57 protein-coding genes and 1 other annotated feature are annotated in these 52699 nt (G+C 38.7%); of the genes, 39 read left to right on the top strand and 18 right to left on the bottom strand.

Annotation, left to right across the window (positions count from 1 at the left end; translation table 11 throughout):
- Window positions 1-105: 105 nt before the first annotated feature.
- Both I2E21_RS10245 and I2E21_RS10240 read right to left on the bottom strand, forming a co-directional pair.
- The gene (locus I2E21_RS10245; RefSeq protein WP_022234984.1) at window positions 106-621 is read right to left on the bottom strand and encodes a nucleoside recognition domain-containing protein; all 516 of its coding nucleotides are present in this window, start codon (window positions 619-621) and stop codon (window positions 106-108) included.
- Window positions 622-625: 4 nt separating this feature from the next.
- Window positions 626-1207, bottom strand: coding sequence for a nucleoside recognition domain-containing protein (locus tag I2E21_RS10240; RefSeq protein ID WP_195411255.1), 582 nt, complete (start codon window positions 1205-1207; stop codon window positions 626-628).
- A gap of 225 nt (window positions 1208-1432) precedes the next feature.
- Here I2E21_RS10240 and I2E21_RS10235 point away from each other — a divergent pair, with 225 nt between their 5' ends.
- A complete protein-coding gene (locus I2E21_RS10235) occupies window positions 1433-1669 on the top strand; it encodes an AbrB/MazE/SpoVT family DNA-binding domain-containing protein (RefSeq protein WP_022234982.1) in 237 nt (78 codons plus the stop codon).
- Between the two features lie 652 nt (window positions 1670-2321).
- On the opposite strand, the gene I2E21_RS10230 is transcribed toward I2E21_RS10235, so the two are convergent.
- The 9 genes from I2E21_RS10230 to aroE all read right to left on the bottom strand — a co-directional run bounded on the left by I2E21_RS10230 (window position 2322) and on the right by aroE (window position 10804).
- Window positions 2322-2678: a hypothetical protein gene (locus tag I2E21_RS10230; protein ID WP_195411254.1), complete on the bottom strand. Its 357-nt coding sequence runs from the start codon at window positions 2676-2678 to the stop codon at window positions 2322-2324.
- Window positions 2679-2897: 219 nt separating this feature from the next.
- Complete coding sequence (locus I2E21_RS10225) at window positions 2898-4037, bottom strand: chorismate mutase (RefSeq protein WP_195411253.1); 1140 nt, start codon at window positions 4035-4037, stop codon at window positions 2898-2900.
- 14 nt (window positions 4038-4051) lie between these two features.
- The gene (gene aroC / locus I2E21_RS10220; protein WP_195411252.1) at window positions 4052-5122 is read right to left on the bottom strand and encodes a chorismate synthase; all 1071 of its coding nucleotides are present in this window, start codon (window positions 5120-5122) and stop codon (window positions 4052-4054) included.
- Window positions 5103-6374: a 3-phosphoshikimate 1-carboxyvinyltransferase gene (gene aroA / locus I2E21_RS10215; protein ID WP_195411251.1), complete on the bottom strand. Its 1272-nt coding sequence runs from the start codon at window positions 6372-6374 to the stop codon at window positions 5103-5105. The genes aroC and aroA overlap by 20 nt, the downstream gene beginning before the upstream one ends.
- Window positions 6375-6387: 13 nt before the next feature.
- Window positions 6388-7437: a 3-dehydroquinate synthase gene (gene aroB / locus I2E21_RS10210; RefSeq protein ID WP_195411250.1), complete on the bottom strand. Its 1050-nt coding sequence runs from the start codon at window positions 7435-7437 to the stop codon at window positions 6388-6390.
- 14 nt (window positions 7438-7451) lie between these two features.
- A complete protein-coding gene (locus I2E21_RS10205) occupies window positions 7452-8282 on the bottom strand; it encodes a prephenate dehydrogenase (RefSeq protein WP_195411249.1) in 831 nt (276 codons plus the stop codon).
- Window positions 8283-8317: 35 nt separating this feature from the next.
- Complete coding sequence (aroF, locus tag I2E21_RS10200) at window positions 8318-9340, bottom strand: 3-deoxy-7-phosphoheptulonate synthase (RefSeq protein ID WP_022234405.1); 1023 nt, start codon at window positions 9338-9340, stop codon at window positions 8318-8320.
- Window positions 9341-9430: 90 nt separating this feature from the next.
- A complete protein-coding gene (locus I2E21_RS10195) occupies window positions 9431-9943 on the bottom strand; it encodes a shikimate kinase (RefSeq protein WP_022234404.1) in 513 nt (170 codons plus the stop codon).
- Window positions 9944-9961: 18 nt separating this feature from the next.
- Window positions 9962-10804, bottom strand: coding sequence for a shikimate dehydrogenase (gene aroE / locus I2E21_RS10190; protein WP_186935718.1), 843 nt, complete (start codon window positions 10802-10804; stop codon window positions 9962-9964).
- Window positions 10805-11006: 202 nt separating this feature from the next.
- Here aroE and acpP point away from each other — a divergent pair, with 202 nt between their 5' ends.
- The 5 genes from acpP (at window position 11007) to I2E21_RS10165 (ending at window position 14887) form a co-directional block, all read left to right on the top strand.
- Window positions 11007-11234: an acyl carrier protein gene (gene acpP, locus I2E21_RS10185; protein WP_022234402.1), complete on the top strand. Its 228-nt coding sequence runs from the start codon at window positions 11007-11009 to the stop codon at window positions 11232-11234.
- Between the two features lie 147 nt (window positions 11235-11381).
- Entirely contained in the window at window positions 11382-12821 is a 1440-nt protein-coding gene (gene proS / locus I2E21_RS10180; RefSeq protein WP_195411248.1) for a proline--tRNA ligase, read from the top strand.
- 40 nt (window positions 12822-12861) lie between these two features.
- The gene (gene metA / locus I2E21_RS10175; RefSeq protein WP_186935720.1) at window positions 12862-13794 is read left to right on the top strand and encodes a homoserine O-succinyltransferase; all 933 of its coding nucleotides are present in this window, start codon (window positions 12862-12864) and stop codon (window positions 13792-13794) included.
- 144 nt (window positions 13795-13938) lie between these two features.
- Complete coding sequence (locus I2E21_RS10170; RefSeq protein ID WP_195411247.1) at window positions 13939-14205, top strand: autorepressor SdpR family transcription factor; 267 nt, start codon at window positions 13939-13941, stop codon at window positions 14203-14205.
- 1 nt (window position 14206) lies between these two features.
- Window positions 14207-14887 (top strand): SdpI family protein, encoded by a 681-nt coding sequence (locus I2E21_RS10165; RefSeq protein WP_195411246.1) that lies wholly within the window; start codon window positions 14207-14209, stop codon window positions 14885-14887.
- Between the two features lie 73 nt (window positions 14888-14960).
- Here I2E21_RS10165 and I2E21_RS10160 read toward each other — a convergent pair whose 3' ends face one another.
- From I2E21_RS10160 to I2E21_RS10145, 4 genes are all read right to left on the bottom strand, one after another.
- Window positions 14961-15644, bottom strand: coding sequence for a sigma-70 family RNA polymerase sigma factor (locus tag I2E21_RS10160; protein WP_195411245.1), 684 nt, complete (start codon window positions 15642-15644; stop codon window positions 14961-14963).
- A gap of 5 nt (window positions 15645-15649) precedes the next feature.
- Window positions 15650-16102 carry an anti-sigma F factor gene (gene spoIIAB / locus I2E21_RS10155; RefSeq protein WP_195411244.1) on the bottom strand — a complete coding sequence of 151 codons (453 nt, stop codon included), beginning with the start codon at window positions 16100-16102 and terminating at the stop codon, window positions 15650-15652.
- Window positions 16099-16401 carry an anti-sigma factor antagonist gene (locus I2E21_RS10150; RefSeq protein WP_022234395.1) on the bottom strand — a complete coding sequence of 101 codons (303 nt, stop codon included), beginning with the start codon at window positions 16399-16401 and terminating at the stop codon, window positions 16099-16101. Before I2E21_RS10150 ends, spoIIAB begins: the two co-directional genes overlap by 4 nt.
- A 125-nt stretch (window positions 16402-16526) precedes the next feature.
- A complete protein-coding gene (locus tag I2E21_RS10145; protein ID WP_195411243.1) occupies window positions 16527-17240 on the bottom strand; it encodes an HAD family hydrolase in 714 nt (237 codons plus the stop codon).
- Between the two features lie 108 nt (window positions 17241-17348).
- On the opposite strand from I2E21_RS10145, the gene I2E21_RS10140 reads away from it, so the two are divergent.
- The 4 genes from I2E21_RS10140 to I2E21_RS10125 all read left to right on the top strand — a co-directional run bounded on the left by I2E21_RS10140 (window position 17349) and on the right by I2E21_RS10125 (window position 20324).
- Window positions 17349-18296: a D-2-hydroxyacid dehydrogenase gene (locus I2E21_RS10140; RefSeq protein ID WP_195411242.1), complete on the top strand. Its 948-nt coding sequence runs from the start codon at window positions 17349-17351 to the stop codon at window positions 18294-18296.
- A gap of 7 nt (window positions 18297-18303) precedes the next feature.
- Window positions 18304-18912, top strand: coding sequence for an HD domain-containing protein (locus tag I2E21_RS10135; RefSeq protein WP_195411241.1), 609 nt, complete (start codon window positions 18304-18306; stop codon window positions 18910-18912).
- Between the two features lie 91 nt (window positions 18913-19003).
- Window positions 19004-19717, top strand: a complete 714-nt coding sequence (locus I2E21_RS10130) for a YoaK family protein (RefSeq protein WP_186935727.1) — start codon at window positions 19004-19006, stop codon at window positions 19715-19717.
- Window positions 19718-19988: 271 nt separating this feature from the next.
- Window positions 19989-20324 carry a helix-turn-helix transcriptional regulator gene (locus I2E21_RS10125; protein ID WP_195411240.1) on the top strand — a complete coding sequence of 112 codons (336 nt, stop codon included), beginning with the start codon at window positions 19989-19991 and terminating at the stop codon, window positions 20322-20324.
- 38 nt (window positions 20325-20362) lie between these two features.
- On the opposite strand, the gene mgtE is transcribed toward I2E21_RS10125, so the two are convergent.
- Complete coding sequence (gene mgtE, locus I2E21_RS10120) at window positions 20363-21730, bottom strand: magnesium transporter (protein WP_186935956.1); 1368 nt, start codon at window positions 21728-21730, stop codon at window positions 20363-20365.
- A 381-nt stretch (window positions 21731-22111) separates the two neighbouring features.
- Between mgtE and I2E21_RS10115 the strand changes: the two genes are divergently transcribed.
- Both I2E21_RS10115 and I2E21_RS10110 read left to right on the top strand, forming a co-directional pair.
- Window positions 22112-23566, top strand: coding sequence for a zinc ribbon domain-containing protein (locus I2E21_RS10115; protein ID WP_195411239.1), 1455 nt, complete (start codon window positions 22112-22114; stop codon window positions 23564-23566).
- Window positions 23567-23706: 140 nt separating this feature from the next.
- Complete coding sequence (locus tag I2E21_RS10110; protein ID WP_195411238.1) at window positions 23707-24294, top strand: hypothetical protein; 588 nt, start codon at window positions 23707-23709, stop codon at window positions 24292-24294.
- Here I2E21_RS10110 and I2E21_RS10105 read toward each other — a convergent pair.
- Both I2E21_RS10105 and ychF read right to left on the bottom strand, forming a co-directional pair.
- Window positions 24291-25340 carry an FkbM family methyltransferase gene (locus I2E21_RS10105; RefSeq protein WP_195411237.1) on the bottom strand — a complete coding sequence of 350 codons (1050 nt, stop codon included), beginning with the start codon at window positions 25338-25340 and terminating at the stop codon, window positions 24291-24293. The genes I2E21_RS10110 and I2E21_RS10105 overlap by 4 nt on opposite strands.
- 66 nt (window positions 25341-25406) lie before the next feature.
- Complete coding sequence (gene ychF, locus I2E21_RS10100; RefSeq protein ID WP_022234385.1) at window positions 25407-26501, bottom strand: redox-regulated ATPase YchF; 1095 nt, start codon at window positions 26499-26501, stop codon at window positions 25407-25409.
- A gap of 115 nt (window positions 26502-26616) precedes the next feature.
- Between ychF and I2E21_RS10095 the strand changes: the two genes are divergently transcribed.
- The 27 genes from I2E21_RS10095 to I2E21_RS09965 all read left to right on the top strand — a co-directional run bounded on the left by I2E21_RS10095 (window position 26617) and on the right by I2E21_RS09965 (window position 52524).
- On the top strand, window positions 26617-27003 hold the full coding sequence (locus I2E21_RS10095) for a thioesterase superfamily (protein ID WP_022234384.1): 387 nt from the start codon (window positions 26617-26619) through the stop codon (window positions 27001-27003).
- Window positions 26996-27652: an HAD hydrolase-like protein gene (locus I2E21_RS10090; protein WP_207735337.1), complete on the top strand. Its 657-nt coding sequence runs from the start codon at window positions 26996-26998 to the stop codon at window positions 27650-27652. Before I2E21_RS10095 ends, I2E21_RS10090 begins: the two co-directional genes overlap by 8 nt.
- 54 nt (window positions 27653-27706) lie before the next feature.
- Complete coding sequence (locus I2E21_RS10085; protein WP_186935733.1) at window positions 27707-28153, top strand: DUF4830 domain-containing protein; 447 nt, start codon at window positions 27707-27709, stop codon at window positions 28151-28153.
- A 17-nt stretch (window positions 28154-28170) separates the two neighbouring features.
- Window positions 28171-28896 carry a pseudouridine synthase gene (locus I2E21_RS10080; protein ID WP_195411235.1) on the top strand — a complete coding sequence of 242 codons (726 nt, stop codon included), beginning with the start codon at window positions 28171-28173 and terminating at the stop codon, window positions 28894-28896.
- Window positions 28897-29082: 186 nt separating this feature from the next.
- The gene (ugpC, locus tag I2E21_RS10075) at window positions 29083-30201 is read left to right on the top strand and encodes a sn-glycerol-3-phosphate ABC transporter ATP-binding protein UgpC (RefSeq protein WP_022234380.1); all 1119 of its coding nucleotides are present in this window, start codon (window positions 29083-29085) and stop codon (window positions 30199-30201) included.
- A 906-nt stretch (window positions 30202-31107) separates the two neighbouring features.
- The gene (locus tag I2E21_RS10070; protein WP_022234379.1) at window positions 31108-32193 is read left to right on the top strand and encodes a helix-turn-helix domain-containing protein; all 1086 of its coding nucleotides are present in this window, start codon (window positions 31108-31110) and stop codon (window positions 32191-32193) included.
- Between the two features lie 156 nt (window positions 32194-32349).
- Window positions 32350-33132 carry a cell division ATP-binding protein FtsE gene (gene ftsE / locus I2E21_RS10065; RefSeq protein ID WP_022234378.1) on the top strand — a complete coding sequence of 261 codons (783 nt, stop codon included), beginning with the start codon at window positions 32350-32352 and terminating at the stop codon, window positions 33130-33132.
- A gap of 17 nt (window positions 33133-33149) precedes the next feature.
- A complete protein-coding gene (ftsX, locus tag I2E21_RS10060; protein WP_022234377.1) occupies window positions 33150-34049 on the top strand; it encodes a permease-like cell division protein FtsX in 900 nt (299 codons plus the stop codon).
- A gap of 19 nt (window positions 34050-34068) precedes the next feature.
- Window positions 34069-35397 (top strand): M23 family metallopeptidase, encoded by a 1329-nt coding sequence (locus I2E21_RS10055; protein WP_195411234.1) that lies wholly within the window; start codon window positions 34069-34071, stop codon window positions 35395-35397.
- 62 nt (window positions 35398-35459) lie between these two features.
- Window positions 35460-36299, top strand: a complete 840-nt coding sequence (locus I2E21_RS10050) for a hypothetical protein (protein WP_195411233.1) — start codon at window positions 35460-35462, stop codon at window positions 36297-36299.
- Between the two features lie 146 nt (window positions 36300-36445).
- The gene (greA, locus tag I2E21_RS10045) at window positions 36446-36928 is read left to right on the top strand and encodes a transcription elongation factor GreA (protein WP_186935739.1); all 483 of its coding nucleotides are present in this window, start codon (window positions 36446-36448) and stop codon (window positions 36926-36928) included.
- A 25-nt stretch (window positions 36929-36953) separates the two neighbouring features.
- Entirely contained in the window at window positions 36954-38882 is a 1929-nt protein-coding gene (lysS, locus tag I2E21_RS10040; protein ID WP_195411232.1) for a lysine--tRNA ligase, read from the top strand.
- A 112-nt stretch (window positions 38883-38994) separates the two neighbouring features.
- On the top strand, window positions 38995-39531 hold the full coding sequence (locus I2E21_RS10035; RefSeq protein WP_195411231.1) for a hypothetical protein: 537 nt from the start codon (window positions 38995-38997) through the stop codon (window positions 39529-39531).
- A 181-nt stretch (window positions 39532-39712) separates the two neighbouring features.
- The gene (locus I2E21_RS10030) at window positions 39713-40048 is read left to right on the top strand and encodes a DUF3784 domain-containing protein (protein WP_195411230.1); all 336 of its coding nucleotides are present in this window, start codon (window positions 39713-39715) and stop codon (window positions 40046-40048) included.
- Window positions 40049-40219: 171 nt separating this feature from the next.
- Window positions 40220-40408, top strand: coding sequence for a hypothetical protein (locus I2E21_RS10025; RefSeq protein WP_195411229.1), 189 nt, complete (start codon window positions 40220-40222; stop codon window positions 40406-40408).
- Window positions 40409-40604: 196 nt separating this feature from the next.
- The gene (locus I2E21_RS10020) at window positions 40605-40790 is read left to right on the top strand and encodes a DUF6440 family protein (protein WP_195411228.1); all 186 of its coding nucleotides are present in this window, start codon (window positions 40605-40607) and stop codon (window positions 40788-40790) included.
- A 50-nt stretch (window positions 40791-40840) separates the two neighbouring features.
- On the top strand, window positions 40841-41464 hold the full coding sequence (locus I2E21_RS10015) for a DUF3267 domain-containing protein (RefSeq protein ID WP_022233853.1): 624 nt from the start codon (window positions 40841-40843) through the stop codon (window positions 41462-41464).
- A gap of 118 nt (window positions 41465-41582) precedes the next feature.
- Entirely contained in the window at window positions 41583-42059 is a 477-nt protein-coding gene (locus tag I2E21_RS10010; protein ID WP_015512791.1) for an MGMT family protein, read from the top strand.
- 275 nt (window positions 42060-42334) lie between these two features.
- Window positions 42335-42637 carry a GNAT family N-acetyltransferase gene (locus tag I2E21_RS10005; protein WP_022233854.1) on the top strand — a complete coding sequence of 101 codons (303 nt, stop codon included), beginning with the start codon at window positions 42335-42337 and terminating at the stop codon, window positions 42635-42637.
- A gap of 47 nt (window positions 42638-42684) precedes the next feature.
- Window positions 42685-43194, top strand: coding sequence for a hypothetical protein (locus I2E21_RS10000; protein WP_195411227.1), 510 nt, complete (start codon window positions 42685-42687; stop codon window positions 43192-43194).
- Between the two features lie 154 nt (window positions 43195-43348).
- On the top strand, window positions 43349-44257 hold the full coding sequence (locus I2E21_RS09995) for an AAA family ATPase (RefSeq protein WP_195411226.1): 909 nt from the start codon (window positions 43349-43351) through the stop codon (window positions 44255-44257).
- A gap of 127 nt (window positions 44258-44384) precedes the next feature.
- Window positions 44385-45284, top strand: a complete 900-nt coding sequence (locus I2E21_RS09990) for an alpha/beta hydrolase (RefSeq protein WP_195411225.1) — start codon at window positions 44385-44387, stop codon at window positions 45282-45284.
- A gap of 52 nt (window positions 45285-45336) precedes the next feature.
- Window positions 45337-45594 (top strand) — a binding site (T-box leader).
- A 63-nt stretch (window positions 45595-45657) separates the two neighbouring features.
- Window positions 45658-46218, top strand: a complete 561-nt coding sequence (locus I2E21_RS09985; RefSeq protein ID WP_195411224.1) for a GNAT family protein — start codon at window positions 45658-45660, stop codon at window positions 46216-46218.
- Between the two features lie 81 nt (window positions 46219-46299).
- Window positions 46300-46764, top strand: a complete 465-nt coding sequence (locus I2E21_RS09980) for a GNAT family N-acetyltransferase (RefSeq protein WP_022233859.1) — start codon at window positions 46300-46302, stop codon at window positions 46762-46764.
- A gap of 444 nt (window positions 46765-47208) precedes the next feature.
- Window positions 47209-48867, top strand: coding sequence for a dihydroxy-acid dehydratase (ilvD, locus tag I2E21_RS09975; protein ID WP_186935798.1), 1659 nt, complete (start codon window positions 47209-47211; stop codon window positions 48865-48867).
- A 246-nt stretch (window positions 48868-49113) separates the two neighbouring features.
- Window positions 49114-51186, top strand: coding sequence for an elongation factor G (locus tag I2E21_RS09970; RefSeq protein ID WP_186935799.1), 2073 nt, complete (start codon window positions 49114-49116; stop codon window positions 51184-51186).
- Between the two features lie 144 nt (window positions 51187-51330).
- The gene (locus I2E21_RS09965) at window positions 51331-52524 is read left to right on the top strand and encodes a cation diffusion facilitator family transporter (RefSeq protein WP_195411223.1); all 1194 of its coding nucleotides are present in this window, start codon (window positions 51331-51333) and stop codon (window positions 52522-52524) included.
- The last annotated feature ends 175 nt before the right edge of the window (window positions 52525-52699 follow it).

Genomic DNA, 52699 nt, shown 5'->3' with positions numbered 1-52699 from the left:
GCCTTAGTTGCATAACAAAAGCGTAGCAGCTAAAAGCCACTACGCTTTCAAATCTAACTTTTGGGGGTCACCACATTTACATAGGGGCTGTTTTTTACAGCTCCTTTAGCTTTGCCCGAAAATTAGTCTTACGGTCAGCACGCTCATCACTGCGGCGGTGAAATCGGCAAGCAAAGCGGCAACAAGGGTATGGCGGATTTTTTTTACCTTAATACTGCCAAAATACATTGCCACAGCGTAAAATGTGGTTTCGGATGATCCTGCAAGTACAGAAGCTACCCTGCCTGCAAAACTGTCAGGGCCGCAATCTTCATACAAAGCGGTCAACAAAGCTGTTGAACCACTGCCCGATACAGGTCTTAAGAGAACCATTGGTACAATTTCTTTTGGAAAGCCTAAAAAATCTGCGGCAGGGGAGATAAAGTTACATATAACATCAATTGCTCCGCTCGAACGCAGTAAATCTACCGCAAACACCAATCCGATTATGGTAGGTGCAATTGTGTACAGAACTTTTACGCCCTCTCGCACTCCTTTAATAAACAAATCGAAAACAGGCACTCGTTTTATCAGCCCGTACAATACCACAACGGTCGCAAATAGAGGCATTATAATAGCCATAATTTCACCTCGCTTTTTTCAGATTTAGTGTACAGGCAACTGTAAGGGCCACAGTGAGAGCGGTTGCCGAGCTTATCCAAATGGCTGTTATAACCTCAAACGGAGCATTACTTCCGTAGCTTTGTCGAAGTGTGGCAAGGGTAGTAGGCAAAAGCTGCAGAGAGGCGGTATTGAGCACAACAAAAATGACCATTTCATTGCTTGCCGTATCGGAGCAGTTGTTTAGTCTGTTAAGTTCTCCCATAGCTTTAAGACCAAACGGAGTGGCGGCATTGCCAAGTCCTAACAGGTTTGCGCTTATGTTCATAGTAATGCTTTTAAAAGCCTCGCTGTTTTTATCAAGCTTTGGAAAAAGCGGTCGCAAAAGAGGCGCAAAAATTTTTGAAATAAGTGCGGTAAAGCCGCTTTCTTCTGCTATTTTCATTATTCCTGACCATAGGCATAGGATGCCTGCCATTGTCAAGAGAAGTTCTATTGATGACGAGCCGCTTTCTATAAGGGCTGTAGACAGTGATTCGGTATTACCGAGTAAAATTGCCGACAACACACTGACAATTATCAGACCTGCCCACACATAACCAAGCATTTATTTCACCTAACTTCAAAAATCTAAATATAATATCATAAATAAAGCAAATATGACAAAAATCGTTACAAAATTGTATTTACAATTCTTATTTGGTAATTATTGACATATTAACCGTAAAATGGTATAATGATACAGCGATGAAAATTGTCAACCTATAACTTCGGTTAAGGTTTACAATTAAAAAATATGAACAGAAAACTGTTCAGATAAGGAGATGATATAATGATATTTACCAATTTCAGAGAAATTGACGGAGCTGGCAGAATTGTAATTTCAAAGGATATTCGCAATCATCTTAATATCAAAGCGGGCGATATGCTGCATATCGAGGCTGACAATGATTGCATTACAATAAAAAAAGCAGAAGAAAAATGCATTTTCTGCAATTCGTCCGAAAATCTGAAATGTCTTAAGGGCAAATTTATATGCTCAAATTGTATCAATGCACTTAATAATTAATTATTATTAAAAAAGGGTAGGGCACACCGACGGTTAATTTAAACTGTCGGTGTGATTTTTGTTCTTATAAAATATATATGCAATTATTTGATTTTATGAGTGTGTGTTAAATATTATTGCAATTATAGATTTAATTTTTGGGATAATCTTGATAAATTATGGTTTAGCGGAACAAATCAGAAAAGCAATTATAAAAGTTTGGTCGACCTTTTCAAAGGTCGTGGGTGTGGGCAAAGCCCACAAATACTTTCCGTTATGCAATCTAACGATAGCCAAACAGCTCGCTGTTGGGCGGCATGAACACAACGGCGAAAGCCCTTAAATGCGATAGCAACAAAAAAGACATTCGATATATAATGAAAAGTTAATGATTTCTTTTCTAAAAGGCTGTCGCCTGTTTTAACAAACTTAGTTTTAGCACGCAAACAGCGTGGCTGTTTGCGCCTGATAAATTGTTCTATCGGAAGATTTTATGGGCGCTGCCCAAACCCGCAATTTTTGAAAAAATTGAGTAAACTTTTTTGTTTTTTGGAGGATAATTTAGCGTTAGCTAAATTTCAATGCCCGACCGACACTCCGCTAAAACATAATTTATTGAAAATTTTGACAAAAAAAGTGCCCTGCATATGGCAAGGCACTTAAGTTTTAACAATTATTCTTCTGTATTTTCGCACTGTACCGGCTTTTCGGTTGATTCGGCAGTTTTTTCTGTAACAGTTTCTTCTGTCTTTTCTTCTGCTTTCTCTTCAACCTTTTCCTCTGCGACAGGTGCGGATTCTTTGGGTTCTTCAGCTTTTGGTTCTTCTGCGGTTTCGGGAGCTTTTGTTTCTTCGGCTTCATTTGCAAGTTCCGCAATATCGTCGCCGTCAAGGCACAGGTCAAGCTCTTCAAGGAGCATTGCGTTTTGTTTTTTCTTGTGCTGTTTTATAGCAAACACGGTAGCTGATACTGCTACAAGTGCGCCAAGTGCACCGGCTGCGGCGCAAATTAATTTTTTATTATCATCCATATTAAACACCTCATCAATTATGTTTTTATTTTTGTTCAATAATTATTCAAAATAAAAATGCTTATTAAAATGAATTATCACTTTAATAAGCATATTATATCATAAATTTTATGCAATGCAATACTTAATTTGCAAAATTTGTCAATAAATTTTGAGCGTTTTGCACATAATCAAAACGTTCTGTCGATTAATATACAAAAACTAAAAATATATTTATAATCATTTTGAATATTCGCAATAGTTTCCCAAAAAGCTGAATTCAGGCATTTCCGCACTTAACTGTGCTATAAGGTCTGTAACCTCTTTACTGCTTACATTGCCTGAAAAATCAAGGTAAAACAGGTATTCAAACCCCTCGTCACTGCTTGGGCGTGGGCGAGATTCAATTTTCGTAAGGTTAAGACCGAGAGAATTAAATCTGCAAAGTAAGCCGTAAAGCGAGCCCGTAACATGAGGAAGTGAGAAACAAAGGCTGATTTTGTTTGAATCGGGTGTGATGAACAGCTTTTTGGAAATAACAATAAATCTTGTTGTGTTTTTATCGTTATCCTGCAAATGATTGTCAAGCACTTTTAAACCGTATTCCTCTGCCGCCTTGTATGAGCAGATAGCCGCAACATTAAGGCGCTTTTCCTTTGCCACATCACGAGCGGCAATTGCTGTATTTGAACATGGTGTAGAGTCAAAATTATTTTTTGCAATGTAGTCTGCACACTGTGAAAGTGACTGCGGATGCGACCATACCTTTTCAATATCCGAAAACTCTGCCTGTTTTAAACCTCCAAGACAGTAATCAATAGGCAAATCAAGTGCGCCGACAATGTAAAAACGGTGCTTAAGTATTAGGTCATATACGGCAGAAACCGAGCCTGCGTTTGAGTTTTCAACAGGAAGTACGCCGAATGTAATTTCTCCTTTATCAACTGCGTCAAAAACATCACCGAAAGACTTATAGCAATGTGCCTCCGCATCGGGGAACAGTCGTATTGTTGCCTCGTGACCGTTAGCTCCTTTAATGCCCTGATAACCGACTTTAACATTGGTTTTCGGTATCTCGGTTTCAACATTGCTGATAACCTCTTTTATATCTGCACCACTGCCGACAATATTATGTTGTAAAGCTCTTGAAAGCTCCATAATATTTGAGTAAAGCAGTCTTGCGTATGAACCGTACTCGCCGCCACGCTCTTCGATAGCGTCAAGAATTTCGTTTTCTCTTGCCTGATTCAGAACAGGAATATTGTTGGCTTTTTTGTAATTACCTACCTCTTTGGCACAATCCATTCTCTTTTTGAAAAGTTCAATAATCTGTTCATCTATACTGTCAATTTCAGTTCTGATTTCTGAAAGATTTCTCATTTTATTCATCCTTATTATAAAAGATTTAATATAGCAACGGCTGTGACAGCCTCAATAACAGGCACGGCTCTCGGTACAATACACGGGTCGTGTCTGCCGTTTATAACAAGTTTTGCATTTTCTTTTTTCTGCAAATCAACTGTGTCCTGTTCTTTAGAAATAGACGGAGTAGGCTTTACTCCTGCTCTGAATATAACAGGCATACCGTTTGTGATACCGCCGAGAATACCGCCGCAGTTGTTGGTTTTTGTTACAACTTTGCCGTCTTTGTATTCAAAAGGATCATTGGACTGTGAGCCACGCATTTTAGAGAGTTCAAAGCCTTTGCCGAATTCAATGCCCTTTATTGCAGGCACACCGAAAACAGCTTTTGCGATTACACCCTCAACACCCTCAAACATAGGCTCGCCTATGCCTGCCTCAATTCCGCTTACGGCACATTCGATTGTACCGCCGATACTGTCCTGAGCAAGTCTTGCCGATTCAACTTCTGCACGCATTTTTTCTTCGACCGAATCGTCAATAAGTGCAAAAGAGCTGTTGTTTAATTTATTTATAAGTTTGTCGTCAATAGAAACAGGGTTAAAAGATTTGTCGTTTACATTGCCGATGCTTGCAATATGAGCGGCAATTTTAATACCTTTTTCTTCAAGAATCTGACGGCAGATTGCACCCGCAAAAACTATAGGAGCGGTAAGTCTGCCCGAAAAATGACCGCCGCCGCGAATATCGTTGCTTGCGTTATATTTAACATAAGCCGTGTAGTCGCTGTGACCCGGACGAGGACAATTGAGAAGATTGCCGTAGTCGCCGCTTTTTGTGTTTGTATTTTCAATTACCGCACATAACGGTGCGCCTGTAAGAGTATCTCCAAGCATACCGGAAAGTACCTTTGGCAGGTCGCTTTCTTTGCGTGGGGTTGCGGTTTTGTCTTTGCCGGGAGCTCGTCTTGACATCTGAACAAGCACTTTGTCCATATCAATTTTTACGCCGGCAGGAAGTCCATCGATTACAACTCCTATACCGTTGCCGTGGCTCTCGCCAAAGACAGAAATTTTTATTTTTTCACCGTAGGTCGAGGACATTTGCCTTTCCTCCTATGCTGTTGTAGTCTATATAAAAATCGGGGTAGCTTTTGTTAATGCTCATTGCAAAAGTGGCGGTTATATCTTCATCACTTCTTGCAGCGCAAACAGCGGCAGACATAACGATTCTGTGATCGTTGTAGCCGTTTACATTTCCTCCTTTAAGAGAAGAAACCCCTGTGATTTCAAGTCCGTCCGAAAGTTCCTTTACTTTGCCGCCGAGATTATTCAGCAATTCGGCGGTGGCTTTCAGTCGGTCACATTCTTTTATTCTTAATCTTTCGGCATTGATAATCTTTGTCGTGCCCTCTGCAAATGCCGCACATACCGAAAGTACGGGAACAAGGTCGGGAATTTGAGATGCGTCAATGGTGATTGCCTTTAATTCCCCTTTTTCAACAGTTACTTCGTTGTCAAGCTGAGTAACTTTAGCGCCGAATCGGGCAAGAATTTCAGCGCATTTCTTGTCGCCCTGCGTGGAATCCTTTGCAACTCCCTTTACGGTTACTTTACCGCTGACAGCGCCGAGTACCATAAAGAAAGCCGCCTGTGACCAGTCACCGTCTGTTGTATAGTCGCAAGTCTTATATGATTGACCGCCTTTAATATGCCAGCCTTTTTCTGTGGCTTGAATATTCACACCAAATTGTTTCATTGTGCGGATAGTCATTGCAATGTAGCCAACGCTTTCAAGCGGGGAAGTGAGTACAATTTCGCTGTCACCCTCAAGAATCGGCAGAGCAAGCAAAAGTCCTGTGATGAACTGTGAGCTTACATTGCCGGGAATTTCAAAAATTCCGCTTTTTAGCTGACCTTTGATTTCAAGGGGAAGTCCTCCCTCTGTTTTGCAGACGGTACCCGCCTTTGGCAAAGCCTCTGTAAATATTCCGATAGGGCGCTGTGGAAGTTTGCCTTTGCCCACAAATGTTGCGTTAATATTGCCGACAGCGGCAATCGGAATAAAAAATCTTAATGTACTGCCGCTTTCTCCGCAATCAAGCAAAGCGGTTTTGTTTTTATACATATTTGTGCCGTCGACTGTGAGAACATTGTTTTCAAGTACAGCGTCAGCGCCAAGTGCTTTAATACAGCCGATTGTTGCCTTAATATCGTTTGAAAGGGCAACGGGAGAAATTCTGCTTACTCCGTTTGCCATGGCTGCGCAGATTATGGCTCTGTGAACATCACTCTTTGACGGCGGTACATTTACAGTTCCGTTTGGAACAAACGGGCTGAATTTTACATCAGACATATGTATCCTCCAATCAGGTTGTGATAAAGTCGCAGAGATTGGCAAGTTCAACTTTCTTTGTAAAGCTGTCGCCTATTTTTGTTAAAAGTACAAGGTCAATTGAGTTGCCTGCTGTTTTTTTATCGCCTTTTGCAGCCTGTGCCATCTGCTCAAAGGTAGATTTATCTGTAGTCGGCAGACCGTATTTTTTGCAAAGCGCACAAATTTTGTCGGCTGTGCCTTTTTCGGTAATTCCGTGTTTTTCACCTGCTTTTGTAATAAGCACCATACCGATTGCGACAGCCATTCCGTGGCTTATGCCTTTAAAGTTATAGATTTTTTCAATAGCGTGTCCGAGAGTGTGACCGAAGTTTAAGAGCTTTCTTTCGCCTGCCTCTTTTTCGTCACGATTTACTACATCACGCTTTATAGAAACGCAGATTTCTATAATATCCTCAATATGCTCAAGTGCATTTTGATTTTCAAGATTTTCAAAGAGTTTTTCGTCTTTAATGCACCCGTATTTTATAACTTCACCCATACCGTCGCAAATATATTCATCGGTAAGGGTTTTGAGCGTGTCGGGGTCAATCAATACGGCAATAGGCTGATGAAATGCGCCGACAAGGTTTTTGCCCTGCGGTAAATCAACGCCTGTTTTTCCGCCTACAGATGAATCAACCTGTGAAAGGAGAGAGGTAGGAATCTGAATGAAATCAATTCCACGCAGATAGCTTGCAGCGGCAAAGCCTGCCATATCGCCCACAACACCGCCGCCGAGTGCTACAACAATATCTTTTCTTGTCATAGAAAATTCCGCAAGTGTGTTGTACATTTCCGCAATAGAGCCGAGGTGCTTTTGCTCTTCACCTGCTTTAAAAATATGTGTTGCAACTTTAAATCCCTCTTTTTCAAGAGAATTTTTCACTCTGTCAATATAAAGCGGAGCAACATTGCTGTCTGAAATTATAGTAACCTTTTCTGCCTTTGAAAGAGCCTTTGCATATTCGCCGCATTTGTCAAGTATTCCTCTTTCAATGCAAATATCATACGGCTTGCCCGTATCTACTCTGACTGTTCTCATAATGCACCTCAATTCTATTCGCCGAGAGCAGTTTTTACCTTGTGTCCCTGCTCCAATAATTCTGCAAGAGTTTCTCTGTCTTCTGCTTTGATTGCGTCTTTAATTTTTGTAATATTGTCAATGAGTATGTCAAGCTCGGTAATAAGCGGTTCACGATTCTCAAGGAAAAGTTCGCTCCAAAGTTGTGAATTGATATTTGCAACTCGTGACACATCACGATAACTGCCGGCTGAAAATCCCTTATGATTTGGGCAGCACGGACTCATTACATAAGAACAAGCCAACACATGGGGGAGCTGTGAGGTGAATGCAATCATTCTGTCGTGTTCTTCGGGAGTGGTAATTTTAACTGTGCCAAAACCGATTTTTCTTGCAAGATTGGCAAGAATTTCAATTTTATCCTCAGGTGCTCCGCACGGAGTAATTATGTAGCTTGCGTTCTTATACAGGTCAGCCTCCGAAACATCAAATCCGTTGGTTTCTTTGCCTGCCATTGGGTGACTGCCGATGAATACAAAGCCGTATTTTTTTGAAAGAGCAGAAAGACTTGGGCAAATTGCTCGCTTGGTTCCCGAACTGTCGGTTACAATAGCGCCGCTTTTTATATAGCTGCCGTATTTTTCTATGAAATCTACCGCAGCCTGCGGATAAAGTGCCAAAATTATAATATCACATTCACCGAGGCTTTCGGGAGTACCGATTTTGTCGATTGCGCCCGCCTCAAGTGCCTTTTCTGCTGTTGCCTGCGTTCTGTTAATACCGATTACAAAGTTGTCGGTATATTTTTTTATAGCCTTGCAAAAGCTGCCGCCTATAATACCAAGACCGATAACGGCAATGTTCATTTTTCAGTGCCTCCGAATAAATATATAAAATAAAATTATTTGCTGTTGATTTTGTCAATTGAGCTTTTGAGTGCAAATACTTTCTTTGCAACCTTATCAAACTGTTCGGGTGTGAGTGACTGCGCACCGTCCGAAAGAGCGTGCGGCGGGTCATTATGAACCTCAATGATAAGACCGTCTGCGCCTGCGGCAACTGCCGCCATTGCAAGCGGCTCAACAAGCCATGACTTGCCTGCTGCGTGGCTTGGATCAACGATTACAGGAAGATGTGAAAGAGCCTTTACAACAGGAATTGCGGAAATATCAAGTGTATTTCTTGTAAATGTTTCGTATGTTCTTATGCCTCTCTCACAAAGAATAACCTTGTCGTTACCGCCTGCCATAATGTACTCGGCACTCATAAGCCATTCTTCAATGGTAGCGGAAAGACCTCTCTTTAAAAGAATAGGTTTGTCAATCTTGCCGAGTTCTTTTAAAAGCTCAAAGTTCTGCATATTTCTTGCGCCAACCTGAATAATGTCAACATTCTCAAACATATCAATGTGAGATGCTCTCATAATTTCGGTAACAATAGGAAGTCCTGTTTCTTTTCTTGCAATCTTTAAGAGGTCAAGACCTTCTGCTTTTAAGCCCTGGAAAGCGTACGGTGAGGTTCTCGGCTTGAATGCGCCGCCTCTTAAGAATGTTGCGCCCGATGCCTTTACGCTCTTTGCAATATCGACAATTTGAGTTTCGCTTTCAACTGAGCATGGACCTGCCATAATGTGCAGACTGCCGCCGCCGATTGTTATATCATCATTGATTTTGATTTTTGTATCGTCCGGGTGGAACTTTCTGTTAGCCTTTTTGTACGGTTCCTGAACTCTCTTAACATTTTCTACAATGTCTTGAGCGTCAATGTAGTCCATATCAATTTTAGTAGTGTCGCCGATAAGTCCGAGAACTGTTGAATGTACACCTTCCCATTTATTTACTTTTACATTGTATTCCTCTTTGAGCATATTTGTAAAATTCATAATCTGCTCGGGTGAGGCTGACGGTTTTAATACAATAATCATTTTTTTAAACTATCCTTTCATTCCCATTTAAATAATTTATACATATTTTACCACTTTAAAGCGTTGCAGTCAACCCTGTAATATGCGTAATTATTTTTCTTGCGTATCAATAGCGTTAAGGATTGCATATGCTGTTTTGAGCGGAGTGCTTTTGCCGCTCACCGTTATGTCAGCGGCAGAAAGATATATCGGAAGTCGCTTTTCATAAAGCTGACGCATTGCTTCATCCTTGTCGGGACGCTGTAAAAGAGGTCTTGTTGTATCGTTTTTAAGTCTTTGTTTTATAATGTCAAGCGGAACATCGAGCAGAACTATTTTGTCCTTTCCTCTGAAAGCGTCAATATTTCTTTGGAAAGTAAAAGCACCTCCGCCGGAGGCAATTACAAGTCCTTTTGTATCTGCAAGCTCCAAACAAGCCTCGTGCTCCATATCTCTGAAACGGTTTTCACCGTATTTTTCAAAGATTTCGGATACTTTCATTCCTGCCTTTTCTTCAATGTAAGAGTCCATATCAACGAACTTTCTGCCTGACTTACGGGCAAGATTTCTGCCGACGGTTGTTTTTCCGCAACCCATAAAGCCACATAAAACTATATTGTCCAATCTTAGGCCCTCCAAAAATTATCTGTTCTTTAACTCGTTAGACGCTGCAATGCATATCTTTTCGATTTCGGCGGGGTCATAAACGGAGCCGTCCCATATTTCGTGTGAAACAACAGCCTGCCATACAAGCATTGACATACCGCCGACAGCGTTTGAACCGTTTGCTTTTGCTTTTTGGATAAGTACGGTTTCGAGCGGATTATATACTGCGTCAAAAACATTCTTGCACTTTGCGATAACTTCATCGCTTACGGGCTGATTTTCAACATTAGGGAACATTCCTATAGGAGTTGCATTGATAAGTACATCAATGTCGCCATTAAGCTCACTGATAAGACAGTATGACGGTTGAGAACCGATAACAGTGCTCTTAATTTCTTCGCAAAGTTTCTTTGCAATTTCGACATCTTCCAATCTTACTGCAAAAAGAACGGGAATGTTTTTGAGAACAACCTCATAAGCCATTGTTCTTGCAACGCCGCCGCAGCCTAAAATTACAACTCTGCCGTTTAATTTGATTTTTGCCGCATCAAGAGCCTTTAAAAATCCGTCGGGATCTGTGGTGTAGCCTTTTGCTGTGTAATCTCTGTTGTCAACAGTGTTTACACTGCCGTACATATTTGCTTTTTCATCAATTTCATCAAGATACTGAATAATATTCTGCTTGTGAGGAATTGTAATGTTATAGCCGCTCAATTTAGACAGAATGTGGTCGTATTCATATCCGAGACTTTCCGGAGCAACATCAAGTTTTGTATAAACGGCGTCGATTCCTGCAAGCTCAAACAATTTTGTATGTATAAAAGGTGACATAGTATGTCCGATAGGATGACCTATTACTGCGTATTTTTTAGTACTCATAAAAATATACCCCCTAAAAAAATTTTTGGTAAAAATAGAAAAATTTTAAAATTCTATTGACAAAAGAATAAATAAACAATAATATAATCTAAGAAGCAAACCGATTACTCGATTGCTTATTCCATTGTAGCATAAAATATGTACTTTTGTCCATAATTACAATGGATACATTAAATATTTTTTTATTATGGGAGGAATTCCAATGGTATTGGAAAAAGTTAAGGCAATTCTTGCTGAGCAGTTCGATGTTGAAGAAGATAAGGTAACAGCTGATACAGATTTACAGGAAGATCTCGGCGCTGATTCACTTGATGTAGTAGATTTACTTATGTCAATTGAAGACGAGTTCGGTGTAGAAGTTCCCGATGATGAGATTGAGAACATCAAGACTGTTGGTTCACTTGTTTCTTACATTGAGGCAAATGCATAATTGAATTAAAAACTTGAGGTCAGGCGGTTTGTCTGACCTCTTTTACTTTTTATAATAAAAATAATGTCGGTACTTGCAAAAAAAATTAATTATAGTATAATAGAAATGTTATAATACACGAATATTTCTTAAGTTGGAGGAATGAAAATGGCAGACAACAAAAAAATGGTTGAAGCTATTACAAGCAGAGATGAAGACTTTGCTAAATGGTACACTGACATTGTAAAAAAAGCCGAGCTTGTTGATTATTCAGGCGTTAAGGGATGTATGGTTATCCGTCCTTACGGTTATGCTATTTGGGAGAATATACAGGCTGACCTTGACAGAAGATTTAAAGAAACAGGTCACGAAAATGTGTATATGCCTATGTTTATCCCTGAAAGCCTTTTACAGAAAGAAAAGGATCATGTAGAGGGTTTTGCACCTGAATGTGCATGGGTAACTATAGGCGGCAGTGAAAAACTTAACGAGCGCCTTTGTGTTCGCCCTACTTCGGAAACTCTTTTCTGCGAACATTATCAGAAAATTATCAACACATACAGAGATCTTCCAAAACTCTACAATCAGTGGTGCAGTGTTGTAAGATGGGAAAAAACAACCCGTCCTTTCCTCAGAACTTCCGAATTCCTTTGGCAGGAAGGTCACACAATGCATGCAACGGCGGAAGAGGCAAAGGAAGAAACACTCCGTATGCTCCATGTTTACGAGTCATTCTATAAAGAAATTCTTGCTATTCCGGCTGTAATCGGCAGAAAGACAGAGAAAGAAAAGTTTGCCGGTGCAGAAGAAACCTATACAATTGAGCCGATGATGCACAACGGTGTTGCTCTCCAAGGCGGTACATCACACTACTTTGGCGATGGCTTTGCAAAGAGCTTTGGCATTACATTTACAGGCAAAGACAATAAGCAGCATTATCCGCACCAGACATCATGGGGTGTGTCAACAAGAATGATCGGCGCTATCATTATGGTTCACAGCGATGATGACGGTCTTGTGCTCCCGCCGAGAATTTCACCTGTACAGGTTGTAATTATTCCTGTTGCACAGCATAAGGAAGGCGTACTTGACAAGGCTTACGAACTTAAGGCAGAGCTTACAAAGCGTTTCAGAACTAAACTTGACGACAGCGACCACGCACCGGGCTGGAAGTTTGCTGAGTATGAGATGAAAGGCGTGCCTGTAAGAGTTGAGATTGGACCTAAGGATATAGAAAAGGGTCAGTGCGTAGTTGTAAGAAGAGATACCCGTGAGAAGTATTTTGTACCGCTTGAGGGACTTTCCGATTATATTGCAGAGCTTCTTGATACAATTCACAACGATATGTACGAAAGAGCACGCAAGAATACAGAAGAAAAAACATTTACAGCAACAAACTTTGACGAATTTGTTGATACCGCCAAGAATCACCCGGGCTTTATTAAGGCTATGTGGTGCGGCGACAGCGCTTGTGAAGATAAACTCAAGGACGCTACAGGCGGTGTTAAGAGCCGTTGCATTCCTTTTGTCGAGGAGCACATCAGCGATGTTTGTGTATGCTGCGGCAAACCTGCTAAGCACCAGGTTTATTGGGGCAAGCAGTATTAATTGATTTTATATTTGAAATGTATAAGGAGGTGCTGAGGCTATGCCGATTAAGGTTCAGAGCAATTTGCCGGCAATAAAGGTACTTGAGTCTGAGAATATTTTTGTTATGCCAAACGAAATAGCGATAAAGCAGGATATTCGTCCGCTTAAGATTATTATTTTAAACCTGATGCCGACAAAAATTACAACCGAAACCCAGCTTCTAAGACTTTTGGGCAACAGTCCTCTACAGGTTGACATTGAGCTTTTGCAGATGGCATCGCATACATCAAAAAACACCTCACCTCATCACCTGACTACTTTTTATAAAACCTTTGACCAAATAAAGAATGAAACCTTTGACGGTATGATAATCACGGGCGCACCGGTTGAACAGCTTGAGTTTGAAGATGTTGACTATTGGGAAGAGCTTTGCAAGATTATGGAATGGTCAAAGCACAATGTTTATTCCACACTCCACATTTGTTGGGGTGCGCAGGCGGGTTTGTATTATCATTACGGTATCCAAAAGCATAAACTTAAGGAAAAGTTAAGCGGTATTTATAATCATACGATTTTAGACCCGCATCATCCGCTTATGCGTGGCTTTGACGATACTTTCTGTATTCCTCATTCAAGGTATACGGGAGTAAGGGAAGATGATATACGCAGAAACAGTGCACTTGAAATCCTTGCAGTGTCAGAGCTTGCGGGAGTGGCTATAGTTACCAATAAATCCGGCAGACAGGTATTTGTAATGGGACACGCCGAGTATGACAGAGATACCCTTGCAAGCGAGTATTTTCGTGATGAGAACAAGGGAATCAATCCGAAAGTTCCGTACAATTACTTTCCAAATGACGATGCGTCGCTCACACCGCCAATGGTGTGGAGAAGTAACGCAACCTTGCTTTTCACAAATTGGCTTAACTATTATGTATATCAGGCAACACCGTACGATTTACAGGACTTGCTTGAAAAATATCCGCATTAAACTAAAAACCATGAGCAGTTCATTTTGGACTGCTCTTTTTGTATGCTTATAAATATCTGTTGACAAATACGAATAAATTGATATAATAGTATTAGTTAATTAGATAATTAACTAATTAACTAATACATAAAAGGGGTGATTTTTATGGGAGATGTATGGAAAGCTTTGGCTGACCCTACAAGGCGAAAAATACTTAAACTTTTAAAAAAGGATAGTTTAAATGCCGGAGAAATTGCTGCGGAATTTAATATGACCAAACCATCAATAAGTAATCATCTCAGTATTTTAAAGCAAGCTGACCTTGTGGAGTCGGAAAAAATCGGTCAAAATGTAATTTATTCGTTGAAAACAAGCGTATTGGAAGATATGTTAAAAATGTTGTCCGATTTAACAGGCAGAGAGGATAAATAATATGAAAAAATATATTTTGTTAATTATATCATTGATTAATATTGCTGTAACAGGTGTTTTTATTGCTTTTAATCCAAATGAAGAGTTGCCCTCACATTATAATGTTAATGGGATTGCAGATGCCTATTCATCAAAATGGATGCTTTTATTTATTCCGAGTATTCTTGTATTGTTTTCAATTATATATGCGATTTACGCAAAGGTTAAAGAAAATGATGAAAACTATAAGTCGTACCGAAAATATGCCGTAAGATGTATAGTATCAATTTTTGCTTTTTTGTTTTTATTTTTTTGGATGCTGATTGCACTGGTATTGCAAAATAAAGTAAATATAGATAATCTGTTTTTACCGTTAACTTGTATTTTTATGGGCTGTATGTTTGTTTATTTATTCAATTTAATGCCTAAAATAAAGCAAAATTCTTTGCTTGGCATACGAACAAACGCCACATTGAGCAGTAAATCCGTTTGGAAAAAAGTACATCGCTTTGCAGCTTATTTTGGAGTGATTTGTGGAATTGCAGTAATAATATTAGGCATAATTTCGTTATTCGTAATAAATATAAGTAATGTATTGTTCTTTATATCAATTATTATAGTATTGGTAAGCGCAATAGTTCCTGCAATATACGGAGAAATAATATATTCAAAGGAAAGAACATCAAATAATTACATAGAATAAACATTATAAAATCCCGATAAGGCAAAAAATTCACCTTATCGGGATTTTTACAATTTACAAGACAGTTGCAGAGCTAAACGCTCATTTTTTCTCGTATGAGGGCAAGAATTTTGCGTTCTCTGCGGCTGATCTGCACCTGCGTCATTGCAAGGCAGTCGGCGGTTTGTGATTGGGTTTTATTCTGAAAATAGCGCAGATGTATAATCTGTCTGTCACGCTCATCAAGTTCGGCAATTGCATCATTAAGGCTCAACCGTTCGGTGATTTCTTCTTGCGAATCGCTTACGGGTATGTCTATTCGGGAATTTCCCTCATCATCATAATCGGCATTAAGGGATAGGGGAGAAGAGCCGGCAGAAAGCGCCTCGCAAATCTTATCTTCACTTACATTCAAAGCCTGCGAAAGCTCGGTAACGCTCATTTCTCTGCCGTTGTTTTTTTCGTACTCGGTATTAAGTCTGCAAATTTTCATTGAAAGTTCCTTAAGAGTGCGACTAACCCGTACAGAACCTCCGTCACGAAATATACGCTTGATTTCTCCCAATATAACCGGTACGGCATAGGTAGAGAATTTTAGTCCACGGCTTTCGTCAAAACGCTCTACGGCTTTTGCAAGTCCCAAACAACCTGCCGAAAACAGTTCTTCGTATTCCACTCCTTTGCCTGTAAAATGCTTACAGCAGGAATGGACAAGTCCCATATGCTTTTGTGCGAGAGAGTTTTTATCCCCGATAATATCACCACGGCTTTCCGACATACCGTTTAACGACCTCTTGAAAGGAATCTGCCCGAAGAAATGACTTTTTCAAGCGTAACGACAGTGCCTTTGCCGACAGTGGATTTGACTTTTACTTTGTCGCAAAAGCTCTGCATAACCGCAAAGCCAAGACCTGCTCTGTCTTCTTCGGGAGCGGTGGTAAAGAGCGGTTCCATTGCCTTTTCAATGTCTGCAATGCCGCAGCCTTTGTCACGAATTTTTATTACTACTTTGTTGTTTTCGTAAATTTTTCCGTTTATGTAGACAGTTCCGCTTTCTCTGCGGTAGCCATGCACAATGCAATTTGTTACAGCCTCGGAAACTGCGGTTTTTATGTCTGAAAGTTCGGCAACGGTTGGATCAAGACCGATGACGAATGCAGAAACCGCACTTCGGGCAAAAGCCTCGTTACTGCTTTTTGACGGAAAGCTAAGGCTCATTTCGTTTATTAAATTCATCTCAGCACCCCCAATCCCTCAAGCCCGGAAAGAGCAAACAGCCTGTACATATTTTCGGGTATGTTAATTACCCTGACAGAACCTCCGAGCAATTTCATCTGGCGGTATCTTCCGAGTACAAGACCGATTCCTGAGCTGTCCATAAACGATACCCCGGAAAAGTCAAGGTTTAACAGCTTTGGCTTAATTGATTCACAGATTCCGTCAAGCTTTGTGCGTATTCTTGCGGCAGAGTCATGGTCAAGTTCACCCTCAATGAACGCTGTCAGCACATTGTTTTCAAATTTTGTTTTGAGCATTTTAAACATCCTTTTTACTGAAAATTCAGCTCGCTATTTTGCCTTATAAAGGCAAATAAAAACTCCATAACTATATAATAATAGATATGGAGTGAAAATTTTGTTTTATTATGTTGCAGATAAAATTATTTGTTAAGTGCGGTCAGATAATTATAAAAATCCTCAAAACTTCCGTTTTTGTATGATGAATAATCCTTATCATTACGGTTTATAATGCAGTCTGTAATAAGGAATGTGTCAAAACCGAGTTCGGCGGAGCACAAATCTTCGTCAACATCATTGCCGACCATAAGGCTTTCTTTTGGAGAAATGCCGCATTTTTCGCATAAATCTTTAAAATACAGAAGATTGGGTTTACAGCTTGACGAGTTGTCATAAACGGTAATATATTCAAAATCTTCGGGATTAAGTCCTGCCCATTCAAGTCTTTTATATGTAGCCGGCTTAGGGAAAATCGGGTTTGTTGCGGCAATTACTTTGTATCCGTTTTCTTTTGCAAAATCAACACATTTTTTTGCATAAGGATTAACGAAGGTTGCGGTCTTTGCGGCGACAAATTCATTATTATAATAATCGGTAAACATATCTTCGTATTTAATAAGGTCAACACCGCTTACTTTTGCGGCGGCTTTCCAAAACACATCTCTGTTAAGTGCGGAACCGTCATTTTTAGCCATGGCGCCAAGCCCTGCCATAATAGAATCGGTAAGCGCTTTCGGTTCGATTTTAAGTACAGGTATCATTTTTTCGCAGAGTGAACCGAAATAATATTTAACAAATTCGTGAACATCCATAGGTAAAAGTGTGCCGTCAACATCAAATAAAATATTTTTGTACATAGTCATACCTCCACAATAATTATACATTTTTTGTCAAATGATTGCAAGATTAAAAAAATTGTGTATAATAAAATTAGATTTTTAACTTATAAAAACGGAGGTAACAGTATGAAAATTGTATTGACGGACGCACAAACTGTTGTGGATAATCTTGTACCTGCCGACCGACTTTCACAGTTCGGAGAAGTGGTGCAGTACGGACTTCTCACATATGATGAGGTCGCAGAAAAGATTGCGGACGCAGATATGGTTATCTGCAACAAAACCCGACTTGACGAGGGTTCTTTAAAACTTGCAAAGAATTTAAAATATATCGGACTTTTTGCCACAGGATACAATAACATTGATATAGAATATTGCAGAAAGCACGGTATTACAGTCTGCAATGCAGGTTCGTATTCCACAAATGCCGTTGCACAGCATACTTTTGCATTAATTTTGGAGCATTACAGCAAGGTGCGTGAATATGCAAAATTTGTTGCCGACGGTCAATGGAAAAGGAGCAAGACTTTTTCGCCGTTTGTATATCCGCTAAACGAGCTTGCAGGAAAAACAATAGGTATTGTAGGATTTGGAAGTATCGGAAGTGCGGTTGCAAAAATTGCGCAGGCATTTGAAATGAAAGTCCTTGCGTATAATCGTTCCGAAAAACAGGCTGACGGAGTGGAGTTTGTAAGTTTTGACGAGTTGCTTGAAAGGAGCGACATTGTAACGGTTCATTGCCCGCTTAACAGCGATTCGGATAAAATGTTTGGCAAAGAGCAGTTTGCAAAAATGAAAAACAATGCATTGTTTGTGAATACCGCAAGGGGTGGAGTAATGGCAGAGAACGACCTTTACGATGCGTTGCAGAACGATATTATCGGCGGAGCGGCAGTAGATACCTTGGTTGTTGAGCCGATGGAGGAGGACTGTATTTTAATGCAGGCAAAGAATTGCATTATAACTCCTCACATCGCATGGGCGCCCGTTGAAACAAGGGAAAGATTGATGAATATTGTTGCAGACAATATCGGTTCATTTATAAACGGCACTCCTAAGAATGTTGTAAGTTGAGGTAATTATGGACGAAAGGCTTAAAAAGCAATTTGACTTTATAAAGGAAATTGACAATGAAAAATTCATACAGCGTCAGACATTGCTTACAGGCGGAGAGCGCAAGGAAAACGATGCCGAGCACGCATGGCATATGGCGCTTATGACCGTGCTTTTGAGTGAGTATGCCAACGAAAAAATAGATGTTTTAAAAACGGTTACAATGCTTTTACTGCACGATATTGTGGAGATTGACGCAGGGGATACCTATTGTTATGACGAAGAGGGCAAGAAAACTCAACACGAAAGGGAACAGAAAGCGGCAGACAGAATTTTCGGACTTTTGCCCGACGACCAGTGCGAAAAGCTGAAAAATCTTTGGATTGAATTTGAAAATGCCGAAACAGCCGAGGCAAAATTTGCCCATACTATGGACAATGTTCAGCCCGTAATGCTGAATGACGCAACAGACGGTAAGATGTGGGCAGAGAGAAAAATAAAATTAAGCCAGGTGCTTGGCAGGCAAAAGAACACCCCAAAAGGTTCTGAAATCTTAGCGGAATATTCTTACAACAATTTTATAAAGCCGAATGTCGAAAAAGGCAGATTAATTGACGATACACAAAAAGATAGCTGAAAACCCCGTTCTTATCAGCGCTTTTATAATTGAATTTTGTCGCTTGTTGTGATATAATTATAAGCGAAAAACTAATAAAAGGGCGATAATCGTGGAGAAAAATGTTAAAAAAGAAGCGTGGCTACACTTTTGTGTAAGCTCAATCGGCGGATTTATGGGTGCGTACGCAATCATAAATCATTGCGACCTGCTTGCCTCATCGCAAACATCAAATATGATACATATTGTACATAATTTGTTTGAGCCGGAACATTCTTTATTAATTTATATGGTGCTTGCCGCTTTGGTGTATGCTTGCGGTAATGTGACATATGTGTTGCTCCACAAATTTATAAAACTTGATACAAAAATAATAAGTCTTGGTTTGACATCGGTTGCTTTTATACTTGTAAGCGTGCTTAATTTTGTAGAAAATTCGTACCTTGCAATGCTGCCGCTGTTTTTTGCCGCTCCTATTCAATGGAACGCTTACGCAGGCGATGCGGGATACGGCAGTTCAACAATTTTTTCGACCAATAATATAAGACAAACGGTAACATCGCTTACATCTTATCTTATTGACGGCGACATAAAGATGAAACACAAAGCGCAGTTTTTCGGAATGACATTGCTTTTCTTCCATATAGGCGTTGCTCTTGCAAGCGTGGCTGAAATTTTTTGGGCAAGGGAGAGCATATGGTTAGGATTTTTACCGCTTGCAGTGTCAGCTGTGTGCTGTATGTGGTACAAAGAGGTAAAGGTATTTTCTTTCGGCAAAAAGTCGGAAGCTTTAGAATCCATTGTTGAGGAACAAGTTAATATTTAATTATAATAATCTATAAAAAAGCCTTGCAGGATTTCGCCTGCAAGGCTTTTGTCTATTTGTTCAAACTCACAAATATAAAGCTGTTCTGCGTAAGCGGAAAGTATTTGTGTACTTTGTCCACACCCACAACCTTTGACCCTTTAAAAAGATTAATTATACTTGCCATATAGTGTCATATCCTTTACTCAATTTTCTGATATTTTTGTTCATTATTTGTCAACAATTATGTAATAATATTATACTTAAAAAGTATAATTTAAGGGGAAGATTTATGAATAGAATTGCAATGTTGAGAAAAGAAAAAGGCTTAAGTCAGATTTCTCTTTCTTTAAAGCTCAATGTTTCTCAAAAAATGATTAGTGCTTACGAAAACGGAAAAAGTGAACCGAGCATTGCAACTCTTATGCAAATGGCAGACATTTTTAATACATCGGTTGATTACATTATCGGCTATACAAACATTCGTCAGCCGATAGATAAAACAGTGCAAATGTCTTTGAATGAGGACGAATGTGATTTGCTCGGCGGCTACAGAGAATTATCGCCAAAACAACAAAACATAGCTTTGGGAGTGATTTTAGGCTTGCTGAATTCCGAAAAAAATTAAGGTCATATCTGCTGTATTTGCAGATATGACCTGTTTTTTTAAATATGAAGAATTGTTGTTGCAATTCCAAAGTAAATTAAAAGTGATAAGGCGTCGCAAATTGTGGTGATGAGCGGTGATGCCATTACGGCAGGGTCAACACCGATTTTGTGTGCGACCATAGGCAAGAACGAACCTATGAGTTTTGCCATTATAATAGTTCCGATAAGTGTAAGCGAAACTACAAGTCCGATAAAAAGGGCGTTTTCTTTGCCGTTTAAATCGAATATCATCAATTTTATAAAATTTGCGGCGGCAAGTGTGACACCGCAAAGGATAGATACTCTAAACTCTTTCCACAATACCTTGACTGCATTGCAGAATTTGATTTCACCAAGCGACAGAGCACGGATAACCGATACCGAAGCCTGCGAACCGGCGTTACCGCCTGTACCTGTAATCATCGGAATAAATGACGAAAGCACGATTACGCTCGCAAGCGCAGATTCAAAATGAGAGATGATAGCACTTGTAAATGTGGCTGAAAGCATAAGTACAAGCAGCCACGGAATACGCTTTTTGTAAATTCCGAAAACACTTGTTTTCATATAAGGCTTATCGGAAGGCATTACGGCAGCCATTTTTTCAATATCCTCGGTTGCCTCTTCCTGCAAGACATCAATAGCATCGTCGATTGTTACAATGCCGACAAGTCTGTTTTCGGTATCTACAACGGGGAGCGCAAGAAAATTATAGTTAGAAAACATCTGCGCTACTTTCTCCTGGTCGTCAAGAGTGTTTACACAAATTACATTTTCTTCCATTATCTCCGAAACAATAACATCATCGTCAGATAAAAGCAGATCCTTTACGCTTGTAATACCAATAAGTTTTGAGTTGTCATCTGTAACATAACAAATGTAGATAGTTTCTTTATCTACACCTGTTCGTCTGATTCTTTTTATAGATTGCTCGGCTGTCATTTCGGGACGAAGTACAATGTACTCGGTTGTCATAATTGAGCCTGCACTGTCCTCGGGATATTTGAGCAGTTCGTTAACAGTTTTTCTTGTATCCTTGTCTGCTTGCTTTAAAATTCGCTTAACAACATTTGCGGGCATTTCCTCAACAAGGTCAACCACATCGTCAATAAAAAGCTCGTCAACAACTTCTTTAAGCTCTGTATCGCTGAATCCGTGAATCAAGAGCTTTTGAGTTTCGTCATCCATTTCCACAAATGTTTCGGCGGCAAGCTCTTTCGGCAAAATTCTGAAAAGCAGAGGAGTTTTTTCGTCCTGCAGCTCTTCAAATATAGTAGCAATATCGTATGGCTTAAGGGTGACAAGAATATCTCTTAGAGTGTTAAACTTTTTTTCTTCAAGCAGCACTCTGATAGTTTCGGTTATACCAACCTTAACTGTTTCCATCATCTTTCCTCCTTCAGCTGTTTAGGGAGTAAAGACGAGCACCATATTCAGTTTATATATTGAGCGACAAAAAATGAACGCAATAGCGGTCATTTCGTTTGTTGCAACTTCGCCCAGGTACTGCGCCTTTATTACCGTCTGCGTCCATTAATTTTTCACCCCAAATTCTTAAGATAATATTATCGGGATATAAACCCCATACATATTTATTTTAGTTTATTTTGTATTTGTTGTCAATGAATTTTTGAATAAATATTATAGCTTTTTTGTTATTGACGATAGACCTTAAATGTTGACATTTGATGTGCGAAATAGTATAATTTATGTGATAAATATGTGAAAACACAAATGTTTGTCTAAATTTTGAAAGGAGGATAACAAATGATTTGTCCTAATTGTAACAAAGAAATTAAAGATGGCAGTAAATTTTGCATTTTTTGTGGTGCAAATGTTCAATCACAGAGTAATGCCAGAAATGATGTACAAAACAATGTGCAGAGTGTTCAGCCGCAGGTAAATACTCCGCAGTATAATCAACCGCAGCAGAGTGTTTCGGCACAATCGCAAAACCCACAGTTTCAGCCTAATAATTTTCAGCCTGCAGGTGTTAATCAGGGAGTTTTCGTTCAACCTGCAATGCCTAAAAAGCCGATGAATAAAAAGTTGCTTTTTGGTATTATAGGCGGCGCTTGTGCGTTATTAATCATTATTATTGTATCCTTGGTTCTCGTTGCTAATCATAAAACTAAAATTAATCTTAGTGATTATATCAAAGTAAGTTATGACGGATACGACGCATACGGCACAGCTTCAGCAGAGTTTGATTACGATAAGTATTTAGATGATCTGATGAAGGCGTCATCTTCGTTTAAAAAAGCCTATAATTCGGATATGACATGTAAAAATCTCTATGATTCGGATATTACATGGAGTTCGATTGCCGATTATTATGATGCGGTAGATATTGACTACGATCTTGATAAAACAAGCGGTCTTTCAAACGGTGATACGGTAACGGTAAATTTTGAATATGACAATGATGCCGCCGCACAATACAAGATTGAGTATGTTTGCGAATCGAAAGAATATACTGTTGAGGGACTTAAAGAAACCAAGAAAATAGACCCATTTGAGGGTGTTACAGTTGAATTTTCAGGTACATCACCAAATGTATATGCCAAAGTAGTAAACAATTCAAAAGACGAGGTATATGAGCACATTTATTATGACCTTAGCAAAAGCTACGATATAAAAATCGGCGATACAATTACTGTTACAGTAAGCAATGACCCGGAGTATTTTGTTGAGGATTACGGTTGTGTATTTACTTCAACCACAAAGGACTTTAAGTGTACCGCTGTTGATCAATATGTATCAAAGACGGCAGATATTAAAGAGGATACGCTTAATGCTATGAAAAAGCAGACCGAAGATGTTATCAATGCATATTTTGCAGGTGAAAATAAGTATATCGGTGTGTCTGATTTGAAATTTGAAGGTACATACTTCCTTTATACAAAAGATGAAAACGGCTGGAACTGGGACGGCAATAACCAGATTTACATTATCTACAGCGGTAAGGTAAAGAGCGTTGAGGATAAAAAGGCGTTTGACGAAACCACTGTTTATTTCCCTGTCAGATTTAAAGACATTATGCAGTATGCTGACGGAACACAGAATGTTGACTTGAACAATACCTCCATTTCAGGTGAAACCAATCTTGAGTATCATTACAGAAATGTTGACGGTTATACCAACAAGGGCGATATGTACAAAGAACTTGTCGAGTCACAGAAAGCTGATTATACCGAGGAAATCACCGATGGACTTAAGTAATTGAGAAAAAATATAAAACGAGGCTTACCGCAAGCCTCGTTTTTTAATGCAAAACAACAAATATTGCATAGCTTATTGATTTTTTATGAATTTTAGTTATAATAGAATGAGTGTTACAATATATTATTACGGAGGTTATTATGAACGGTTTGGTTAAAAAATATTTACCCTATGGTGTGGTAATTCTTTTGGTTTATATGCTCGTGCCGATTATCTTTATTTCAAAATCTTTGCAGGGATTTTCGACAGTGGCATATTATTTTATTTTCCCGGCAACTGCAATAGTGTGCGCCGCAATGTATTGTTCAAAGTACGGAATGGACTTTTTGTTTACACTTATAGCTCCTGTCGTATTCATTCCGAGTATGCTTATTTATAACGGCGGTTTCCACCTTACAAACATAATTCTTTTGGTTGCTTACCTTATTTCGGGTATTTTCGGCTTGTTTGTCGGCGATATTGCTTTTGGCGATAAGCGTAAAAAAGCAGAGGCAGAGGCAGAGGCGGAAGCAGAGGAAAGATTGCTTGCGGCTAAGCGCAGAAACGAAGAATTTGTAAATGAAAAGGCTGCCGAGGCAGAAGCACCGAAAGCTGTAGAAACAACATACGATTTAAATGATGATGACGATGATTTTGATTACAGTAAATACGCTTCCACCGATAAGGTAACCGATGAAAGCGAAATCGATGATATATTAAATGAATTTGGTTCTTCAAAAAATAATTAAATGCAATAGAGATTAGTATCCCATGCAGGAATGTACGGATGATGCCGCAAATATATTTTGTATTCAGGATTTATTCCCGAAATCAAAAGCGGCAGTCTGAAAATATCTTCAAATCTGTGATACGCTGAAAAGTTGAGCTTTGGCTTAAACATTTTCAGCGTATTTTTCATGCCCAAAATTGTTTCAAAGTCAGCGCCCTCAACATCTGCTTTTACATATGTTGCCGCCCGCCCGCACAAAATTGTATCAACGGCGGCAACAGGAGTTTTTGTGTTGCTTTCGTTTACTATGGCACTGTTGCGGCCTGCCTTGTTGTTAAAACAAAGAGTGGTGTTGTGACTGTACGCACCGAGCTGCCAGAGTTCAAGATTTTTCATTTCCGAGCAATGCGCCTGTAATTTACTGTAGTTTTTTGCATTCGGTTCAAGTGCGGTAATAAATTTGTATTTGCCGTTTGTGTAATGCAAAAATTCGTCTACAGTATCTCCGTTGTATGCGCCGAGGTCAACATAGGTTTCGTTTTCACCGAGCGACAGGAGAGAGAAAGCCTCGTCTTTATCGGTTGTAATTCCGTCAAGCAGAGAGAGTTCTCCTGTTTTGTAAAATTCAATAATATTGTCAAAAACTTTTACTGATAAATCATCTGCAAGCAAATTTCGGGCACTTGTTATGCTTTCTTTATTTTTTTCTGCAAATTCTTCGTCAAAAAGAATATCGCCGAATGCAGGAACACTTGGAACAACGACCTTATGCTTTTTGGCAATTTCAAAAATATTTTGCATAACATCGGGCAGTTGAGTGGCAAAGCAAAGTGCAATTATAAAATCTGAATACTCATTTTCAAAGTCACTTAGCTTTTTTACCGTGAATTCATGAAAACTCTGACCTCTTACAAAATCATCGCTTGCCATAACTCCGCTTGCGGTTATTCCGTATTTTTTAAAAGCGGACAGAACTTTGTCTGCGCCGTCACCCATTCCGTAAAGAATAATCGGTAAATCGGAATTTTTAAGATAATTCCATATATAATCTTTATTGATTTCCATTGTTTCACCTACAACAAAGCCACCGCAAAAAACGGTGGCTGAATTTTTATAATTAATAATGAGCAATTATACATTGAATCTGAAAAGAACTACATCTCCGTCTTTCATAACATATTCTTTGCCCTCGCTGCGAACAAGACCTTTTTCTTTTGCTGCCGACATACTTCCGCAAGCAATGAGGTCGTCATAAGCAATTACTTCGGCACGAATAAATCCACGCTCAAAGTCGGTGTGAATCTTACCTGCCGCCTGCGGTGCTTTTGTACCTTTTTTGATTGTCCAGGCTCTTACCTCCTGTTTGCCGGCTGTAAGGTAAGAAATAAGACCGAGAAGTGAGTAGCACTCGCTGATAAGTCTGTCAAGACCGCTCTGTTCAAGTCCCATATCGGAAAGGAAAAGTTCTTTTTCTTCTTTATCCATCTCTACGATTTCAGCCTCAATTTCAGCGCAGATAGGGAGAACGCCTGCTTTTTCTTCGGCGGCAATTTTCTGAACAGCCTTGTAACCCTCGTTAGAATCAAGACCGTTTGAAAAATCATCTTCGCTCATATTTGCGGCATAAATTACAGGCTTGGTTGTGAGCAATGCAACATCAGAAAGCAAAAGAGCCTCGTCTTCGTTACACTCAACACTTCTTGCGGGTTTGCCTGCCTCGAGTGTCTCAAGCACACGCTTGTAGAAATCAATATCTTTCTGATATTTTTTGTCGCCCTTAAGCATTTTCTGCGTTCTGTCGATTTTACGCTCAAGCATTTCTACATCCGATAAAATAAGCTCAAGGTTGATTGTTTCAATATCTCTTGCAGGGTCAATAGAACCCTCAACATGAATGATGTCATCGTTTTCAAAACAACGAACAACATGAACGATAGCGTCACACTCACGAATATTTGAAAGGAACTTGTTGCCAAGGCCCTCACCCTTTGACGCACCTTTTACAAGACCTGCAATATCAACAAATTCGATTGATGCGGGGGTATATTTGTCCGGGTCATACATTTCCGCAAGCTTGTCAAGACGTTTGTCCGGAACAGCTACAACGCCTACATTCGGCTCGATTGTACAGAACGGATAGTTTGCGCTTTGAGCACCTGCATTTGTGATTGCGTTAAAAAGTGTGCTTTTACCGACATTCGGTAAACCTACAATGCCTAATTTCATTATCTTTTACTCCTCAAAATTGATTGGCATACTTGCCTAATCAATATTTTTATTGTATCATAATAATAAGTATATCACAATTTTTCGTGATAGACAACAGGGAAAGGTGATTATTATGGAAGAAAAAACTCTCACTAAAACAATAAAAGTAGAAGAAGAGCAGCTTGCGGTGTCTATGGGCAGCGGCGGACTTGCCGTACTTGCTACTCCCGCAGTGGTTGCTCTTATGGAAAATGCGGCTTTTGAACTGTGCGAAGAAATTTTAAATAATGACGAACTTACAACAGTAGGTACAGCAATTTCTATAGAACACACAAGTCCTACTCCTCTCGGCGCAGAGATTTCCGCTACAGCCGTATTAAAAGAAAATGACGGCAGATTCTTTAATTTTGAGGTAAGCGCAAGTGACGCAAAAGGAATTATTGCAAAGGGAACTCACACAAGAGTGAGTGTAAAGGCTGAAAAATTCCAGAAAAAGGCGGATGAAAAGTTTAATGGTTAAGCACGATTACATACTTTTTGACCTTGACGGCACTATCAGTAAAAGTGCCGACGGTATAAAATATTCTCTCGAAAATGCAATAAAACAAATGGGAAAACCCGTGCCCGATCTTAGCGATTACACATTGTATATAGGTCCGCCGTTAATTGATACATTTTTGAATATCTGCCACTTTTCTCAAGAGGAAAGTCTGCATGGCGTAGAGGTTTACAGAGATATTTATAATACAAAAGGTAAATTTGTAAACAAAGCTTATGACGGAATTGAAGAACTGCTTAAAAAAATCAAAGCTGACGGAAAGAAGATTGCGGTTTGTTCGTCTAAATATGAATTGTTTGCCAAAGAGATTATTGAAATTCTCGGACTTTCACAGTATTTTGACGCAGTGTGCGGTTCTACGCTTGACGGCAGCCGAAAAGATAAAAAAGATTTAATTCCGTATGCACTTAATTCTCTCGGTACAAGTCTTGAAAAAGACAGGGAAAACGCTGTGATTATCGGCGATACCTACTTTGATACCAAAGGCGCTGTTCAGACGGGGATTGATTTTGTCGGCGCAAGCTACGGCTACGGCGATATTGAACAGATGAAGAAAGAGGGCGGAAAGGTTTTTGCCGACACTCCTCTTGAAATTTATAATCTTATTTAATGCAATTTGCGCACACAGCTTTCATATACATATAAAGTATATGGAGGTTTTGAAATGTTTGTTTTACGATTTAAAAAGAAACGATTTATTGTAGCATTAATTGTTGTTTTGGCAGTGATTACCGTATTTATAATTCTTATAAACGCAGATTTCACACATGTAGAAGATTATGCGGAATTTAATTCTGAAAACTATTCGCTAAAGGCTGACAGCAGTGATGACAGAATAAAATTTTTTCAACAGTTGGGAATAAATGCGGTTGACGAATCGGTTGACGAGGTAATTATTCCGCAGGATTTTAACAGCGTATATGAAAAGTATAACGAAATTCAGAAAAAATCCGTATTTGATTTGAGCAATTATGCGGGTAAGCCCGCAAAACGCTATACATACAGTATTGATGACGGAAAAAAGGCTGTTATACTCGTTTATAAAAACCGAATTATCGGCGGTCACATAACAAGCGGCGTATACGGAGAAGATTATCTGCCTTTGTTTTAGGCAGAAAGGAAGGTAAAATGGACAGACTTGATAAAATTTTGGTTTCTCAAAATGTCGGCAGTCGCAAAGAAGTACAAAAACTTATAAAAGACGGTGCAGTATGCGTAAACGGAGAATGTATCAAACAGCCGCAACACAAAGTAGATGCTGTGGCTGATGACATTACCGTCGGCGGACAACCTCTTTTGTACAGCAAATATGTTTATATAATGATGAACAAACCTGCCGGAGTTCTATCCGCAAGCAACGATAAAAGAGCGGAAACCGTAATAGACCTTTTGCCTGAGGAGTTTCAGCGCCCCGGCTTATTCCCGGCAGGCAGATTGGACAAGGATACCGAGGGACTTCTTATTATTACAAATGACGGGGAATTTGCGCACAATATGCTTTCGCCGAAAAAACATGTCGAGAAAAAGTACATAGCACAGCTTGACGGTGAAATTACCGAAGAAATGATAAGTGATTTTGAAAACGGTATTGTATTTGCCGACGGAACACGCTGTATGCCGGCAAAACTTGAAATTTCCGGCGAAAATCCGGATAAAAAGACCGCAATTGTAACGATTTGCGAGGGTAAATTCCACCAGGTAAAGAAAATGTTTGCGGTATGTGGAAAAAATGTTGTGCACCTTAAACGAATATCAATCGGCGATTTGTATTTGGATAGCAATTTACATATAGGAGAGACTAAAATGTTATCAGAATTAGACAAAATGTCAATCTTTATGGGCAATATGCACTAAAATCAGGCAGTATTTTTTAACTAGTCGCTGAATTAAATAAAATAATGACTAAAATTTTAGTCAAAATCAGTATAGTAAAAAAACAGCAAAAGTGATATATTATTAACTGTAATAAAGCAAAACAGTATTTTCTTTGATATAGATTTTCGGTTTTTTGCTTCATCGGATTATTGGAGGTTTATAAAAATGGCAAATGTATCTTTAAGACACATCTATAAAATCTATGACGGTGGCGTTACAGCCGTAACAGATTTTAACCTTGAAATTGCAGACAAGGAATTTATTATTCTCGTTGGACCGTCAGGTTGCGGTAAGTCAACTACACTTCGTATGATCGCAGGTCTTGAGGATATCTCAAAGGGTGAACTTTACATCGGCGATATGCTCGCTAACGATGTTGCACCTAAGGACAGAGATATTGCAATGGTATTCCAGAACTATGCTCTTTATCCGCATATGACTGTATATGATAATATGGCTTTCGGTCTTAAGCTCCGTAAAACTCCTAAGGACGAGATTAAGAGAAGAGTAGAAGAGGCAGCTCGTATCCTCGGTATTGAGCAGTATCTCGACAGAAAGCCAAAGGCTCTTTCAGGTGGTCAGAGACAGCGTGTTGCTCTTGGTCGTGCTATCGTTCGTGACCCTAAGGTATTCTTACTTGACGAGCCGCTTTCTAACCTTGACGCTAAGCTCCGTGCTCAGATGAGAACAGAGATTTCTAAGCTTTATCAGAGACTCGGTACAACATTCATCTATGTAACTCATGACCAGACAGAGGCTATGACAATGGGTACAAGAATTGTTGTTATGAAGGACGGCTTCATTCAGCAGGTTGATACTCCACAGCATCTCTATGACAAGCCATGCAATATGTTCGTAGCAGGCTTTATCGGTTCACCGCAGATGAACTTTATCGACGCTACACTTAAGAAGGTTGGTTCAGAGTATGCACTTTGCTTTGACAAGTATCAGATTATCGTTCCTTCAGAGAAAACTAAGGGCGGCGTGCTTGATCCATATGTAGGCAAGGAAGTTGTATTTGGTATTCGTCCTGAGCATGTTCACGATGAGCCTGAGTTCCTTGCTAAGTGCGCAAGCGACAACGGCGTTGTTGATTGTAATGTTGATGTTACAGAGCTTATGGGTGCTGAGATTTACCTTTATGTAAATATCGGCGGTATCCCTGTAACTGCAAGAGTTGAGCCTACTTCAACCGCTAAGCCGGGTGACAGCATTAAGGCTGCATTTGAGCTTGATAAGATCCACATCTTTGATAAAGAAACAGAGCGTACAATTATTAACTGATTTTAATATGTACTTATTTAAGGCGGAGCGCATTGTGCTCCGCCTTAGTTTGCTTTTAGAATTCTTGTTCTTTATCAAAATTGAGATAAATTATGGTTTAGCGGAGTGTCGGTCGGGCATTGAAAATTAGCTAACGCTAAATTATCAGCAAAAGAACAAAAAAGTTTACTCAATTTTTTCAAAAATTGCGGGTATGGGCAGCGCCCATAAAAATCTTCCGATATAACAATTTATCAGGCGCAAACAACCACGCTGTTTGCTTGCTTGCACATAGTTTGAAAAACAGGCGACAGCCTTTTGTAAAAGAAATAATTAACTTTTCATTATATATCGAATGTCTTTCTTGTTGCTATCGCATTTTTAAAGGCTAACGCCGTTGCGCTCAAGCCGCCAAACAGCGAGCTGTTTGGCTATTGTTAAATTGCGTAAGCGGAAAGTATTTGTGGGCTTTGCCCACACCCACGACCTTTGAAAAGGTCGACCAAACTTTTATAATTACTTGCCGAAACAATTTGCTAAACCATAATTTTCACGACTTCTGATGAAAAACGGTTTTTTTATGGCAAATTACTAAAAAGCAAAGGTTAAATTTGTTTAATATTGTTATCAATTTTGTAACCTTTTGCCGATTATGCAAAATCTATAAAAAAAATAAAGAAATTTGAAAATAGAGGTTGATTTTTTTCTCGTTTTTGTGTAATATGTATATAAGAGATATATTGTATTTTAAATATATTAATTCATTAGGCTCTTATTATAAGAATTTTTGCTGAAAAGGCTTGTTTTGCAAAAATTACAGGTGTTATGCATTTTGTATATGTTTGCAGCTAAGGTCAAAGCAAAATACAGCCTGAATAATATGCTTACAATTATATGAATATTTGCTTAGAAAAAGAGGTAAATAAAATGTCAAACAGATTATTCCAGGGTATTGTTCACCAGATGAAAGATGCAATTGACAGAACAATAGGCGTTATTGACGAAACTTCTGTTGTTATAGCTTGTTCAGAGCTTGGCAAAATCGGTGAGGTAAACGAAAGCGTAAATTCAGAAACCTTAAGTTCAACAGCTCCTTTTGTAATCAACGGCTATACATATAAGTCATTTGGCAGCAACGCTAAGTATGATTACGCTGTATTTGTACAGGGTACAGATGAGTATGCTCAGAAGTACGCACAGCTACTTTCTGTTTCTTTTGCAAGCATTAAGCAGTATTATGACGAGAAATATGACCGTTCAAACTTTATTAAGAATGTAATTCTCGACAACATTCTTCCGGGCGATATCTATCTTAAGGCAAGAGAACTTCACTTTAACAGCGAAGTTTCAAGAGTTTGTCTTCTTATCAAAATCGTTTCAAAAACAGATGTTTCTGCATACGATATTATTCAGAATCTTTTCCCGGACAAGTCAAAGGACTTTGTTATCAATATTAATGAGTACGAAATTGCACTCGTAAAAGAGATTAAGGCGGATACAGAGAGCCGTGACCTTGAAAAGCTTGCAAGCTCTATTTCAGACACACTTTCAAGTGAATTCTACACCCACTGCGTTGTAGGTATAGGTACAACGGTAACAGGTATTAAGGACCTTGCCCGTTCATTTAAAGAAGCACAGAGCGCACTTGAGGTTGCAAAGGTATTTGATACAGAGCGTACAATAGTAAGCTATGATAACCTCGGTATTGCCCGTCTTATTTATCAGCTTCCCACAACTCTTTGTGAAATGTTCTTAAAGGAAGTTTTCAAGCGTGGTTCAATCGAGAGCCTCGACCAGGAAACACTCTTTACTATTCAGCGTTTCTTTGAAAACAACCTCAATGTTTCTGAAACATCAAGAAAACTTTTTGTTCACAGAAATACACTTGTTTACAGACTTGAAAAAATTAAGAAACTTACAGGTCTTGACCTTCGTGAATTTGAGGACGCTATCGTATTTAAGGTAGCTCTTATGGTTAAAAAATACCTTAACGCAAGTCCTGCAAAGTATTGATTGAGTGAATTTAATATGGCTCTGCACTGCCGATTTTTCGGTAGTGCAGGCCATTTTGACTTTTTAGAATTAACTTGTCAAAATATTACAAAATATTGTATTATATAACGCAAAATATACAGAATAAGTGTGTATTTTGTAATAAAGGTGAAATTTATGATAGATTTTAACAATGTATCTAAAACCTATCCGAATGGCACTCATGCGCTTTATGATGTTTCTATACATATAGACAAGGGCGAGTTTGCTTTTATAGTAGGTGCGTCCGGAGCAGGTAAAAGTACGTTTTTAAAACTGATTATGCACGAGGAAAGTCCGTCGTCAGGTGAAATAATCGTGAATAATCTTAATATAACAAAAATGCGTCGCAGAAAAGTTCCGTATCTTCGTCGTCATATGGGTATTGTATTTCAGGACTTCAGACTGATAGATAAGATGAATGTCTTTGACAATGTAGCTTTTGCAATGAGAGCAATCGGAGCGAGCGCATCATCAATTAAAAAACGAGTTCCGTACATTCTTGAGCTTGTCGGACTAAAAAATAAAATGAAAAACAAGCCAAGTGAGCTTTCGGGCGGTGAGCAGCAGCGTGTCAGCCTTGCAAGAGCATTGGTAAATAATCCTGAAATTATCATTGCCGATGAGCCGACAGGTAATGTTGACCCTGAAATGTCACATGATATTATTCAACTTTTGAGTGAAATTAACGATATGGGTACAACTGTACTTGTTGTTACTCACGAACACGAACTTGTAAGACAGTTTAACAAGCGTGTAATTGTAATTGACCACGGCAGAGTAAAGAGCGACACTAAAAATCCCGAAGCTGCACTTGCATATGATGCGCAGTATGAGGATATTGACGAAATTATTGAGGGTATTGCCCTTAACAAAGAAACAAAAGAAAACTTTGTTGACAATGATGTCGTTCCAGACTAAAAAGAAAGGAACATAATATGAGTGGCTTTGGCTATTTAATAAGAGAAGGTTTCAGAAGTATATGGAGCAACCGAATTATGAGTATTGCTTCGATATGCGTTCTTGTAAGCTGTCTTGTGCTTACAGGTGCGGCTGAACTTATTTCGGTAAACATAGAAAAGGAAGTTGACTCTGTGGGAAAAACCAATGAAACAACCGTTTACATCAAGGACGGAGCATCTGACCTTGAGGCGGTTTACATTGGCAAAAACCTTGAGAAACTTGATAATATTACCTCTGTAAGATTTTACCCGAAGGAAGATGCAATCAACGAATTTAAAGATTCACTTCCGGAAGCTGTATTTGAAAATGTAAACGGCGACAACAACCCGTTGCCCGATGCATATATAATTGCAATGGACGATTTGTCAAAGTACGACCAAACTATTGACGCAATTTTAAAGGTTGACGGTGTTGATTCTATCAACAACCGCAGTGAGCTTGCGAGAAAACTTACCGATATAAGCAATCTTGTAAGCTACATAAGTCTTGCGATAGTTGTTGCACTTACGATTATTTCTCTGTTTATCATTGCAAATACAATCAGAACAACAATGTATTCAAGACGATTTGAGATAAGTATTATGAAGTCTGTCGGCGCAACCAATGCTTTTGTTCGACTGCCGTTTGTAGTCGAGGGTATGGTTCTCGGTTTTATTTCAGCCATTATCGGTACAGGCGTACTTTATGTGGTATATGAAGGCGTAATGTCGGCAGTAAATTCATTTGTAAAAATTTCCACTATTCCGTTCTCGGATGTTTATCTGCAGGTTGGCGGTATATTTATTGTTGCAGGTGTGGTTATCGGTGCATTCGGCAGCTTTATTTCAATGCGTAAGTATCTGAAGATGGAAGGAAACGAAATTCTCGGCTGGTAATAACAAAGGAGTATATTTAATGCGAATTTCTAAAAAAAGATTCAAAGCAGTGCTTTGTGCAATTCTCAGTATGTGTATTTTTGCATATTCGGCTTATCCTGTATTTGCTGAGGAGCAGGCTGCACAAGAGGCATCAACTGAGCAAACTCAGGCAACCACAATTGACCCGAACGATATAGACGCACTTGAGAACAGAAGACAGGAACTTCAGGCTCAGAGCGATAAATATCAGCAAATTCTTGAAAAAACAAAAGAAAATATTGCAGATCAGGAAGAATATGTTAAGGCGCTTGTAAGCAAGGTGCAGGTTCTCGATGATAAAATCGAACTCAGCCATCAGAGCATTAATGAGCTTAACGGCAAAATTCAGGACAAGCAGACAGCTATTGATAACGCTAATAAGAGCATTGAAAATCAGATGAATACTCTCCGCAACAGACTCAGAAATATTTATATGGCAGGCAATACAACTGACCTTGAAATTATTTTCGGAGCAAAGAGCTTTTCTGATTTTCTTGATAAAATGGAGCTTGTAGAGGCACTCTCTGATTACGATAATAATCTTATCAATTCAATTAAGGGCGACCTTGAGAATATTTCTAAAGAAAAGGCAGAACTTGAAAAGGATATGGATTCACTCGAGGCAGAAGAGGCAAGCCTTGAAAGCGACCAGCAGGAGCTTAACAAAATTCTTGAAGAGAATAAAGAACTTTTGGCAGGACTTTATAAGACAAGCGATAAGGCGACAAGCGAAATCCAGAACGGCGCACTTGAAAGTGATGATATAGAAAAGGCTATTTCTAATTATTACGCTGAAAAGGCAAGACTTGAGGCAGAGCGTGCCGAGCAGGAAAGAAATAATAATTCAAACAGCGGTGGCTCATCAAGCGGCACTGTTCACGATGACCTTGAGGTTTCACCGTCAGGTTTTGTATGGCCGTGCCCGGGCTATTACTATCTTACTTCCGAATGGAACGAGGACAGAGGCTCTTATAACCACGGTGCAATTGATATAGCAGACGCAGGAATTATGGGAGCGGATGTTGTTGCCGCAAAAGAAGGCGTAGTAATTGATTCTTACAACGGTTGTTATCACAACTGGGGTAAAGACGGTTCATGCGGTTGCGGCGGCGGTTACGGCAACTATGTTATGATTGCTCATGACGGCGGTAAGATGACTGTTTACGGTCATCTCTCCACAACTATGGTTTATACGGGTCAGCATGTATATCAGGGACAGGTTATCGGCTTTGTAGGTTCAACCGGTCACTCCACAGGTGCGCATCTCCACTTTGAAACAAGACTTAACGGTGTTAAGTACAATCCTATGACAGAATTTCAGTCATAATTAATAATTAAAATTAATCCCTTTGCATATACTTTATAAAAAGTTATGCGGAGGGATTTTTTATGCTTACGGCACTGACTGTTAAAAAGCACGAACGAAGAAAAGGAATGAAAGGTTTAGTTGACAGACTTAAGCGTGACAGAGCGGTAGTACAGGTGAAAAGAGCAAGAGGTGTGTACCTTAAACAAATTACATACATTTCATACGGAAGAAAACCGAGATTTGAAAAACTCGAAAAAATAATCGGCGACAGTAAAAACAGAATAATCTGTTCGCCTAAAATAGATTTCCACGATGAGTGTGGTTTTCGCAGATTTGAAAATTCGGATTTCACGGCAAGACTTTGTACCAATCTTGCAATATGCCTGCTTTCTATGTGTGATTTTGCGGAAAAATTAAAAATCGGCATATATGATCCCGACGGCAGGGACAGTGAATTTTTAAAGTATGTGATGAAATATTCCTCTGATGTTACCGTTGTTACAAATTCTCCCGATGTATATTACGATGAAAACGAACTGATAATGGAGAATATGGGAGCTTGCGCAACTGTTACAAAACGAACGGAGGAGCTTGAACTCTGTCAACTCATAATTGCTCCACGCACAATAGAAAATACTTTTTCGTCAAATGACAAAACATTGATATTGACAAACGGCAGACCGAAAGCGGAGGTTTTAGGCGAGATTTACTATAAGTATTACTTTAAAATGCCTAACGGCTTTGACAGAATAAAGCCGCAGGAGATTGAAACGGAGTATTTTTGTTCTGCATTGTATTCACTCGGAAGACAGTACAGTTTAGGCTCGATAGTGCCGACAATGTGCAGTAATTTTTCAACAAGTCAAACTGTAAAATCCTTATATGCGCAGTTTGAAAAAATAAACAAAACCGATGAATAGAGGAGGCTTGCCTCACTTTTTCCGTATATGTGTTTTGCTGCCAATATTTTGGATTTTGCTTGACATTGGCATTAAAAAATTTTATAATTAAAAAGTATGTAAGAATTCTACAGATTTCATTTTTCTGATTGAAAGGACGATGTATAATGGCAGCAAAACAAATTATGCTTACAGCAGAAGACGTTAAAAAATACGAGGAAGAACTCGAATTCTTAAAAACCGAAAAGCGAAAAGAAATTGCGGAAAAAATCAAGGTTGCCCGTTCATACGGTGACCTTTCGGAGAACAGTGAATATGATGACGCCAAAAACGAGCAGGCTATGCTTGAGGCTCGTATTGCTACTGTTGAGGTTACTCTTAAAAATGCCGTTATCATTGATGAGAGCAACACTTCAAACGAGCATGTTCACCTTACTTCTGTTGTAAAGGTTGAGTATGTTTCAAACGGCAGACAGGTATCTTTCAAAATCTTAGGTTCAGGTTCAAACGGAATTAACCCGAGAGAGGGCGTTATTTCTGATGAATCACCAATCGGTAAAGCTCTTATGGAGAGAAGCGTAGGCGATGTAGTTGAGGTTGAAACTCCTGCCGGCGTTCAGGGACTTAAGATTTTAGAGATTTCAAAGTAAGCAGTGTTGAAAGGAAATATAAATAATGAGTGAGAAGAATCAGTCACAGAATACTGAAAATCTCGGTGAGCTTTTAAAGATTCGCCGTGAAAAGCTTGCGGCTTTACAGGAGGCAGGCAAGAATCCGTTTGAAATAACAAAGTACGATGTTACACACCACAGTTCAGATGTTAAAGAAAGCTTTGAAGAGCTTGAGGGCAAGTCGGTTTCTTTGGCAGGCAGAATTATGTCAAAGCGTGTTATGGGTAAGGCTTCTTTCTGCCATATTCAGGACTTAAAGGGCACAATTCAGGTTTATGTGGCAAGAGATAATATCGGCGAAGACAGCTACAAAGATTTTAAAAAATACGATATAGGCGACATCGTTGGCATCAGCGGCGAAGTATTTAAGACAAAGACTGGCGAGATTTCAATTCACGCAACTTCTGTAACACTTCTTTCAAAGAGCCTCCAGATTCTCCCCGAAAAATACCACGGCCTTACAAATACAGATACCCGTTACAGACAGCGTTATGTTGACCTCATTATGAACGAAGAGGTTAAGGATACATTTGTAAAGCGTTCAAAAATAATCAAAGAAATCCGTAACTTCCTTGATGAAAGAGGATTTATGGAAGTTGAAACCCCTATGCTTGTTGCAAATGCAGGCGGTGCGGCAGCAAGACCGTTTGAAACTCATTACAATGCACTTGACGAAGATGTAAAACTTCGTATTTCTCTTGAACTTTACCTTAAAAGACTTATTGTCGGCGGTCTTGAGAAAGTTTACGAAATCGGACGAGTATTTCGTAATGAGGGTGTAGACACAAGACACAACCCTGAATTTACACTTATGGAACTTTATCAGGCATACACCGATTACTACGGTATGATGGACCTTACAGAGAGTATGTTTAAATATCTCGCAGAAAAGGTATGCGGCAGTTCTGTAATAACATATAACGGCATTGAAATTGATTTTGGTAAGCCTTTTGAGAGAATTACAATGGTTGACTGCATTAAAAAATATGCGGGAATTGACTTTGACGAAGTAAAGACAGACGAAGAGGCTAAGGCTCTTGCAAGAGAGAAGAACATTGAATTTGAAGAGCGCCATACAAAGGGCGATATCGTAAACCTTTTCTTTGAAGAGTTCTGCGAAAAGAATCTTATCCAGCCTACATTTGTTATGGATCATCCGCTTGCTATTTCTCCTCTTACAAAGAAAAAGCCTGATGACCCTGAAAAGGTAGAGAGATTTGAGCTCTTTATCAATACTTGGGAAATGTGTAACGCTTACTCCGAGCTTAACGACCCTATCGACCAGAGAGAAAGATTTGCTAAGCAGGAAGAGGCTTTTGCAAACGGTGACGAAGAGGCAAACCACACAGACGAGGACTTCCTCAATGCGCTTTCTATCGGTATGCCACCGACAGGCGGTATCGGATACGGCATTGACAGACTAGTTATGCTCCTCACAGATTCACCTGCAATCAGAGATGTATTGTTGTTCCCGACAATGAAATCTTTAGACAGCGACAATAAAAAGTCTGCTGAAAAAGCACCCGAGGTTAAGGAAGAAGTAAAAGAAGAGGTTATCGATTTCTCTAAGGTTGAAATCGAGCCTATGTTCAAAGACTTTGTAGATTTTGACTCATTCAGCAAGTGTGATTTCCGTGCGGTAAAGGTAAAGGCTTGCGAGGCTGTTAAGAAATCAAAGAAACTCTTACAGTTTACTCTTGACGACGGAACAGGCACAGACCGCACAATTTTAAGCGGTATTCACGCTTATTATGAGCCGGAAGAGTTAGTCGGCAAGACACTTGTGGCAATCACAAATCTTCCACCGAGAGCAATGATGGGTATTGACTCTTGCGGTATGCTCCTTTCCGCTGTTCATACAGAAGATGGCGAAGAAAAGCTCCACCTCTTAATGGTAGATAACCATATTCCGGCAGGTGCAAAGCTCTATTAAGATGATGTAAAGATGTACCGTTTAACCAAATAAAAGAGATGTACTTCAAATGCTGAAAATCGCATAATTTTCAGAAAGAAAAAGATAAATCGGGATTTGTGGAGGAATGAAGATGTGTTTGGATGAATTAAGAAGTAATATAGCAATTAAGCAGAAAAAAGGATTGCCGTTTATATGTGCCTCTATAATTATATGGTTATTGATACTAATTGTAATATTGTTGGACTTGCCACAAAATACAGAGAATTTGCTTGTGCTTTGTTGCTCATGCCCGTTATTACCGATTTCTTGGACGATTGGTAAAATATTAAAGGTTGATATCTTTGATAAAAGCAATCCGCTCGGTAATGTAGGATTTCTATTTACCTGTAATCAGTTTTTGTATTTATTGATTGTAATGTGGGTATTTAATGCTGTACCCGATAAAATGGTAATGGTCTATGCAATGGTATTTGGTGCACATTTATTGCCATATTCGTGGTTATATAAGTCGATAAGCTATCGGATATTCGCAATTATCATCCCTGTTTTATCACTTGTTATAGGGTGTATTTTTTCTGCACTTTTTATTGCACTCACGCTTATCTTGGTTGAATGTATATTTGCTGCTGCTTTGTTTGCAGAGTTGGGCAGATTCACTAACAAGTAAACATCAACTTCAAGTTTACCAAGCTCTTTGAGAGAGGATAAATCCTTTTCTCAAAGTGCTTGTGAAATATAAAATATTATGTTAAGATACATAGTATAACGAGTGGGCAATTCCAATCGGGATTGCCCATTTTTAAAACAAACAGAAATACAAATCGGAGTTTGAAGCGGAGGTATGTATTATGAATATAGGATTTTGGTCGTGTATAATTTTGGTAATACCATTTCTGATTATAGGTGTGTTATTTGCGATTTTTAAGGAAAAAGCAGCAAAATTTGTTTCAGGATTTAATTCATTTTCTAAAGAAGAACAGGCATTGTATGATAAAGCTCATATCTCTCGTGATATAAGAAATCAGTGCTTTATGTGGGCTATTATAATGTTGGCAGGAGCATTATTATCCTGCTTTTTAACCCCATATATAGCTATACCAACCTATATTATTTGGTTAATTCTGTTTTTTAGAGAAGTCCACTTTGATAATCATAAAGCGTTTGAAAAATATTTATTAAAGTAAATTCAAGTTTGCCAACTTGCCCTTTGAGAGAGGAGAAAGCCTTTTCTCAAAGGGCTTGTGAAATATAAAATATTATGTTAAGATACATAGTATAACGAGTGGGCAATTCCAATCGGGATTGCCCATTTTTAAAACAAACAGAAATACAAATCGAGATTTATGGAGGAGACAATGATGGATAAAAAGACACAAAAAATAGGAGTGATTTGTTCAATTGTACAGATTATATTAAGCATAATATGCTTGATTTATAATGCGATAAATCAAGAAAATATTATAATTTGGGTATTATTTTTATGCTCTGGAATTTTATTGTTAAGCTCGAATATTAGTAAAAACAATAAAAAAGAAGACGAGTGAGGAAGTGCAAATTCCAGTTTGTCAGGTTGTACTTTGAGAGAGGAGAAATCCCTTTCTCAAAGGGATTGTGAAATATAAAATATTATGTTAAGATACATAGTATAACGAGTGGGCAATTCCAATCGGGATTGCCCATTTTTTTAAATGAATAGAAATATAAATCGAAATTTAACGCTTGAAAAAAGGAGAAAGAAACATGGCAAAGAAAGAAGAAAGATTTGAAATTATATTTAGAGACGGAAGCCAGCTTAAAGATGAAGGGGCCCGTCAAATTCTTGTAGATAAGGAGACGGGAGTTAATTACCTTTGTTGGAAATCTGGATACGGGGCTGGTATTACACCTCTTCTGGATTCTGAAGGAAAAGTCATAGTTACTAAGTAAAATTAAAGTTTGTAGAATTAAGAAAATCGGAATTTGTGGAGGATATTAAAATGGCGCAGATAATATGGGATGGCAATAAAAACTGGGAAAACGTTTGGGACGGTAAGCAGCCGTGGGACAGAGAGATTGAAGAAAAAATCATTCCTGAAAATGCAGTTCTAATTGACAGACCAGATGACATAATTAAAGCATCAATTCCATACATGATTATCCCTTGTATTGTATGCTTTGTTGCAATTTTTACAAAAAAGGCGCAATCAGACGAATTTATATTTAATTTATGGTTTATGCCGCTGTCATTTATTATTGGCTTTTTTGTTGCGATGCCGTTACATGAATTTCTTCATGCTATAAGTTATCCAAAGGGGGCAAAAGTTTATATAGGAGTATCTCTAAAACAGTTGAGAGCATATGCTGCATCCTCAGCAGCACTTAGCAGAGGACGATATATAATGATGTCATTGGCACCTTTGATTCCGGGGATAATCTTTCTTGCTGTTTTCGTGGTCTGCCCGATTTCAATGAAGTGGTTGATGACAATATGTGTAGTTCCTTCGTTTATGGGACTAATTTCTCCAGCACCCGATTATATGGATGTTTTAATCATATTGCGAAAGGTACCGAAGGGGGCAATGATCCAGGCAACAGAAAATGGATTGGTTTGGTATCTCTAATACGACAGATTCCAGTTTGTCGAACACATGAAAATTTGAAGTTTCGTAAGGATTTTTAAAACTGTCTCATTGTATGGTTTCGTTTATTAAGATATGATTGGTTTGGAGGTGATACATTATGGCAAATGAAGATAAAAAAGATTTTAATGCTATGCTTATGGATAGCAAGGATATGCCAAAAGTTCAAATCATAACAGATGAAAAGAGCATCGAAAAATATGGTGGAGATAAAATGTATTTTGCCCCACCTATTGACTACGACAAAGTAATGCGACTTGTGCCTTGTGGAAAATTACTTACAGTAGGTACAATAAGGGAATTCTTTGCTAAACAAAATGGTGCTGATTTTACAGAGCCAATTACAGCTGGAATTTTTGTTTCGATAGTTGCATGGGCGAGTTATCAGCGTGCAGAAGATAAAACCCCTTATTGGAGAACATTAAAAGCAAAAGGGGAATTAAATGCAAAGTATCCAGGAGGCGTTGAGGCACAAAAGGAGATGCTTGAAAAAGAGGGACATATCGTAATCCAAAAAGGTAAAACCAATATTAAGTATTATGTTAAGGACTACGAAAAAGCATTATTTACATTGTAATAGATAATGTGAAAATCCCAGTTTGCCAACTTGCCCTTTGAGAGAGGAGAAAGCCTTTTCTCAAAGGGCTTTTTATTTGAATTGACTTTAACATATCAAATGTTATAATATAAAAAAACAATAAATTAAATAAGGGTATTGATATGAAGCGGCTGAAAGAACACCGCAGTTATCGGAAAATCTGTTAAATGTTTTGGAAAACTCTGTTCGAGCTATGCATCATTTTTTATCTGATACAGAGGTAAAAGCAAATTAAAAAATATGTTTCGCAGGCTTTGAGTAAGGTTGAGCATTTAATTATTGCCGAAAATGAATTTAATAAAATTATCGCATTTATGGGGACTGAAAACAATAGGCTTGAAATGTTGTTTATTTGTTCGGCGGAAAGAGGAAAAGGTATTGGCAAGCAACTTTTGAAATACGGTATTGAAAAATTCGGTATAAAAGAAGTTACCGCCAATGAACAAAATCCGCAGTCGGTAGGATTTTATAAACATATGGAATTTGTAACATATAAAAGAACCGATTATGATGAAGAGGGAAATCCGTATCCTCTTTTATATATGAAAATAGTTTAATAAATTCAAATTATATGAATGGGGATATGGAAATGAGTACATATTGTATGAAAAACAAAAAATATCGGAAACCGGTTTTGATTTTAACGGTTTTGTTTTGCGTAAGTCTTACGGGCTGTACAAAGATATATAACGGAACAGATGAACTTACAGAAAAAGCCCGAAAGGAAATGCCTGTTTCGGATTTTGAAACAACGGATATACAATATGCTGGAATGAGTGTTGCCGATAATAAGGCTTTGGCTTGGTTTATTTCAGGCAATGAATATCAGGCACATTATTATCTCCCGATGGAAGTAGAAGTAAAAGGCGACGATAAATATTCGTTTGTCAGAACTTATAAACCTATGAATGGCGAAACGGATAATATCGCAATCCTTAATTGGAACGGCGGATATTCATTTGTAGTAAATAATTCCGATTGTGCGTCGGTTAAAATTACAGGGGAAAACGGTATTTATGAAGAAAAAGTAAAAGAAGTTCCTTATGTGTTTTATTATCCGTCAATTCCGTCACAGTATGTTTTTCTTGATTCCGACGGAAATGAATTAACTTAATAACTTTACTAAAAAACAGCTTTTTGAGATATGTATTATGTATTTCTCAAGAAGCTGTTTGTATTTGAAAGAAAATTTTTGCACAGTACTGTTTTTTGTATACCTTATATGTTATTATTAAAACATATAAATTACGAACGGCAGGTGATCTTTGATGTATTTAGATACTTTTACATTACCGATTGATTTTGAAGAACCGATGATTCAAAAACAATGTGAACGCAACGGCGGCATTTACGGTTATATAGATAACACATACCCGTGCAGAATGTTCGGAAATCGTGAACTTTATGAGATTTCATTTAAAAATGTAACGATTTTTTACGGCGGCAACGGTTCGGGAAAAAGCACACTTTTAAATCTTATTGCTCAAAAACTTGAGCTAAACCGCATCGCTCCGTTTAATTCAAGCGAATTATTTGATGAATATGTAAAAAATTGTGAGTATTCTCTCGGCTACGATGATGAGGGGTTCAAGCACAAAATACCTGACGGCAGTCGTATTATAACAAGCGATGATATTTTTGATTATATGCTCACTATTCGTACAAATAATGACGAAATTTCCGAGAAAAAGGACATTGCCCGTGATGAGTACGGTGCTTTAAAGTATGGCAAAAGTATAAGGTTCAGCGGAATGGACGATTACGAGCAGTTTAAAATGCAGGTTATGTCACGCAGGAAATCGGTGTCACGCAGAAAGTTTATTGAAAAAACTGCGGGCAAGGAAACCGAACTTTTCAGCAACGGAGAAACTGCTCTGAAATACTTTAAAACAAAGCTGAAAAACGACAAGTTGTATTGCCTTGATGAGCCGGAAAACAGTATGTCGGCAAAAATGCAGTTAAAACTTGTAAAAATGCTTGAAGAACTGACCCGATATTGCGGCTGTCAATTGATAATTGCCACACACTCGCCGTTTTTGCTTGCTATGGACAATGCAAAAATTTATGACCTCGACTCAAACCCGGTTGAAGTAAAAGATTGGTGGGAACTTGAAAATACAAAGATTTACTATGAATTTTTCAAAAAACACAGCAATCTTTTTGAAAATGATATATAAATAAACAAATATAATCTTTTGTATATTCGTGTTCTAAATAATAAAAATTTTCCCATAAACCTCTTGATTTTTGCGGTCAAGAGGTTTATACTATGTAAAATTTATCTATGCGGAAAGGGATTTGTAAATGAGAATTGAAAAAATAAAATCTCCGTTTGACAATTTAATGCTCGAAGTTGCTGTTTCAGAAACGAAAACACAGCCAAAGGCTATAGTTCAGTTTTCACACGGAATGTGCGAGCATAAAGAACGATATTTTGAATTTATGAATTACCTTAATGATAACGGCTATGTATGCGTTATTCACGACCACAGAGGTCACGGTGCAAGTGTGATAAACGAGGGAGAATTCGGCAATTTCTATACAGAGGACATCAGTGCCGTTATAGATGATATGCACGCTGTAACCAAATATATAAAGAAAAATTATCCGAATCTGCCGTTATATATTTTCAGCCACAGTATGGGCACACTTGTTGCACGAAATTATATGAAAAAGTATGAAAAGGAAATTGACAAAATTGTTCTTTGCGGCCCGCCTACCCATAACGGCAATGCAAGTTTCGGGCTTTTTCTTTCAAAAATTTTAAAACCTTTTTACAAAGAGCAGGCGCCCAATAAATTGCTGAACAACGGAACTTTTATCGGATACAACGAAAAGAATGCCGAACCTAATTCTTGGATAACGGAAAATAAAGACAATGTCAGAGCGTATAACGAGGACGAGCTTTGCGGTTTTGTGTTTACCACAAACGGTTTTATAAATCTGTTTAAACTGCAATTAAGCGCATTTGATTCGGATGATTGGGAAGTTTATAATAAAAGATTACCGATTTTTGTAATAGCAGGTGAAAATGACCCTGTTATTCAATCAAAAAAGAAATTTAACGCACTTATAGTTTTCTTAAAAGAACTCGGCTATGCAAACATCAGCCAAAAACTGTATAAAAACAATCGTCACGAAATTCTTAACGAGAAAAATAAATCGGATATTTACAAGGATATTCTGAATTTTTACGAAAATTGAAAAATGTATTGACATATTATTTTTGCAATGTTAATATACTGATAATATTTAGACAAAAGCATTGATAAGGAGGAGTACTTACTTTTTGACTCTGCAGAGAGGGAATGGTCGGTGAAAATTCCCGTGGCGGAAGTAAGGAAGGTAGCCTTTGAGCTTTGAACCGAACAAAGTTATTTTCAGTAGGCTTCAACGGCAGTTCCCACCGTTATAAGGGAGGCAATATCGGATAATTTGATTATCCCGCATTGTTTAAGTGCAGAAACTGTATTTCTGAATTTAGGTGGTACCACGGATTTTATTCGCCCTAAGCTTTTTGGCTTGGGGCTTTTTATTTTGCCTGAATGTTAAATTTATTTTAGCGGAGGATGCAACTATGCAGACAAAAATTGATTTAAAAAAACTAAGGCTAAGACCGTACAAAAAATGTGACGCAAAATTTATTGTGAAGTGGAGCAAAGACGAAGTTGCTTTCAGAAAGTGGTGTTCTGACAGGTGGCAGACATATCCGATTACCGCCGAAGATATGAACAGAAAATACTGTGATAATAACGGCGACTGCATTGATGAGGATAATTTTTACCCTATGACATTAATTGATAACAACACTGTCGCAGGTCATCTCATTTTAAGATTTACAGATAAAGAACGAACAATATTACGCTTTGGATTTGTAATTACGGACGATTCTAAAAGAGGATTGGGATACGGAAAGGAAATGCTCAATCTTGCGCTGAAGTATTCGTTTGAAATATTGAAAGTCAATAAAATTACTCTCGGAGTTTTTGATAATAACCTTGCGGCTTATCATTGTTATAAATCCGTCGGATTTAAAGAAATTGAAAATGAAAACAAGGAAGAAAACTGCTTTTGCGGTGAAATATGGAGTGCTTCCGAAATGGAAATGACAAAAGATGATTATTTTAATAAAAGGTAAATTTATTGCACACCTATGAAAGAAGTAGTATAATAAATTTGTTGATTATTGCAAAAAATATTAATTTTCGGAGTGATAGTTGTGAATATAAGAAGAGCAGAGGAAAAGGATATTTTGCAGATTGAAGAATTGCTTTATCAGGTGCATAAGGTTCATTCGGACAAAAGACCTGATTTATTTATTCCGGGTTCAAAAAAATATACAACAAACGAATTAAAAGAAATTTTAGCGGATGACGAAAAGCCTGTTTATGTTGCAGACAATGACGGAGTAATTTTGGGATATGCCTTTTGTGTTTATCAAAGGCATTGCACAAAATCAAGCAATTACACAAGTCTTTATATTGATGATTTATGTGTTTCCGAAAACTCAAGAGGTCTAAAAATCGGTACACGGCTTTATGAGTATGTACTTGATGTTGCCAAGAAAAACGGCTGTCATAATCTTACCCTTAATGTATGGGAATGTAACGAATCCGCCAAGAAGTTTTACGATAAATGCGGATTGAAAATTCAGAAATACGGTATGGAGCAGGTGCTTGATTAGTTATAAAGTTATTGAACAAAACTGTTGGTAAAGGTGAATTTTAGAAAGAAAACAATAGCTTAAGGTTCCAAGGTCACTGACCTTGGTCGTTTGGGGAAATGGGATACTTAAGGGAAAAGGGCATCGAAAGCCCTGTTCCCTTAAGCGTGCTTTCTTTTGGAGCTTTTCTTTTCACGCAAAAGAAAAGCGGAATCGGTAGGCATTTTAAATTAAGCAAATGCATAATAAAGGGAAAATACTTTAATCTATGATTTTAAATTATCTTACTCTGTTCATTTATAAAATACAGGAAATGTTACTTACTAACTTGATTTTATGCACTTATTGTGCTAAGATTATATTACTAAACAGTTTTCACACCTGTTGTTTAGAATAAAACTTATAGAGGTAAATCGGTGCGGCTTTGCATTGATTTATTAACAATTATAAAGTGAGGATAATAAAATGAAAAGTGATGTAATTAAGGTTGGCGTTAATGCCGCACCGCAGCGCTCACTTCTGAACGCTCTCGGTCTTACTGAAGAAGAAATGAAAAAACCTCTTATCGGTATTGTCAGCTCTAAGAACGATATTGTTCCGGGACATATGAATATAGACAAGATTGTTGACGCTGTAAAGCAGGGTGTTGCTCTTGCAGGCGGTGTTCCTATTGTTTTCCCTGCAATTGCTGTTTGTGACGGTATTGCTATGGGTCACGAGGGTATGAAGTATTCGCTTGTTACCCGTGAACTTATTGCCGACTCAACAGAGGCTATGGCAAAGGCTCATGCATTTGACGCTCTTGTTATGGTTCCTAACTGTGATAAGAATGTTCCGGGTCTTTTAATGGCTGCCGCAAGAATTAATGTTCCTACCGTTTTTGTAAGCGGCGGTCCAATGCTCGCAGGTCATGTAAAGGGTAAAAAGACAAGCCTTTCAAGTATGTTTGAGGCTGTAGGCGCTTACACGGCAAACAAAATTTCTGCAGAGGAACTTTGCGAGTTTGAGAACAAGGCTTGCCCGTCATGCGGTTCTTGTTCGGGTATGTACACAGCAAACAGTATGAACTGCCTTACAGAGGCTATCGGTATGGGCTTGCAGGGTAACGGTACAATTCCTGCCGTTTATTCAGAGAGAATCAAACTTGCTAAACACGCAGGTATGAAGGTTATGGAACTTCTCGAAAAGAATATCCGTCCGCTCGACATTATGACAGAAAAGGCATTTATGAATGCTCTTACAGTTGATATGGCTCTCGGTTGTTCAACAAATACAATGCTTCACCTTCCTGCTATCGCTAAAGAGGCAGGCGTTAAACTTAACCTTGATATTGCAAATGAAATCAGCGCAAAGACACCTAACCTTTGTCACCTTGCTCCTGCAGGTCATACATATATGGAAGACCTCAACGAGGCAGGCGGTGTTTACGCTGTTATGAACGAACTTACAAAACTCAATCTCCTTAACACAGACCTTATCACAGCTACAGGCAAGACTGTTGCAGAGAACATTGAGGGTTGCGAGATTAAAGACACAGACATTATCCGTCCTGTAACAAATCCGTACAGCACATCAGGTGGTATCGCTGTTCTTAAGGGTAATCTTGCTCCCGACGGCTGCGTAGTTAAGAGAAGTGCAGTTGCTCCTGAAATGTTACAGCACAAGGGCAGCGCAAGAGTATTTGACTGCGAGGAGGACGCTATTGAGGCAATTCACGCAGGCAATATTAAGCCTGGTGATGTTGTTGTTATCCGTTACGAAGGTCCTAAGGGTGGTCCGGGCATGAGAGAAATGCTTAATCCTACATCTGCTATTATGGGCAGCGGCCTCGGCCATTGTGTAGCTCTTATTACAGACGGCCGTTTTTCAGGCGCTACAAGAGGCGCTGCAATCGGTCATATTTCACCTGAGGCAGCAGTCGGCGGTCCTATCGCACTTGTTGAAGAGGGCGATACAATTGAAATCGACATCAACGCAAATACTATCAATTTACTTATTTCTGACGAAGAGTTTGCTAAGCGTAAAGCCGAATGGAAACCTCGTCAGCCAAAGATTACAACAGGCTACCTTGCCCGTTATGCAAAACTTGTAACATCGGGTGCACAGGGTGCAGTTCTTGAGTAATATTGAATTGGTGTAATTGCACAAAAAACCTTTCAGATTTTTATGTTTTAAACATTTAAATTTTATAAAATAAGCAATTTGCACAATTAACTCCTTGTCTTATTAGGCAAGGAGTTAATTTTTTAGCTTATCGTCAAATTTCTATTGTAAGATTTATACAAATATGCTATAATTGACAAGTAAGTTGATTACTAATTGTCGAAAACGCTTAAGATTTGAATATATATCCCGAAAGGAGTGTTTCTTTTGAAACAGTACAATGCTAAAAAAATATTAAACATTGCCCTTGCAGGTCACGGTGGATGCGGTAAAACATCTGTTGCCGAGAGTATGATATATCTTGCAAAGGCATCTGAAAGACTTGGTAATATTGCAGACGGTAATACCGTTCTTGATTATGACAGTGAGGAAATCAAGCGCCAAACTTCAATTTTAACCTCGGTTGCTCCCATTGAATGGAAAAATACCAAGATAAATATTATAGATACTCCCGGTTTGTTCGACTTTGAGGGCGGTGTAGCAGAGGGTATGCGTGCCGCCGATTCAGCGCTTATCGTTGTATCTGGCAAAGACGGTGTAAATGTCGGTACCGAAAAGGCTGTTAAAGCTGCCACCAAGGCAGGCCTTACAAAGATTTTCTTCGTAAACGGTCTTTGTGACGAAAGCGCCAGATTCTACCGTGTATTTGAGAGTTTAAAGGCTACATTCGGCCCTACTGTTTGTCCTGTTGTTGTTCCGTACATTGTTGACGGTCAGGCAAATACATATGTAAATCTTTTTGATTATAAGGCTTATAAATATGATACAGACGGTTCTGTAGTGCAGACTCCGCTTCCTGATATGGGCGACAGACTTGAGGGCTTGCGTGAGGCTATTAAAGAGGCTGTTGCGGAAACAAGCGAGGAGCTGCTCGACAAGTTTATTATGGGTGAAGAATTTACTCCGGAAGAAATTATACTCGGCGTAAGTAAGGGTGTTAAAGACGGTACAATTTGCCCTGTATTCTGCGGTGACGCACACAATACATTTGCTTTTGATCAGCTTTTGAACAGCCTTGTATGGCTTGCACCTACAGCTGCCGATAAAGGTGACGAAATTGCTGTTGATGTTGACGGCGAACCTGTTGAAATCAGCGTTAATGAAAATGCAGCGGCTGCCGCAGTTGTATTTAAAACAGTTGTTGACCCGTTTGTAGGTAAACTTTCTTATGTTAAGGTTGTATCGGGAAAAGTCAGTGCCGATACTCCGCTTGTAAATATGAGAACAGGCACACAGGAGAGAATAGGAAAGGTTCTTACCGTAAGAGGTAAAAAACAGGTTGAAACCGATTATATAGGCGCAGGCGACATCGGTGCTATTCCAAAACTTGCGTCTGTAAAAACAGGCGACACACTTTGCTCACCGCTCAGAAAAGTAGTGCTTGAGGGTATTGATTATCCTGTATCATCATATACAATGGCTATTTATCCTGTCACAAAGGGCGATGAAGACAAGGTAGCACAGGGACTTGCAAAGCTAAGCGAGGAAGACCCTACTATTAAATATGTAACAAATCACGAAACACACGAAATGCTTATTTCAGGCTTGGGCGAGCAGCATCTTGATGTTGTAATTTCAAAGTTAAAGTCAAAATTCAATGTAGAGGCGGTTCTTAAAAAGCAGAAAATCGCATATCGTGAAACTATCAGGAAAAAAGTTTCGGCACAGGGCAGATATAAAAAGCAGTCAGGCGGTCACGGTCAGTTCGGCGATGTTTGGATTGAGTTTGAGCCTTGCGAGAGCGAAGGTCTTGAATTTGCGGAAAGAGTTGTCGGCGGCGCAGTTCCTAAAAACTTCTTCCCGGCAGTAGAAAAGGGTTTGCGTGATTCCATTAAAAAAGGTGTGCTTGCAGGTTATCCGATGGTAGGTATCAGAGCTACACTTTATGACGGTTCGTATCATCCTGTTGACTCTTCGGAAATGTCGTTTAAAACTGCCGCAAGTATGGCATATAAAAACGGTATTCCAAACGCATCTCCTACACTTCTTGAGCCAATCGGCTCTCTTAAGGTTACATTGCCCGACTCAAATATGGGTGATGTAATGGGTGAAGTAAACAAGCGCAGAGGCAGAGTGCTCGGTATGACTCCTGCCGAGGACAGCGGTATGCAGATTGTTGAGGGCGAAGTTCCTATGGCAGAGATGGATAATTTCGCAACCTATCTTCGTCAGGTTACGCAGGGCAGAGGAAGTTATGAATTTGCTTTTGCAAGATATGAAGACGCTCCGGCAAATGTTGCTCAAAAGATAATTGAAAAAGCTAAGGCTGACGCTGAATAAGCAAAATAACTTTATAATTTTATCAAATCCCGTTGCATTTCTTTGCAATGGGATTTGTTTCTCTTGACTAACTTTGATGTGCTGTGCTAAATTATTGTTAATGCCATTATATGGTGTAGTTTATTTGTTAAGTGGTGTTTTTAGTTGTTGGATTTAGTGCTTTCAAAGTTTATAAAAAATTATGATGACATAAAAAATCCGCAGGTGCGTTCGTCTTGCGGTAATTTTTCGGGTGTAGTCGGAATAATACTGAACCTCATTTTGTTCAGTGCAAAGCTTTTGTCGGGGATACTCACCGCATCAATTTCCGTAACTGCAGACGCATTCAATAACTTGTCTGATGCAGGCAGTTCGGTTGTAACATTCTTGGGATTTAAACTTGCCAACAGACCTGCCGATGAAGAACATCCCTACGGTCACGGCAGATATGAATATGTGGCGGGTTTGGGAATATCGTGTGCAATTATCCTTGTGGGTGTGGAACTTTTGAAATCGTCAATTGAAAAAATTATTAATCCCGAAGAAAGCACAGCAATTACTTTGTTGTCGGTATGTATTCTTATCGGCTCAATCTGTGTAAAGCTGTGGATGTTTTTCTTCAACAGGGCAATGTCAAAAAAGATTTCTTCGTCTGCTCTTAAGGCAACGGCAATGGATTCTCTCACCGACTGTATTGCTACTTCGGTAGTTTTAATAGGTTTGGGCATATCTGCCGTAACAGGTGTGAATATCGACGGTTGGCTCGGTTGTGCCGTAGCCGGATTTATTCTTTATACGGGTATAAGCACTTTTAAGGAAAGTCTTTCACCTTTGCTCGGAAATACTCCCGACCCGGAATTTATAGACGAAATCAGAGAAATTGTGCTTTCTACCGAACTTATAACGGGTATTCACGATTTGCTCATTCACGATTACGGTCCGGGAAGATGTATAATTTCTTTCCATGCGGAAGTTCCTTACGATGTCGATATTTTAAAGGCACACGATGTAATCGACAGACTTGAAAGAAAAATACAGGAAAAGTATAATTGCGTGGTTACTATTCATATGGACCCGATTGCGGTTTCCGATGAATATACTATTGAATTAAAAGAAAAGATAAACGAGTCGCTTGACAGTATTGACAGCGCACTCAGCCTGCACGATTTCAGAATTGTAAAGGGAGAAGAACATCAGCGTGTACTTTTTGACCTTGTGGTTCCGCCTGAATGTAAATTAAAAGAAACAGATGCGTTAAATGCCGTGAAAGAAAAAATATCGCAGATTGATGAAAAACTTATCCCGATAATACATATTGATAAAATTTGCCTTGAATGTGGCGGAAATATTAAATTATGATTTAGCAAAACACTTTATTAAGCGATTATAAAAGTTTGGCTAAAACCGTGCGTTAAATCGCAAAACTTACTGATAAAAGCAATCAAGCTGTTTGATAATGAACTGACCCCAAAAAGTTAGACAAAGTTATAAAGAAATAATTATGCAAAGCGACTAAGAGAGATCTTGGTCGCTT

Source organism: Ruminococcus sp. BSD2780120874_150323_B10, from assembly GCF_015553695.1.
Classification (GTDB): domain Bacteria; phylum Bacillota; class Clostridia; order Oscillospirales; family Acutalibacteraceae; genus Ruminococcoides; species Ruminococcoides intestinale_A.
Note: the sequence above shows the minus strand (reverse complement) of the source record. Positions and strands in the feature narration are given on the sequence as shown.

Bases quoted from the DNA above. Each gene is read 5' to 3' on its own strand.
- I2E21_RS10245 (WP_022234984.1), bottom strand. From the start codon at position 621: ATGGCTATTATAATGCCTCTATTTGCGACCGTTGTGGTATTGTACGGG.
- I2E21_RS10240 (WP_195411255.1), bottom strand. From the start codon at position 1,207: ATGCTTGGTTATGTGTGGGCAGGTCTGATAATTGTCAGTGTGTTGTCG.
- I2E21_RS10235 (WP_022234982.1), top strand. From the start codon at position 1,433: ATGATATTTACCAATTTCAGAGAAATTGACGGAGCTGGCAGAATTGTA.
- I2E21_RS10230 (WP_195411254.1), bottom strand. From the start codon at position 2,678: ATGGATGATAATAAAAAATTAATTTGCGCCGCAGCCGGTGCACTTGGC.
- I2E21_RS10225 (WP_195411253.1), bottom strand. From the start codon at position 4,037: ATGAGAAATCTTTCAGAAATCAGAACTGAAATTGACAGTATAGATGAA.
- aroC (WP_195411252.1), bottom strand. From the start codon at position 5,122: ATGTCCTCGACCTACGGTGAAAAAATAAAAATTTCTGTCTTTGGCGAG.
- aroA (WP_195411251.1), bottom strand. From the start codon at position 6,374: ATGTCTGATGTAAAATTCAGCCCGTTTGTTCCAAACGGAACTGTAAAT.
- aroB (WP_195411250.1), bottom strand. From the start codon at position 7,437: ATGAGAACAGTCAGAGTAGATACGGGCAAGCCGTATGATATTTGCATT.
- I2E21_RS10205 (WP_195411249.1), bottom strand. From the start codon at position 8,282: ATGAACATTGCCGTTATCGGTCTTGGTATTATAGGCGGCAGCTTTTGC.
- aroF (WP_022234405.1), bottom strand. From the start codon at position 9,340: ATGATTATTGTATTAAAACCGTCAGCCTCACCCGAGCAGATTATGAAT.
- aroE (WP_186935718.1), bottom strand. From the start codon at position 10,804: ATGAGTACTAAAAAATACGCAGTAATAGGTCATCCTATCGGACATACT.
- acpP (WP_022234402.1), top strand. From the start codon at position 11,007: ATGGTATTGGAAAAAGTTAAGGCAATTCTTGCTGAGCAGTTCGATGTT.
- proS (WP_195411248.1), top strand. From the start codon at position 11,382: ATGGCAGACAACAAAAAAATGGTTGAAGCTATTACAAGCAGAGATGAA.
- metA (WP_186935720.1), top strand. From the start codon at position 12,862: ATGCCGATTAAGGTTCAGAGCAATTTGCCGGCAATAAAGGTACTTGAG.
- I2E21_RS10170 (WP_195411247.1), top strand. From the start codon at position 13,939: ATGGGAGATGTATGGAAAGCTTTGGCTGACCCTACAAGGCGAAAAATA.
- I2E21_RS10165 (WP_195411246.1), top strand. From the start codon at position 14,207: ATGAAAAAATATATTTTGTTAATTATATCATTGATTAATATTGCTGTA.
- I2E21_RS10160 (WP_195411245.1), bottom strand. From the start codon at position 15,644: ATGTCGGAAAGCCGTGGTGATATTATCGGGGATAAAAACTCTCTCGCA.
- spoIIAB (WP_195411244.1), bottom strand. From the start codon at position 16,102: ATGAATTTAATAAACGAAATGAGCCTTAGCTTTCCGTCAAAAAGCAGT.
- I2E21_RS10150 (WP_022234395.1), bottom strand. From the start codon at position 16,401: ATGCTCAAAACAAAATTTGAAAACAATGTGCTGACAGCGTTCATTGAG.
- I2E21_RS10145 (WP_195411243.1), bottom strand. From the start codon at position 17,240: ATGTACAAAAATATTTTATTTGATGTTGACGGCACACTTTTACCTATG.
- I2E21_RS10140 (WP_195411242.1), top strand. From the start codon at position 17,349: ATGAAAATTGTATTGACGGACGCACAAACTGTTGTGGATAATCTTGTA.
- I2E21_RS10135 (WP_195411241.1), top strand. From the start codon at position 18,304: ATGGACGAAAGGCTTAAAAAGCAATTTGACTTTATAAAGGAAATTGAC.
- I2E21_RS10125 (WP_195411240.1), top strand. From the start codon at position 19,989: ATGAATAGAATTGCAATGTTGAGAAAAGAAAAAGGCTTAAGTCAGATT.
- mgtE (WP_186935956.1), bottom strand. From the start codon at position 21,730: ATGGAAACAGTTAAGGTTGGTATAACCGAAACTATCAGAGTGCTGCTT.
- I2E21_RS10115 (WP_195411239.1), top strand. From the start codon at position 22,112: ATGATTTGTCCTAATTGTAACAAAGAAATTAAAGATGGCAGTAAATTT.
- I2E21_RS10110 (WP_195411238.1), top strand. From the start codon at position 23,707: ATGAACGGTTTGGTTAAAAAATATTTACCCTATGGTGTGGTAATTCTT.
- I2E21_RS10105 (WP_195411237.1), bottom strand. From the start codon at position 25,340: ATGGAAATCAATAAAGATTATATATGGAATTATCTTAAAAATTCCGAT.
- ychF (WP_022234385.1), bottom strand. From the start codon at position 26,501: ATGAAATTAGGCATTGTAGGTTTACCGAATGTCGGTAAAAGCACACTT.
- I2E21_RS10095 (WP_022234384.1), top strand. From the start codon at position 26,617: ATGGAAGAAAAAACTCTCACTAAAACAATAAAAGTAGAAGAAGAGCAG.
- I2E21_RS10090 (WP_207735337.1), top strand. From the start codon at position 26,996: ATGGTTAAGCACGATTACATACTTTTTGACCTTGACGGCACTATCAGT.
- I2E21_RS10085 (WP_186935733.1), top strand. From the start codon at position 27,707: ATGTTTGTTTTACGATTTAAAAAGAAACGATTTATTGTAGCATTAATT.
- I2E21_RS10080 (WP_195411235.1), top strand. From the start codon at position 28,171: ATGGACAGACTTGATAAAATTTTGGTTTCTCAAAATGTCGGCAGTCGC.
- ugpC (WP_022234380.1), top strand. From the start codon at position 29,083: ATGGCAAATGTATCTTTAAGACACATCTATAAAATCTATGACGGTGGC.
- I2E21_RS10070 (WP_022234379.1), top strand. From the start codon at position 31,108: ATGTCAAACAGATTATTCCAGGGTATTGTTCACCAGATGAAAGATGCA.
- ftsE (WP_022234378.1), top strand. From the start codon at position 32,350: ATGATAGATTTTAACAATGTATCTAAAACCTATCCGAATGGCACTCAT.
- ftsX (WP_022234377.1), top strand. From the start codon at position 33,150: ATGAGTGGCTTTGGCTATTTAATAAGAGAAGGTTTCAGAAGTATATGG.
- I2E21_RS10055 (WP_195411234.1), top strand. From the start codon at position 34,069: ATGCGAATTTCTAAAAAAAGATTCAAAGCAGTGCTTTGTGCAATTCTC.
- I2E21_RS10050 (WP_195411233.1), top strand. From the start codon at position 35,460: ATGCTTACGGCACTGACTGTTAAAAAGCACGAACGAAGAAAAGGAATG.
- greA (WP_186935739.1), top strand. From the start codon at position 36,446: ATGGCAGCAAAACAAATTATGCTTACAGCAGAAGACGTTAAAAAATAC.
- lysS (WP_195411232.1), top strand. From the start codon at position 36,954: ATGAGTGAGAAGAATCAGTCACAGAATACTGAAAATCTCGGTGAGCTT.
- I2E21_RS10035 (WP_195411231.1), top strand. From the start codon at position 38,995: ATGTGTTTGGATGAATTAAGAAGTAATATAGCAATTAAGCAGAAAAAA.
- I2E21_RS10030 (WP_195411230.1), top strand. From the start codon at position 39,713: ATGAATATAGGATTTTGGTCGTGTATAATTTTGGTAATACCATTTCTG.
- I2E21_RS10025 (WP_195411229.1), top strand. From the start codon at position 40,220: ATGATGGATAAAAAGACACAAAAAATAGGAGTGATTTGTTCAATTGTA.
- I2E21_RS10020 (WP_195411228.1), top strand. From the start codon at position 40,605: ATGGCAAAGAAAGAAGAAAGATTTGAAATTATATTTAGAGACGGAAGC.
- I2E21_RS10015 (WP_022233853.1), top strand. From the start codon at position 40,841: ATGGCGCAGATAATATGGGATGGCAATAAAAACTGGGAAAACGTTTGG.
- I2E21_RS10010 (WP_015512791.1), top strand. From the start codon at position 41,583: ATGGCAAATGAAGATAAAAAAGATTTTAATGCTATGCTTATGGATAGC.
- I2E21_RS10000 (WP_195411227.1), top strand. From the start codon at position 42,685: ATGAAAAACAAAAAATATCGGAAACCGGTTTTGATTTTAACGGTTTTG.
- I2E21_RS09995 (WP_195411226.1), top strand. From the start codon at position 43,349: ATGTATTTAGATACTTTTACATTACCGATTGATTTTGAAGAACCGATG.
- I2E21_RS09990 (WP_195411225.1), top strand. From the start codon at position 44,385: ATGAGAATTGAAAAAATAAAATCTCCGTTTGACAATTTAATGCTCGAA.
- I2E21_RS09985 (WP_195411224.1), top strand. From the start codon at position 45,658: ATGCAGACAAAAATTGATTTAAAAAAACTAAGGCTAAGACCGTACAAA.
- ilvD (WP_186935798.1), top strand. From the start codon at position 47,209: ATGAAAAGTGATGTAATTAAGGTTGGCGTTAATGCCGCACCGCAGCGC.